Source organism: Pseudomonas sp. CGJS7, from assembly GCF_036961695.1.
Window position 1 is genome coordinate 1 of sequence record NZ_JBAMDI010000086.1, and the last position, 47640, is coordinate 47640.

At 63.2% G+C, this 47640-nt stretch carries 40 protein-coding genes and 1 pseudogene; 25 read left to right on the forward strand and 16 right to left on the reverse strand.

Going from position 1 to position 47640, the window contains the following annotated elements:
- From V7787_RS35750 to V7787_RS35760, 3 genes and pseudogenes are all read left to right on the forward strand, one after another.
- Positions 1-1375 (forward strand): annotated as a pseudogene (locus V7787_RS35750) (T6SS effector BTH_I2691 family protein); the annotation flags it as partial.
- Positions 1375-2268, forward strand: coding sequence for a DUF6708 domain-containing protein (locus V7787_RS35755; protein ID WP_064491506.1), 894 nt, complete (start codon positions 1375-1377; stop codon positions 2266-2268). The pseudogene V7787_RS35750 and the gene V7787_RS35755, both read left to right, overlap by 1 nt.
- Entirely contained in the window at positions 2265-2522 is a 258-nt protein-coding gene (locus V7787_RS35760) for a PAAR domain-containing protein (RefSeq protein WP_064491505.1), read from the forward strand. The genes V7787_RS35755 and V7787_RS35760 overlap by 4 nt, the downstream gene beginning before the upstream one ends.
- 150 nt (positions 2523-2672) lie before the next feature.
- Here the strand turns inward: V7787_RS35760 and V7787_RS35765 are convergent, their stop codons facing one another.
- Positions 2673-3443: an IclR family transcriptional regulator gene (locus V7787_RS35765; RefSeq protein WP_274139233.1), complete on the reverse strand. Its 771-nt coding sequence runs from the start codon at positions 3441-3443 to the stop codon at positions 2673-2675.
- A 156-nt stretch (positions 3444-3599) separates the two neighbouring features.
- Between V7787_RS35765 and V7787_RS35770 the strand changes: the two genes are divergently transcribed.
- From V7787_RS35770 to V7787_RS35790, 5 genes are all read left to right on the forward strand, one after another.
- Positions 3600-4409 carry a shikimate dehydrogenase family protein gene (locus V7787_RS35770; protein WP_104887428.1) on the forward strand — a complete coding sequence of 270 codons (810 nt, stop codon included), beginning with the start codon at positions 3600-3602 and terminating at the stop codon, positions 4407-4409.
- Positions 4410-4413: 4 nt separating this feature from the next.
- Positions 4414-6147, forward strand: coding sequence for an FAD-dependent oxidoreductase (locus V7787_RS35775; RefSeq protein ID WP_198748180.1), 1734 nt, complete (start codon positions 4414-4416; stop codon positions 6145-6147).
- Entirely contained in the window at positions 6132-6452 is a 321-nt protein-coding gene (locus tag V7787_RS35780; RefSeq protein WP_003250862.1) for an NIPSNAP family protein, read from the forward strand. Before V7787_RS35775 ends, V7787_RS35780 begins: the two co-directional genes overlap by 16 nt.
- A 41-nt stretch (positions 6453-6493) precedes the next feature.
- Entirely contained in the window at positions 6494-8182 is a 1689-nt protein-coding gene (locus V7787_RS35785) for an FAD-dependent oxidoreductase (RefSeq protein ID WP_336092123.1), read from the forward strand.
- A gap of 242 nt (positions 8183-8424) precedes the next feature.
- Positions 8425-9750, forward strand: a complete 1326-nt coding sequence (locus V7787_RS35790; protein ID WP_012052802.1) for an MFS transporter — start codon at positions 8425-8427, stop codon at positions 9748-9750.
- A 148-nt stretch (positions 9751-9898) separates the two neighbouring features.
- Here V7787_RS35790 and V7787_RS35795 read toward each other — a convergent pair whose 3' ends face one another.
- The 3 genes from V7787_RS35795 to V7787_RS35805 form a co-directional block, all read right to left on the reverse strand.
- The gene (locus V7787_RS35795) at positions 9899-10714 is read right to left on the reverse strand and encodes a sugar phosphate isomerase/epimerase family protein (RefSeq protein ID WP_020190771.1); all 816 of its coding nucleotides are present in this window, start codon (positions 10712-10714) and stop codon (positions 9899-9901) included.
- A 29-nt stretch (positions 10715-10743) separates the two neighbouring features.
- The gene (locus tag V7787_RS35800; protein WP_064491500.1) at positions 10744-11796 is read right to left on the reverse strand and encodes a Gfo/Idh/MocA family protein; all 1053 of its coding nucleotides are present in this window, start codon (positions 11794-11796) and stop codon (positions 10744-10746) included.
- A 138-nt stretch (positions 11797-11934) separates the two neighbouring features.
- The gene (locus tag V7787_RS35805; protein ID WP_020190769.1) at positions 11935-12711 is read right to left on the reverse strand and encodes an IclR family transcriptional regulator; all 777 of its coding nucleotides are present in this window, start codon (positions 12709-12711) and stop codon (positions 11935-11937) included.
- A 193-nt stretch (positions 12712-12904) separates the two neighbouring features.
- On the opposite strand from V7787_RS35805, the gene V7787_RS35810 reads away from it, so the two are divergent.
- Entirely contained in the window at positions 12905-14617 is a 1713-nt protein-coding gene (locus V7787_RS35810; RefSeq protein WP_064491499.1) for an FAD-dependent oxidoreductase, read from the forward strand.
- Positions 14618-14725: 108 nt separating this feature from the next.
- On the opposite strand, the gene V7787_RS35815 is transcribed toward V7787_RS35810, so the two are convergent.
- Positions 14726-17632 (reverse strand): HD domain-containing phosphohydrolase, encoded by a 2907-nt coding sequence (locus V7787_RS35815; protein WP_336092129.1) that lies wholly within the window; start codon positions 17630-17632, stop codon positions 14726-14728.
- Between the two features lie 205 nt (positions 17633-17837).
- Positions 17838-18449: a TetR/AcrR family transcriptional regulator gene (locus V7787_RS35820; RefSeq protein ID WP_064491497.1), complete on the reverse strand. Its 612-nt coding sequence runs from the start codon at positions 18447-18449 to the stop codon at positions 17838-17840.
- Between the two features lie 109 nt (positions 18450-18558).
- Here V7787_RS35820 and V7787_RS35825 point away from each other — a divergent pair, with 109 nt between their 5' ends.
- The 7 genes from V7787_RS35825 (at position 18559) to V7787_RS35855 (ending at position 28096) form a co-directional block, all read left to right on the forward strand.
- Positions 18559-20352, forward strand: coding sequence for an ABC transporter ATP-binding protein (locus tag V7787_RS35825; protein ID WP_104887424.1), 1794 nt, complete (start codon positions 18559-18561; stop codon positions 20350-20352).
- The gene (locus V7787_RS35830; RefSeq protein WP_336092132.1) at positions 20346-22103 is read left to right on the forward strand and encodes an ABC transporter ATP-binding protein; all 1758 of its coding nucleotides are present in this window, start codon (positions 20346-20348) and stop codon (positions 22101-22103) included. The genes V7787_RS35825 and V7787_RS35830 overlap by 7 nt, the downstream gene beginning before the upstream one ends.
- Entirely contained in the window at positions 22103-23044 is a 942-nt protein-coding gene (locus tag V7787_RS35835) for an ABC transporter permease (RefSeq protein ID WP_336092134.1), read from the forward strand. Before V7787_RS35830 ends, V7787_RS35835 begins: the two co-directional genes overlap by 1 nt.
- A complete protein-coding gene (locus V7787_RS35840) occupies positions 23041-23982 on the forward strand; it encodes an iron chelate uptake ABC transporter family permease subunit (protein WP_336092136.1) in 942 nt (313 codons plus the stop codon). The genes V7787_RS35835 and V7787_RS35840 overlap by 4 nt, the downstream gene beginning before the upstream one ends.
- The gene (locus tag V7787_RS35845; protein ID WP_064491494.1) at positions 23979-24755 is read left to right on the forward strand and encodes an iron ABC transporter ATP-binding protein; all 777 of its coding nucleotides are present in this window, start codon (positions 23979-23981) and stop codon (positions 24753-24755) included. The genes V7787_RS35840 and V7787_RS35845 overlap by 4 nt, the downstream gene beginning before the upstream one ends.
- On the forward strand, positions 24752-25741 hold the full coding sequence (locus tag V7787_RS35850) for a siderophore ABC transporter substrate-binding protein (protein ID WP_336092139.1): 990 nt from the start codon (positions 24752-24754) through the stop codon (positions 25739-25741). Before V7787_RS35845 ends, V7787_RS35850 begins: the two co-directional genes overlap by 4 nt.
- 117 nt (positions 25742-25858) lie before the next feature.
- Positions 25859-28096, forward strand: coding sequence for a TonB-dependent receptor (locus tag V7787_RS35855; RefSeq protein WP_336092141.1), 2238 nt, complete (start codon positions 25859-25861; stop codon positions 28094-28096).
- Between the two features lie 140 nt (positions 28097-28236).
- Here V7787_RS35855 and V7787_RS35860 read toward each other — a convergent pair whose 3' ends face one another.
- From V7787_RS35860 to V7787_RS35870, 3 genes are all read right to left on the reverse strand, one after another.
- Positions 28237-29730, reverse strand: a complete 1494-nt coding sequence (locus V7787_RS35860; protein ID WP_336092143.1) for an aldehyde dehydrogenase — start codon at positions 29728-29730, stop codon at positions 28237-28239.
- Between the two features lie 195 nt (positions 29731-29925).
- Positions 29926-31308, reverse strand: coding sequence for an aspartate aminotransferase family protein (locus V7787_RS35865; protein ID WP_003250846.1), 1383 nt, complete (start codon positions 31306-31308; stop codon positions 29926-29928).
- A 42-nt stretch (positions 31309-31350) separates the two neighbouring features.
- The gene (locus V7787_RS35870) at positions 31351-32193 is read right to left on the reverse strand and encodes a helix-turn-helix transcriptional regulator (RefSeq protein WP_010953510.1); all 843 of its coding nucleotides are present in this window, start codon (positions 32191-32193) and stop codon (positions 31351-31353) included.
- A gap of 282 nt (positions 32194-32475) precedes the next feature.
- Between V7787_RS35870 and V7787_RS35875 the strand changes: the two genes are divergently transcribed.
- From V7787_RS35875 to V7787_RS35885, 3 genes are all read left to right on the forward strand, one after another.
- The gene (locus V7787_RS35875; RefSeq protein WP_104887420.1) at positions 32476-33858 is read left to right on the forward strand and encodes an APC family permease; all 1383 of its coding nucleotides are present in this window, start codon (positions 32476-32478) and stop codon (positions 33856-33858) included.
- A 153-nt stretch (positions 33859-34011) separates the two neighbouring features.
- Complete coding sequence (locus tag V7787_RS35880) at positions 34012-35592, forward strand: aldehyde dehydrogenase (NADP(+)) (RefSeq protein ID WP_336092147.1); 1581 nt, start codon at positions 34012-34014, stop codon at positions 35590-35592.
- Between the two features lie 160 nt (positions 35593-35752).
- Positions 35753-37126 (forward strand): 8-oxoguanine deaminase, encoded by a 1374-nt coding sequence (locus V7787_RS35885; RefSeq protein ID WP_064493523.1) that lies wholly within the window; start codon positions 35753-35755, stop codon positions 37124-37126.
- Between the two features lie 113 nt (positions 37127-37239).
- Here V7787_RS35885 and V7787_RS35890 read toward each other — a convergent pair whose 3' ends face one another.
- Positions 37240-37731, reverse strand: coding sequence for a GNAT family N-acetyltransferase (locus V7787_RS35890; RefSeq protein ID WP_004575420.1), 492 nt, complete (start codon positions 37729-37731; stop codon positions 37240-37242).
- A gap of 162 nt (positions 37732-37893) precedes the next feature.
- Between V7787_RS35890 and V7787_RS35895 the strand changes: the two genes are divergently transcribed.
- Positions 37894-38484 carry a biliverdin-producing heme oxygenase gene (locus tag V7787_RS35895; RefSeq protein ID WP_336092150.1) on the forward strand — a complete coding sequence of 197 codons (591 nt, stop codon included), beginning with the start codon at positions 37894-37896 and terminating at the stop codon, positions 38482-38484.
- 201 nt (positions 38485-38685) lie between these two features.
- A complete protein-coding gene (locus tag V7787_RS35900; RefSeq protein WP_104887417.1) occupies positions 38686-39060 on the forward strand; it encodes a hypothetical protein in 375 nt (124 codons plus the stop codon).
- 28 nt (positions 39061-39088) lie between these two features.
- On the opposite strand, the gene V7787_RS35905 is transcribed toward V7787_RS35900, so the two are convergent.
- A complete protein-coding gene (locus V7787_RS35905; RefSeq protein WP_064493526.1) occupies positions 39089-39244 on the reverse strand; it encodes a DUF2986 domain-containing protein in 156 nt (51 codons plus the stop codon).
- Positions 39245-39455: 211 nt separating this feature from the next.
- On the opposite strand from V7787_RS35905, the gene V7787_RS35910 reads away from it, so the two are divergent.
- Positions 39456-41210, forward strand: coding sequence for a phosphoethanolamine transferase CptA (locus V7787_RS35910; RefSeq protein ID WP_081273314.1), 1755 nt, complete (start codon positions 39456-39458; stop codon positions 41208-41210).
- A 12-nt stretch (positions 41211-41222) separates the two neighbouring features.
- On the opposite strand, the gene V7787_RS35915 is transcribed toward V7787_RS35910, so the two are convergent.
- Genes V7787_RS35915 through V7787_RS35930 form a run of 4 tightly spaced genes read right to left on the reverse strand, consistent with a single transcriptional unit; the run spans position 41223 to position 44627 of the window.
- A complete protein-coding gene (locus V7787_RS35915) occupies positions 41223-41753 on the reverse strand; it encodes a PqiC family protein (protein ID WP_064493528.1) in 531 nt (176 codons plus the stop codon).
- Positions 41754-41764: 11 nt separating this feature from the next.
- A complete protein-coding gene (locus tag V7787_RS35920; RefSeq protein WP_336092152.1) occupies positions 41765-43405 on the reverse strand; it encodes a PqiB family protein in 1641 nt (546 codons plus the stop codon).
- Entirely contained in the window at positions 43405-44034 is a 630-nt protein-coding gene (locus V7787_RS35925; RefSeq protein ID WP_064493530.1) for a paraquat-inducible protein A, read from the reverse strand. Before V7787_RS35925 ends, V7787_RS35920 begins: the two co-directional genes overlap by 1 nt.
- On the reverse strand, positions 44031-44627 hold the full coding sequence (locus V7787_RS35930; protein ID WP_064493531.1) for a paraquat-inducible protein A: 597 nt from the start codon (positions 44625-44627) through the stop codon (positions 44031-44033). The genes V7787_RS35925 and V7787_RS35930 overlap by 4 nt, the downstream gene beginning before the upstream one ends.
- 150 nt (positions 44628-44777) lie before the next feature.
- Between V7787_RS35930 and V7787_RS35935 the strand changes: the two genes are divergently transcribed.
- Entirely contained in the window at positions 44778-45251 is a 474-nt protein-coding gene (locus V7787_RS35935; RefSeq protein ID WP_020190925.1) for a YMGG-like glycine zipper-containing protein, read from the forward strand.
- 45 nt (positions 45252-45296) lie between these two features.
- Here V7787_RS35935 and V7787_RS35940 read toward each other — a convergent pair whose 3' ends face one another.
- The gene (locus V7787_RS35940) at positions 45297-46208 is read right to left on the reverse strand and encodes a LysR family transcriptional regulator (RefSeq protein ID WP_104887413.1); all 912 of its coding nucleotides are present in this window, start codon (positions 46206-46208) and stop codon (positions 45297-45299) included.
- Positions 46209-46485: 277 nt separating this feature from the next.
- Here V7787_RS35940 and V7787_RS35945 point away from each other — a divergent pair, with 277 nt between their 5' ends.
- Together V7787_RS35945 and V7787_RS35950 are read left to right on the forward strand one after the other, a co-directional pair.
- Positions 46486-46872 (forward strand): VOC family protein, encoded by a 387-nt coding sequence (locus tag V7787_RS35945; protein ID WP_003250815.1) that lies wholly within the window; start codon positions 46486-46488, stop codon positions 46870-46872.
- Positions 46873-46913: 41 nt separating this feature from the next.
- Positions 46914-47483, forward strand: coding sequence for a hypothetical protein (locus V7787_RS35950; RefSeq protein WP_104887412.1), 570 nt, complete (start codon positions 46914-46916; stop codon positions 47481-47483).
- Positions 47484-47640: the final 157 nt, after the last annotated feature.

Below are 47640 nucleotides of genomic sequence, written 5' to 3' on the forward strand. Positions count from 1 at the left end.
TCATGGCCTGCGCCAGCAAGTGTTGCTGGCAGCGCGTGAGGCCAATGCCGAGAAAGCACTGGGGTTGTTGGCGGCGCGCTATCGAATCACCGAGCAGGCCATTACGGAAAATCTATTTAGCCAGGAGGTGCAGCGGTATTTGAAGAGCGGCATGGCGCAGGTTGAAGAGATGAAAGCGTTGCGCATCTCGGGTAGCCGCACGGTGTCCATCGAGCTGACCACCACTGCGCGGGTGAAACCCAACTTCCTTGGGTTGCTCACCTCCGGCGGTGGTGGTGGTTTAAACGCGGGGATGCTGTGGTTCAACATCTTATCGCTCAAGACGGCCTACAACAGCCTGCAGAAGAGCGATGCACCGGAATACACCCTAGGGTTCGCCTCATCTGTTTTCGGGGTGATTGGTGCAGCGGCGGCAACGTTGGTCAGCGTACGGGCAACGCAAAAGGCCGTCATGCTGAGATTAAGTGCCACAGCGCCGGGCATGGCCTTTGGTAACGGTCTAATCAAGCTCCTAGGAAGTAATTTGTTCGCAAGGTTGGCCGGCTACCCGGCTATTTTCCTAGGGTTCGCCTCTGACTATAAAAAATCCCAAAGGCAGAAGATGCACGGTAATACTGCCGCTTCTGATTTAACTTTCTATGGCGGGGGCGCGGTCGCAATAGGCTCCGTCTTGGTATTAGAAGGTGGATTAGCTATTGCAGGCGCCACAACACTTATCCCTTTTGCAGGATGGGCTGCAGCTGCAGTAGTCCTATTAGGTGCTGCGATCATAGCTGGAGGCATCTACCTCCATGCGAAAGCCACCGAACACCTTCACACCCCTATAGAGCTATGGGCCAGTCGAAGTATATTTGGGAACCGTCTCAATGATGGCGAAAGCCGACCAGACATAATTTTAGATACCGACAAGAAACTTCCAACTTTCGTCAACATTAAAGACGAAATCAACGCTTGGCACCAGGTATTTTACTCACCCTCGCTGCTTTCAAAAAACGAGACAAAACTATTTGACCTAGGGCATCTGGACAGCAAATGGACTGACTTAAACACATGGACTACTCCGAACTGGACTGCCATCACACACAATCAAGTTTCTAGCATCCCCCCCACTGCTGAGTTTACAGTCCTCCTACGGGGATTTCTATTGGGCCAGAGCGAATGGCAAGCCAGCCTTAGTAGCCAACTCGAGAACAGTGGCATATCTATATTACCAGCCACACCAGACTGCTATGAAATTAGGGGTGGTCTGATACTCCACTTCAAGAATCAAATTCGAAACCACCGCCACATTAAACTAAACATCAAATATCTGCCAAATCTAGGTTTAGATGAACAAGCAGGCTCCTCCCAGACATTCAAACTTGAGGGACGATAATGGCCATTTCATGGATTTTCACACCCTCCGCACGCTCTCAGTTCACTCCACACATCTCAAGCCAACTATCAACCATAAACAAACATCACTTATCCCTCGTAAACCCATGGGTATCCGACTCCGTATTCATGGGAAAATTATACACCGCCATGACATTAGGGTTAGCAGCTTATATCTACCCGGACATTATAGATGCGGATTTTAGAAAGTCCGCGCTAGCGGACCTTCACTCACTCGCACAATACGTTATTGCACCACTAATATTTACACCATTCATTGCCTACAGGATATTCTTCATAAAAAACCTATCAAACATCTACCTCAATCGCGCAACTGGAAAAATCCTATATCAACGCAACAAAAAACTTATCTCATTCGATTGGACCAATATCAAGGGAGGGGTATTTAAGCGCACAGAGTTCGGTGGTTCATCCTTCAGCACTAGCTATGCACTTGCCTTTGCCCCGCCTAGGAAGGATGGTAGCCTCCACAAAAAAGACTGCCTCTGGGTCGACAGCAACGAACCCACCGAACCCGGCGTCAAGCATGTGGCCGAGGTATGGGAATACCTCCGCCACTTCATGGACCACGGCCCGGACAAACTCCCCCCGCCCGGTGAGCCCAACTGGTGGCACAAGCCATTGCACGCCATCTGCCTGACCCCGGCAGAAGCCTGGCGCCACTATGCCCCCTGGCGAACCGGCGAGCCCGGTGAAATGCAGGGTAAAAAGAACTGGCAATTGCCGTTCTGGGCCGTGCTGTTTCCCTACAACCTCTCCGTCGCCCTCTGCTGGTATGGCATCTGCCGCCTGTTCAACGTCCGAGCAGCGCCACCGCCTCCCGAAGCATTTGAGGAAGCCCCCATTCAACCCGGCAAAAGGAAGCGCAAATGAAACCCATCGTACTGGTAGGCCATCGTCATAGCTGCCCGCTCCATGGCGAAGGCACTGTGGAATCCGGCGCAAGTGCAACATTCGTGGATGGCAAGGCCGTCGCTCGTATGGGCGATCGCATCAGTTGTGGCGCCGTTATCGAAACCGGCGCTGCCTGCACGATCATCGAGGGCCAGCCCGCAGCAAGGGAGGGTGACACTACCAGTCATGGAGGGACCTTGATCGAGGGGGACCAGGGTTGGCTCATTGATTGAAAGCCACTACCGGCCACCGAGCCGGATGCTGAAGCCTGACAGTCAACAGGTTTGGGCCGTCCAGCGGCCCAAAAGGCGAGCAAAGCCACCTTTCCAGGTGACCCGTTCTCACATTCATGGCGCCAGCCCGCAAACTGCGCCATGTCTGCGTCAATCCAGCACTGGCCGAAGCAACGCCTGCGCCTCATACAGGGTCGGTAAATACCGCAACCGTATCTCATCAATACTCAACCGCGATGCATGAGTAGTTATGGTCAGCGTGGCTTTCAACTGGCCGGCCCGCCCCAGCAATGGCACCCCCAGCACCCGCATACCGATTTCATATTCCTGATCAACGATACAGAACCCCTGCCCCTTCACGCGCTGTAGCTCAGCGTCCAGCTGCGCCCGGTCTGTCAGTGTGTAGGGCGTCAACGCCCGCAGCGGGTGACGGGCAAAGTATTCGTCCCGCTCCCCCTCATCCAGCCAGGCCAGCCAGATTCGCCCGCTGGCCGTGCAATACATGGGTACCCGCGAGCCCGGCCTGATCGACAAAGACGCCACATGGCTATACCGGCTACGCACCAGATGGATGATCTCATCGCCATCGCGGGTACCCACCGATACGTGCTCCTGGGTCTGCCGCGCCACCTGTTCAACAATCGGCCGCAGCATGCGCGGCAATTGCGCCGAGTCCACATAAGCCTGGCCGATACGCAAGGCCTTGGGGGTCAGCCAGTACTCACGACTGTCTGTTTCGGCAAAGCCCTCATGCACCAAGGTCAGCAGAAACCGCCGCACCGCACTGGGCGTAAGGCCAGATAACCTGGCCGCCTGCGGCACACTCAGACGCGGCTGCTCGGCGCTGAACAGTTGCATCAGCGCCAGGCCTTTCTGCAAGCCTGCGATCAGGTCACGGGGATGGATGACGGGTGTGTTCATGCATTCGACTCGCTACCAGAGGCATAAAAACAGCCGATTACTGTGATAACCGGATCATGACTGCGATTATCGCATTAAGTGGCCGCTTGGCGCATTGTTGCTCACGCCCCTCTGCCTCACCCTTGGCGCCATAACAACGCCAATAAGGAGGTAAGCATGATTCGAGGTTCCACTGAACTGGTCGCCATCGTCGGTTCGCCCATCGCCCAGGTGAAGTCCCCGCAAAACTTCAACACCTGGTTCAACCACAACAACTGCAACCTCGCCATGCTGCCCATCGACCTGCACGAGGCGGCGCTGGACAGCTTTGCGGGAACCCTGCGTGGCTGGCAAAACCTGCGCGGTTGCGTGGTCACCGTGCCTTACAAGCAGGCGCTGGCCAACCGCGTGGACGGCCTGAGCGTGCGCGCAGCTGCCCTGGGTTCGGTCAATGTGATACGCCGCGAGCGCGACGGACGCCTGCTGGGCGACAACGTGGACGGCGCCGGCTTCCTCGGCGCTGCGCACAAGCATGGCTTCAAGCCGGCGGGCAAACGGGCACTGGTGATCGGTTGCGGCGGTGTTGGCAGTGCCATTGCCTATGCACTGGCTGAGGCAGGGACCGCCAGTATTACCCTCAGCGACCCCAGCACAGCACGCATGGGTGCTGTATGCGAACTGCTCGGCAACGGCTTCCCCGGGCTTACGGTCAGCACACAGTTCAGTGGGCTGGAAGACTTCGACCTGGTGGCCAACGCGTCCCCAGTCGGCATGGGCACCCGCGCAGAGCTGCCGTTGTCCGCCGCCCTGCTGGCTACCCTGCTGCCAGACACTCTGGTTGCCGACGTGGTCACCTCACCCGAGATCACCCCGCTGCTGAACCGCGCGCGGCAAGTAGGTTGCAGGATCCAGACTGGCCCGGAAATGGCCTTCGCCCAACTGGGCCACCTTGGCGCCTTCATGGGCGTCACGCCGTTGGAGATCTGAGGCCATGACGACTCTGGAGCACACACACAACAGCTTCGACCTGGTTGTGCTGGGCAGCGGTGCCGGTGGTTTTGCCGCTGCCGCCACCGCGGCCCGCCGTGGGCTGAAGGTGCTGATGGTGGAAAAGGCCGAACGCTTTGGCGGCACCTCGGCGATTTCTGGCGGCGCGGTGTGGCTGTACGGCACCGACCAAGCCCGTGACGCCGGCGCCAAGGATTCCCCCGAGGCAATGCGCACCTACCTCAAGCAGGTCATCGGCGACGGCTACGACCCCGCCTTGGGCGACGCCTTCATCGAGCATGGCCACCAGGCGCTGCGCTGGCTGGAGCAGAACACCGAACTGCGTTATGCCCTGCGCCCACTCTCGCCCGACTATTACCCGGATGCACCCGGCGCCACTCAGTTCGGCCGGGCGCTGGAAATGGTCGAGTACGACGGCAAGCGCCTGGGCACACGCTTCAAGGACCTGCAGATGCCACCACCCGGCATGCTGCTGTTCGGCGGCATGATGGTCAACCGGGTGGATATCCAGCATTTCCTCAGCATTCGTCGCTCACCCAGGTCGCTGTGGCATTGCCTGAAGTTGATGGCGCGTTACGCGCGCGACCGCCTGCAGCACCCACGCGGCACCCGGCTTACCACCGGCAACGCATTGATCGCCCGCCTGGCCACCAGCGCCTTCGCCCACGGCACGCAGTTGTGGTTGCGCAGCGAAGCCGTGGAGCTGATCGCCGAGCACGGCGTGATCACGGGCGTGGTCGTACAGCGCGAAGGCCGACGTGAGCGGGTAATGGCCCGTGGTGGCGTGGTGTGCGCCATGGGCGGATTCGCAGCAGGCGCAATGGCCGCCGACTACCGCCCGGCTCAAAAGGCGCCGCACCTGACCCTGTCACCACCGGCCAACGACGGAGCCGCCCTGCGCCTTGCCCAGGCCGTGGCAGCAGCCGAGGGCGAGGGCCTGGCGGCCAACTTCTTCTGGGCACCGGTTTCCGAACTGCGTCATGCCGATGGTGAACGTGAGCGCTTCCCGCACCTGGTCACCGACCGCGCCAAGCCGGGCGTGATTGCGGTAGACCAAACCGGGCGGCGCTTCGTCAACGAGTCCGACTCCTACCACCACTTCGTGCACACCATGTTCGCCAAAGGCATTGCCAGCTGCTGGCTGGTCTGCGATGCCGAGGCAATGAACCGCTACGGGCTTGGCCTGGCGCGGCCCAAGCCCGTCAACAACCAGGCGTTGATCGACGCAGGCTACCTGTATCGCGCCACCACATCGCAGGCACTGGCCCTGGCCATCGGTGTCGATCCACAGGTGTTTGCGCAAACACTTGCACAGTTCAACAGCGATGCCGGCAATGGCATCGACCGCGCCTTTGGCAAAGGCGGCAACAGTTACAACCGCTACATGGGCGACCCACAACATACGCCCAACCCATGCTTGGCACCCCTTACCAAGGGGCCGTTCTACGCCATCCGCATTCACACCGGCGACCTCGGTTCAGCCCGTGGCCTGGTGACCAACGCCGATGCCAACGTGCTGAACCGCAGCGGCTTGCCGATTCCCGGGCTGTATGCGGTGGGCAACGACATGAACTCACTGATGAAGGGCACCTACCCCGGCCCCGGCATCACCCTGGGCCCTGCCCTCACCTTCGGCTGGCTTGCTGCCAACCACGTCACCGCGCGCCTGCAGGCGCCGGCTACCCCTACGGAGAACCCGGCATGTACTACGAACTGAGAACCTACACCCTCGACCCATTGAAAATGGCCGACTGGCTGGCCCTGTACCAAAGCCACGCACTCGAGGTGCAGAGCGAACATCTGGGCAACCTGGTGGGCTTTTTCACCAGCGAGTTCGGCGACGTCAACCAAGTGGTGCACATCTGGGGCTATGCCAGCCTCGACGACCGCATGGCACGCCGCGCAGCCATGGCGGCAGACTCGCGCTGGGCGGAATTCTCGCGACGCAACCGCGAGCTGGGCGCGGTACTGCGCCTGCAATCGCGGCTGCTGCGCCCGACCGGTTTCTCGCCGCTGCAGTAAGCCACACGCCACTTCTTCCAACATCCGAGCGGACCCCTTCCATGCCCCCCCTTGAATGTGACGTACTCGTCATCGGCTCCGGCGCCTCTGGCCTGGCTGCCGCCGTAACCGCCGCGCATCATGGCCTGACAGTGGTCGTCGCGGAAAAAGCCAGCCAGCTGGGCGGCACCAGCGCCTGGTCGGGGGGCTGGTTGTGGATACCGCGCAACCCGCTGGCCATCGCCGAAGGCATCATCGAAGCCGACGATGCCCCGGAGCGCTATCTGCGTGCGCAAACCCACACCCGCGAGCTGGACCCGCGTCAACGCGCCTTCCTGCGCCATGGTCCGGAAATGGTGGCGTTCTTCGAGCAACACACAGCCGTGCAGTTCCAGTGCGGTAGCCGTATGCCCGACATGCGTGAAGGCGATGGCAGTGCACGCGGCGGTCGCTCGCTGTGTGCATTACCTTACGACGGGCGACGGCTAGGGCCTTGGCTGCACAAGTTACGCCCACCGCTGGACATCGTCAGCCTGGCCGGCATGGGCATTGCCGGGGGCGCCGACATGGCTGCCTTCTTCAACGCCACACGCTCGCCCAAGGCAGCGCTGCATGTTGGCAAGCGCCTGTTGCGCCATGGCCGAGACTTGCTGCTGCACCGTCGCGGCTTGCATCTGGTCAATGGCAACGCGCTGGTGGCGCGCCTGCTGCGCAGCGCCCTTGATCGTGGCGTGACATTGCTGACCGAGAAAGCAGCCAGCCGTCTGTTGTTGTGCGAAGAACGGGTCAACGGCGCGCTGTTTGCCGATGGCCAAGCGATCTACGCACGGCGTGGTGTGGTGCTGGCCTGCGGTGGCTTCCCACATGATCGCCAGCGTATCTCGCAACTGATGCCGCACGCGCCGGACGGTGACCAGCATTACTCCGCTGCGCCCAGGGAGAATAGCGGTGATGGTTTGCGCCTGGGCGAACAGGCGGGTGGGCGGGTGTCTGCGGCAGGCGCCCACGGGGGCGCCTGGGCGCCGGTATCGCAGGTACCGCGCCGCAATGGCCATTTCGGCCATTTCCCACACCTGATCGACCGTGCCAAGCCCGGTTTCATCGCCGTGCGCCGCGATGGTCGGCGCTTCGTCAACGAAGCCGATTGCTACCACGACTTCATGAACGCGCTGTTCGCCGCCACGCCGCAGGCTGAGCAGCCGGAGGCCTGGCTGATCTGCGACCATGCTGCGCAACGGCGCTATGGCATCGGTTGGGCCAAGCCCTTTCCCTTCCCTACCCGCTTCTATCAGCGCAGTGGCTATTTGCACAGCGGCGCTACCCTGGCGCAACTGGCGCAGCGCTGCGGGATCGACGCCGAGCAGTTGCAGCGCACGGTGGAGGGCTTCAACCATCATGCGGCACAAGGTGAAGACCCTACCTTTCTACGTGGCGCGTCGGCCTACAACCGGGCCCAAGGCGACCCGCAGCAGGCACCTAACCCGTCGCTTCGGCCGTTGCTGAAGGGGCCGTTCCATGCGGTGAAACTGCTGCCAGGCAGCCTTGGCACCTTCGCCGGCCTGGATACAGACGCCTCAGCCCGCGTACTGGACCACGCAGGGCAGCCGATACCCGGGTTGTTTGCAGTGGGTAACGACATGCACAGCGTGATGGGTGGGTACTACCCGAGCGGCGGCATTACCCTTGGCCCTGGGATGACCTTCGGGTATCTGGCCGGTAGAGCGTTGAGCGGGGGCTGTGCACATCATTGATGTCGGTGTTGCGCCCATCAGGCAACCAGGGCCAAAGCCTTCTACCCTTCAGTGAGGTGAATACCTGCCGCGCCCGCAGGCCAACGCAACCGTTCGATAACCGAACAGTAGCCCGTCTCTTGAATTGACGCTGCCGTCTTCACTGCTCACCATGCACCGGCCTTGCGTGCCCCCCCTGCCTGGGAAACGGTCACGTACCCGTAGCACCGCAGCTGAATACAATTTCAAGAAACGAGCAGTCTATGAACCACTCCAAGATCCCCCCCGCCGCGCCCCGGATGTCCCAGGGCTCGATCGGCGACAAGCTCCGCGGCGCCTTCGGCGTCGGCAAGACCCGTTGGGGCATGCTCGCCCTGGTGTTCTTCGCCACCACCCTGAACTACATCGACCGCGCCGCCCTCGGCATCATGCAGCCCGTGCTGGCCAAGGAAATGAGCTGGACGGCGATGGACTACGCCAACATCAATTTCTGGTTCCAGGTCGGCTATGCCATCGGCTTTCTGCTGCAAGGCCGGCTGATCGACAAGGTCGGGGTCAAACGGGCCTTCTTCTTCGCTGTACTGCTGTGGAGCCTGGCCACGGGTGCCCACGGCCTGGCCACCTCGGCGGCAGGTTTTATGGTCTGCCGCTTCATCCTCGGCCTGACCGAGGCCGCCAACTACCCGGCCTGCGTCAAGACCGTGCGCCTGTGGTTCCCGGCGGGTGAGCGGGCCATTGCAACGGGGCTGTTCAACGCCGGTACCAATGTTGGCGCCATGGTCACCCCCGCGCTGTTGCCGCTGATCCTGGCTGTGTGGGGCTGGCAGGCTGCGTTCATCGCCATGGGCAGCCTGGGCCTGGTGTGGGTCGTGTTTTGGGTGCTGAAGTACTACAACCCTGAAGACCACCCCCGCGTACGCCAGAGCGAGGTGCAGTACATCCAGCAGGATGACGAGCCCGAGCCAACCCGCGTGCCATTCAGCCGGATCCTGCGCCTGCGTGGCACCTGGGCTTTTGCAGTGGCCTATGCGATTACCGCACCGGTGTTCTGGTTCTACCTGTACTGGCTGCCGCCGTTCCTGAACCAGCAATACAGCCTGGGCATCAACGTGACCCAGATGGGGATCCCGTTGATCATCATCTGGCTGACGGCAGACTTCGGCAGCATCGGGGGTGGCATTCTGTCGTCGTGGCTGATCGGCCGTGGCGTGCGTGCCACGACAGCGCGGCTGGTGTCCATGCTGATCTTTGCCTGCACCATGCTCAGCGTCATCTTTGCCGCCAACGCCAGTGGACTGTGGGTCGCGGTGGCGGCCATCTCGATCGCGGTAGGCGCGCACCAGGCGTGGACGGCGAATATCTGGAGCCTGGTGATGGACTACACACCCAAGCATCTGGTGAGCACCGTATTCGGCTTCGGCAGCATGTGTGCGGCAATTGGCGGAATGTTCATGACGCAGATTGTCGGCAGCGTGCTGACCGCTACCAACAACAACTATGCCGTGCTGTTTACCATGATCCCCGCCATGTACTTCCTGGCGCTGGTGTGGATGTATTTCATGGCACCGCGCAAGGTCGAGAGCGCCTGAGAGCGCTAGCCACTTACCTCTACGGGGCCCTTGCGGGCCCTTTTTTTGGCTTGGCGTTTCTTGAGAAGCGGACAACGACAATGCAGCGTTCGGTGTGGGTTCACTCACGAACGTGACGCAGTCGGTGACAGGCGCCACGTTCGCTCGATCAGACGGTGGCCAACACCGCCTTGGCTTTCTCCAGCGCCATGCGCGCGCGCTGTTCGCCGCTGATGCCCTGCTCCAGCAATTGCCGCGTGGGGATTTCCAGGCTCAGCGGCACGCTCGGCGGCAAGGCGCGCAACAGGCCAACCAGGTCGGCATCTCCATCACCCGGGAAGCGACGCTCGTTACGCGCCTGGCGCAGGATCTCGTCCATGTCGGCCGGTACCGGGCCAGCAACGTCACACAGTTGGGCATAGCGCATGCGCTGCGGCTTCAGCTGCGCCAGGTCGTCCAACGAAGAGCCAGAGCGGTTGAAGTGGAAGGCATCCACCAGCACGCAGCCATTGGCGCGGTCGGCGTTGGCCACCACCCGCATGGCCTGGCGCAGATCACGTACGTCGGTCCAGGGCATGAACTCCAGGTGAGGGTGAATGCCGTAGCGCGACGCCAGCTCGCACAATGCGGCAAAGCGTTCGGTCAGGCGCGCTTCGTCGGGGTCGTTGCCCGCTACCAGCAATTCAGTGCCACCCAGCTCGGCGCCCACCGCCAGGATCGCTTCGAAATCGGCCACACAGGTTGCCGGCTCAAGACGCAGGATCTCCAGGTCGAGCACCTTGATGCCCGTGTCGCGCAGGCGCGCCTGGGTTTGCCGACGCAGTTCGGCATCGGCGATCAACGGGAAATGCCGCTCCTGTTCGGTGGCTGGCACCAGCCGTAGGCCGACATGGCTGTAACCCGCTCGGGCGGCGGCCTCGACCATGTCCGGTGGAGACAGCTCGAGCACCGTCAGGGCCGCGAGGGAAAAAATTCGATCAGTCATTAATCATCACCAGCAATAGTAAGGTTGCATCAGCCAATGTGCGCGGGCGCGCAAGCCCGACCGCTCTGGGCTGCCTGCCTTATCGCTTCGATCAGCGCCAGTGTGCGCCCTCCGTCGGCAGCGTCGATCAGCGGCGCCTGTTCACCCCGGGCAACCCGCACAAAATGCTGCAGTTGCAGGGTCAATGCCTCGCCGGCAGGGATGCTTTCCGAACTTTGCAACAGGGGCGTATGCCAGCCCGAGCCTGCCTCGGCGTAATGCCAGCGCTTGAGCTGGGGAATGCTCAGTGCACCTTGGGTACCGGCCAGCAGATAGCACGGCTGGCCATCCTGGCGCGGGTACACGGGGCTTTCGCCAGCGTCCAGCTCCCAGCTCCACGGTGCAGCCACCGCGTCGGACCCGGTCAGGCTGCCCAGGGCACCGTTGGCAAACTGCAGCAGCACCGCGGCGCTGTCTTCGTTGGCAAAACCGCGTACATCGTTGCGGGTGAAGGCCTGCACCTGCACCACTTCGCCGCACAGGTAACGCAACAGGTCAAGGTCGTGGATCAGGTTGGTCAGCAAGAAACCGGCCCCTGGCTCGCGGCGCCAGGGCGTTTCGAAATAGCTGTCGGGCTTTTGCAGCTGCCACAGCGCGGTGACATTGATCAGACGGCCAAGCTTGCCTTCGTTGATCACCTGGTGCGCCTTGGCGATCAGCGGATTGTGTCGGCGATGGTGCCCTACAAGCACCGGTACACCTCGGCGGCGTGAGGCTTCCACCAGTGCACGCACTTCATCCAGGTTCACGCCCACCGGTTTTTCCACCAGCACCGGCACCCCGGCCTCGACACAATCCAGGGCGGTGGCGACATGCAGGTTGTTGGGGTTGGCGACGATCACTGCCTCAGGGCGCACCTGCTCCAGCATTTGCCGGTGGTCGGCAAAGCAGGGCACGCCGCACTCGGCAGCGAAGGCCTCGGCCTGCTGGCCGGGGTCGGCCACGGCACACAGTTGGGCTTGCGGCACATTGCGCAAATGCTGGTAATGCTGCCGGCCCATGATGCCGGCGCCAATCAAGGCAATACGAAGGGGTGCGTTCAACAGCCTGTCCTCTTGTCATTGTTGTCATGAAATTCTGAAACCTGGTTCCACAATTCACACTCGACAATTTAGAACCAAGTTCAGCTTTTCAGAAGAACAGGCGGAACAGACTGTGCGGTAATCGACCGGAATATCCCCTCAGGCAAAAAGCTCGCTGGCGGGACTGGCCGCCGACAGCTCTTCTGCCGCCGCCAGCAATAGCGGTGCCAGCGCTGTAAGGCGGCTCTGTGCCAGCCGCGCGCTGGGCCCGGCGATGCTCAGCACGCCGATCACCTCGTCACTTTGCGGGCGGCGCACCACTGCGGCCAGGGCTGATGTGCCGATGGCGGACGTTTCCTCGACCCAGGCATAACCGCGCTCGCGCGCGCGGTGCAGGTAGGCGAGCAGCTCGTCGGTGGAGCGTGGCGCGTTCGGGCCGAACTGGTCGGGGTCGGCAATACCTTGGCGCAACACCATCTGCAGCGCCTGCTCATCGTCCAGGCTGGCCAGCCAGGCATGCCCGGAGGCGGTATAGAACAGCGGCGCGTCGCGCCCCATATCCGGGTCATAGCGCAGCCCGGAGCGGGCCCCTTGGGACTTGGCGATCCAGGTTTGCCGGGCACCGTCGATCACCCCAAGGCGCACCAGTTCGCCGCTGTCCTGGGCCAGGCGGTCCAGAATCGGCTGGATGATGTCGGCACCGCTGCTGGCGAGATAACGAAAGCCCAGCGCTACCAGCTTGGCCGACAGCTGATAGCGGCTGCTTTCCCGGTTCTGGCGCACGTAGCCCAGCCGCACCAGCTCAGTGAGCATGCGGTGGGCAGCGCTTTTGGGAATGTCCAGGCGCTCGGCCAGGGTTTGTAACGGCAGCCCTTGGGGTTCACCGGTAAGGCTTTCTACAAGACTGAAGGCGCGTTCGATCTGACTACCAGCCATGTCACAGGTCCCTGATTTTTTTGCGGATTCTAGAAGATGATTCCACATCGTCGCTACCCAGCGCAGCTCGGGCCAACTCGAATGTCCGATGATCGCCCAGTTCTTGCCGGACTTGGCCATTCCGCCCTTGCAGCCCCCTACCTGCTGATAAGAATATGGAACTTAGTTCCAATAAAAACACAGGAAACCCGCAATGCCTTCCGCTCCTCTCGAAACCGAATGCGATGTACTGGTCATAGGTTCTGGCGCCGCCGGGCTGGCGGCGGCCGTCACGGCTGCCTGGCATGGGCAGAAGGTGATCGTGGCGGAGAAAGAACCGGTGTTTGGTGGTGCCACCGCCTGGTCCGGCGGCTGGGCCTGGGTGCCACGCAACCCGCTGGCGCGCAGGGCCGGCATCGAGGAAGACATCGAACAGCCGCGGACTTATCTGCGCCATGAGCTGGGGGCAAACTACAATGCCGAGCGCGTCGATGCCTTCCTTGAGGCGTGCCCGCACATGGTGGCGTTTTTCGAGAAGTACACGGCGTTGCAGTTTGCCGACGGCAACGGCATCCCGGACATGCATGGCGATACGCCAGGGGCAGCCCTTGGCGGCCACCAGGTGATCGCCGCGCCCTACGATGCCCGCGAGGTTGGCGCCCTGCTGCCACGCTTGCGCAAGACCATGCGCGAAACCTCGTTCATGGGCATGCCGATCATGGCCGGTGCCGACCTTGCCGCCTTCCTCAACATGACCCGCTCGCCCAAAGCCCTGCTGCACGTGTGCAAGCGCTTTGGCCGCCACCTGTACCACCTGGCCCGCCATGGTCGGGCCATGCACCTGGTCAACGGTGTGGCGCTGGTGGCGCGCCTGGCTAAATCGGCACAGGACCTGGGTGTACACCTGCAAGCGTCGGCGCCGGCCAAACGCCTGCTGATCGAGGATGGCCAGGTGCGCGGGGCGTGGGTCGCGACGCCACAGGGCGAGCAGCTGATACGCGCCAAGGCCGTGGTGCTGGCGGCAGGTGGTTTCCCCAATGACAACGCCCGGCGCCAGCAACTGTTCCCGCGCGATGCCAGCGGCCACGACAATCTGGCGCTGCCACCCAAGGGGTGTTCTGGCGATGGCCTGCGGCTGGGCGAGTCCGCCGGCGGTGTGGTTGATACCGACCTGAGGTCGCCAGTGGCTTGGGCACCGGTTTCACAGGTGCCGCATCGCGACGGCAGCATCGGCCACTTCCCGCACATTATCGAGCGCGGCAAACCGGGCGTTATCGGCGTGCTGGCCAACGGCAAGCGTTTCGTCAACGAAGCGCATGGCTATTACGACTATGTGTCGGCCATGGTCGCTGCAGTGCCGCAGGGTCAGGAGGTGTGCTCGTGGCTGGTTTGCGATCATCGCTTCTTGCGCCGCTATGGCCTGGGGCATGCCCGCCCGGCACCGCTGCCGGTAGGGCCGCATGTGCGCAACGGCTACCTGAAACGCGGCGCCACGCTCGAGCAGCTCGCCCAGGCCTGCGGCATTGACCCGTCCGGGCTGCGCGCCACGGTCACTGACTTCAATAGCCATGCCCGTAACGGCCAGGACCCGGCGTTTGGCCGTGGTTCCACGCCGTTCAACCGCAAGCAGGGTGACCCACAGCACAAGGGCCCTAACCCTTGCGTGGCGCCCATCGAGCACGGGCCGTTCTATGCGGTGAAAGTAAAGCCCGGCTGTTTTGGCACCTTTGCCGGATTGCGCACCGACGGCAATGCCCGTGTACTGGATGAGGCCGGGCAACCGATTGCAGGCCTGTACGCAGCAGGTACCGACATGGCCAGCGTGTTTGGTGGCTGGTACCCGTCGGGCGGTATCAACCTGGGGCCGGCGCTGACCTTTGGCTATGTCGCCGGACGGCACATTGCCGGGGTGCAGGGGTATGAGTGAGCTGACCCACAATACCCGGGTGGTCGGCGCTCTGCTGGAGGACGCAGGGAAAGGCCGTGACGCTTGAATCGAGCGCCACGCGGTCTGATTGTTCAGTGCTGTCGCCCCTCAGCTCACAGGTCTCGCCGCGCTGCGCTCCTGAATTTGCGCCAGCCAGTAGGCCACATCCACCTCGTCGATCTGCTCGGTGCGCAGGAAGCGCTCGGCATATTGGCGGTATACCCCGCTGCTGAGGAACAGCTGTAGCAGTTGCCCGTCTACGTGCCCCTCGCGGGCCATGGACACCAGGATCTTCACCGATTCGGACAGCGTTTTCGGGGGTTTGTATGGCCGGTCTGCTGCCGTCAGTGCTTCGAAGATGTCGGCAATCGCCATCACTCGCTCGGCGATGCCCAGGTCCTGCCCGTCCAACCGGCGCGGATAGCCGCTGCCGTTCATCTTTTCGTGGTGGTTGCCGGCGATGTCGGGCACCCGCTTGAGGTGGCGCGGGAGCGGCAGTGAACTGAGCATGATGATGGTCTGCACGATGTGTTCGTTGATCTTGAAGCGTTCTTCGTCAGTCAGCGTGCCACGGCGGATCGACAGGTTGTACAGCTCGCCGTAGTTGCTGGCGTGGCCTGGCAGGTGCATGTCGAACCCCCAGATATTACGCGGGTCGCCCTTCACCACCGGCGGCGTGCGGGTACCCCAGGGCACGCAGTGCTCGGGGCGGTCGGCCAGCAATGGCTCCTCTGTCGGTAGTTCAGGCTGCGGCACGCCAACAAGGCGTTCCGCCTCGTCACGGGAGATGCCCAGGCGGTTATCGAAATGGCGCAGCCAGCGGCGCTTGCCGATCACCTGCAAGCGCTGGATATCGGTGTCCTGCATGAACTCGCCGCCGATGTTGGCCTGGGCGACGAAAGCGAAGTCGTCCTGCAGCTCGGCCTGGCTTCGCTGCAGTGCGGCTTTCAGCACCTGCTGGTCGGCGCCACTGGCCAGGCCTTGCCAGTAGGCCAGCTCCGCATCGCGCCACAGCACTTCGAAACGCATGCGTACTTCGTGGATGCGGTTGTAAAGGGTCTCCAGCTTGGTCGCCTTGTCCACCACGTACTCGGGACTGGTGACCTTGCCACAATCGTGCAGCCACGCTGCCACACGGAACTCGTACCGCTCTGCCTCGGTCATGCTGAAGCTGGCGAACGGACCGCTGTCGGCTGCTACTGCCTGATCCAGCAGCATCTGCGCCAGCTGAGGCACTCGCTCGCAGTGGCCACCGGTATAGGGGCTCTTGGCATCGATGGCGTCTGCCAGCAGCTTGATCATGGCGTCCAGCAGGCGTTGCTGGGCTTCGACCAACTGGCGGGTTTCGATAGCCACCGCAGCCACTCCGGACAATTCCTCGACAAAGCGCCGAAATGCCTCGCCCACCCGCTCCTGCGCCTGCTCTTCGTCCATTTGCAGGACCAGGATGCCCAACAGTGCCCGGCTACGGTCATTAAGCACCACGGCCAGGCTGCGCTCGTGCAGGCCGAGGGCCTGGGTCACTGTTGCAGCCAAGTGCTGCCGGGCGCCTTCATCCACTGCCAGCTCGCTTGGGTAGTGTTCACCGCGGCACGAGGCGGCCAGGCGCAGCAAAGTCTGTTCAGCGTCGTACAGGTAAACCCCGCCGGCGTCGCCCCCGGCAGCTTCTACCAGATGGCTCAGCACGCCATCGAGCATGCGCTCGAGGTCTCGCTCGCGGCTGAGCGCAAGGGTAATCGCCTGAAAGTGGCGAATAGTACCGGACATGCGGCTCAGCACACGGCTCAGCTCACGCACCTCGGAAACCCGCGAGTGCACGCCCACTTCACGGCTGAAATCAAAACTGGCCAAACCTTGAACCTGCTCGCGCAACAGCCGCAGCGGGCGGCCAATGCGCCGGCCAAGCACACCGCCGAGCACCAGCAACACGGCCATCAGCGCCACGGTCCAGAGCAACTGCTCGAACAAGACTTTGCGTGCCCCCACCAGCAGCTCCTGGCCTGGTACGGCAATCAGCACGTGCAAGTCGTGCCCGGCCAGGGTGGTCAGCTGCACACGAATGCCATACCAGGTCTGGCCGTCCACCTGATAAGGCTGAGGCTGGTTGCCCTTCGGCAGGTCAGCGTATAGCTGCGCCAGGCTGGGAGCGCCCAGCTCGGCGACCCGCGACAGGCGCACGCCTTGCCCTTCGTGCACGATTGCCCGCTGCGGGTCCGGATAGGCCACAACGTTGCCCTGGTCATCGACCACCACGATCTCGGTACCCGGGGTCATGCGCAGGTCCTGAGTCTCGCTGGCCAGGTCGTTGACCGAAACGTCCAGGCCGATCACGGCCCCACCGTCGACGCTACGTTGGGCCATGGTCAAGCCGACCCCGCGGGTGGTGAAGAACACATAGGGGCGCGTCAGCACAGTAGAGGGTTGTACCGTGGCTTCAGCGAACCAGGGGCGCAGGCGTGGATCGTAGCGATAGTCAGGTTTGGCCTGGGCCTGCAACAAGTTCAGCGCCCGATCATAAAAGCGCCACTCGCCCTGCACCTTGGCGCCGTCGCCATGGCTGACGCTCTGCACCAGAAAAGCCGTGCCCGGTGGAGCGGCGAAACGCTGCATCAGCTGTGGGTCACGCAGGCGACGCACCAACAGGAACTCGCCGCTGGGGTAACCCAGATAGGCGGCGCTGAGCATGCGGTTGGCGTCCAGCATTTCCACCAGCTGTGGCAGCCGATCCAGGCGCTGTGCCTGGGTGTGCACCGTCGTGTTGTGGGCCAGCAGGCGAATGCTGCTTTGCGCCGGCTCGATCAGGCGCCTGGCGCGCTCGTCGATCGTCTTGGCAACCTGCTGGGCGGCATCACCAGCGGCGGCCACGAGGGTTTGGCGAATTCCGCGGTAACCCTGCCAGGCCAGGGCGGCGCCGAGCAGCAGCATGCCCAGCACGATGGCCAGCGCCACCAGCCATTGCAGCGAGATGCCACGCCCGGCTTTACCGGCAACACGGCCATTCGACACGCAGCCCATTCCAGGTACTCCATGTGTGGCAGTTTGAAGGAGCAGCCAGAACGATCATGCAGGCCAGGGCCATTCGCAGGCAGCGTGACGGGCCAAATGTTGGCAAGCTGCCCTGGTCCATCTTGGCAGCAGTGTAGAGCGTACGTGGGCTTTCTGCCGGGATGGCAAAAAAGTTAACCTGGGCAGTAAAAGGCGCACAGCCGTTACATGAGGCTCAACCCCGCTGCTCCAGCATGACCAACGCCCCGACAATCAGCGCCTGCATGCCCTCAAGCAACTCCACTTCCATCTCCGATTCTTCGCCAGCCCGGTCGGCCTCCAGCAGCGGCTCGCGCCCCGACACCGTGTACACCGTATCGGCCACGGCAAAGCCATGGAACGCCACCGTCGACAACAACCAGCGCGCCTGTTCCAGGCTCAGGCCGTAGGCCTGGGCGATGTGCGCCTGGTGGTCATTGATCTTGTCGATCATCGCTTCTGTCGCTGCCAGCCTGCGGATCACATAGGGCGTCAGACCCGGGTGGGCCTTGACGAATGCCTGTACCGACGTGGCAAAGCGCGTCAGGTAGGACTGCAACCCTTCTACACAATTCCCGTCTGCCCTAGGGATCTGCCAGCGCTGAAAGATCTCCTCGGCCACCAGGCACTTGAGTGCTTCGATGTTCGGCACATGCTTGTACAGCGCCATGTGGCTTACGCCCAACGCAGCGGCCACGCCAACGAACGTGAGGTTGGGCAAGCCGATGGCGATGCTCACGTCGGCAATCCGTTCACGGGTGATGGTGCGAGGGCGACCGCGTCCGGGGGTGCGTTGTGGTGGTTGCATCGGTTCCTCCAGGCTTTGTGAAGACAGTCTTGTAGCTGCCTTGTCGGGTTTTCGCAAATTAGTTTATAGTCATGCAACTAATTAATTTGCAGCTTTCCAGGCCCGCTTCATGTCCGATTCATCAACGCCCCTTGACGATGCCGCCCCTTCAACAAACAAAGCCCGCAGCCCGCTCAGCCGTGTGCTTTCCCCCATTCGCGGGCGGCTGGCGCTGTCGGCGGTGCTGGCTGCGGCGGGTTCGATGCTGGCTTTGGTACCGCTGGCAGGCATTGCGCACATCGCACACCTGGCGTTGAGCGAAACCGCCACATCGGGCGCCATTGGCCGGGCCATCGCAGCCAGCATCGCCAGCCTGTTCACTGGCATGACCCTGATCACCGCAGCCGAAATGCTGGCGCACCAGGCCGACAACCACATCACCCATCACCTGCGCGTGGCGATCGGCCAGCGCCTGATGCAAGTGCCGCTCGGCTGGTTCAGCGAGCGGGCATCAAGCGAAGTGAAACGGGCCATGCAGGACGACATCGGCACACTGCACAGCCTGACCGCGCACTTTTTCACCACACTGGGCCGCACCGTGGGCGCCGTGCTGATTTCCGTGGCCTACCTGTTCGCCATGGACTGGCGCCTTGCCGTGGTCGTGCTGCTGCCCTTCCCGGCGTTCTTCCTGTTTCTGCACCGTGCCATCAAGGCCAGCGCAGCGCATATGGGTGATGTGGTTGCGGGCATGGCGCGCATCGACAACGCGGTGGTCGAGTTCGTCAATGGCATGCCGCTGGTCAAAGCATTCGGCGGGCGCGGCAACGCGCAGGACCGCTACCGTGCCGCGGTCGATGCCTTTGCCAACACCTTCACCGGTTTCACCCGCCCACTGGTTGCGGCGATGGCACGGGCCAATGCCTTGATCGCGCCGGTGACGGTAGTGGGTGTGGTGCTGCTGGCAGGCATGGCGTTCGTGGCCCTGGGCTGGATAGAGCCGCTACAGATACTGCCCTTTGCCTTGGTCGCACCTGGGTTGTGCGCGCCGCTACAGTTGTTGCACTACATCACCCACGACCTCAACAACGCGGTAGGGGCGGCCCAGCGGGTGCAGGCCCTGCTGGACACCCCGGTGCTGCCGGCCCCTGCGGTTGGCAGCCTGCCCAACGGCAGCGAACTGCGCGTGGAGCAACTGAGCCATGCCTACGCCCCCGGCAACAACGTGCTCGATGACGTCAGCTTCACCTTGGCCCCCGGCACCACGACCGCCATCGTCGGCCCCTCTGGCGCCGGCAAGTCGACCCTGGCGCGCCTGCTGCTACGGTTTTTCGACCCAGACGCCGGGCGCATCACCCTGGGTGGCGTCGACCTGCGGCAGATCGAGAGCCGCGAACTGTACCGACGCATAGGTTTCGTGCTGCAGGAGGTGCGGCTGATCCATGCAAGCGTGGCCGACAACATCGCCCTGGGCAAACCGGCTGCAACCCGCGAACAAGTCGAAGCGGCTGCGCGCCTGGCCAACATTCACACACGCATCCTGCAACTGCCGCGTGGCTATGACTCAGTGGTGGGCGAAGACGCGCAATTGTCCGGGGGCGAACAGCAGCGCCTGAGCATTGCTCGCGCCGTGCTGCTCGACCCGCCCGTGCTGGTACTGGACGAGGCCACCGCAGCCGCCGACGCCGAGAGCGAGGCGGCGATCCAGGATGCCTTGTCGCGTTTCGCCCGGGGTCGCACCCTACTGGTCATCGCCCACCGGCTGGACACGGTGATGCATGCCGACCAGATCCTGGTGCTGGACCAAGGCGCCCTGTGTGAACAAGGGCGCCACAGCGAATTGCTCACCCGCCAAGGCCTTTATGCACGGCTGTGGGCGCAGGGTGGTTATCAGGACACCGTGAAAAAGGCGCTGCCAGCATGCTGAAAACCTTCGTTCGACTGCTGGGCGAATGCGCCCCGGCCTGGCGCCGTTACCTGCTGATGACCGTGCTGTACGGGGTATTCAGTGGCCTGACCATCAGTACCCTGGCGCCGCTCATGCTGCATCTGCTGAACAGCGAAATACACGCTGCCAGTGCCTGGTTGGTCGTGCTGGCCGCCGGCATGACGCTGTGCTGGGCCTGGCGACGCCAGGTGGAAAAGGCCGGCATAAGCTTGGCGGTAGCGGTGCTGCAAGGCGGCCGCCAGCACATTGGCGCCCAAGTAGCACAGCTGCCACTGGGTTGGTTCACCCCTGACAACACCGCGCGGCTCGGGCATGTGATCACCCAGGGCACGATGGCTGTGGCTCAACTGCCGGCCCATGTGCTCACGCCCTTGATCAGTGGCAGCGTCACGCCGCTGGTGCTGTTGGTAGCACTGTTCATCCTGCAACCGCCGCTGGGGCTTGTCGCCCTGCTAGCGCTGCCGGCGCTGGCTGCAGTGCTGCTGTTCAGCGCACGCCTGGGGCGCAGGGCCGATCACGCCTTTCACCAGCACTTCGCCGCCGCCAGCCAGCGTATGGTGGAGTTCGCCCAGGCACAGTCGGTGCTGCGGGCCTTCAATGGGGAGGGTGGGGGCACACGGTTGCTGGCGCAAAGCCTGGAGCGCCAGCGCAGCAGCGGCATGGGCCTGATCATTCGTGCTTCGCTGTCAGCACTGCTCAACAGTTGGGCCGTGCAGGCAACATTTGCCGCGCTGTTGGTGGCCGCCGGCCTGTGGTTCGGCGATCAGGCGGGTGGCCAAGCGCAGGACGCAGTTGCGGTGATCGTGGCACTGGTGCTGGTGTGCCGCTTCATCGACCCGCTGCAGGACGTGGCCAGCCATGTCGAGATCCTGCGCGGGGCCCATGGCCAGCTGCAGGAAATCGAACGGATCCTGGCAGCCAAGCCGTTGCCAGAACCCGCCTCGCCCCACCGGCCGGCGGGCGGCGCAATCAACCTGCAAGGGGTGAGCTTGCGCTACAACCCCACCGGGCCCGACGTGCTGCAAAACGTGAACCTGCACATCCCGGCAGGCAGCATGACCGCCGTCATCGGCGCCTCGGGCTCAGGCAAGACATCACTGATGCGCCTGATTGCACGGTTCTTCGATACCACCGAAGGCAGTGTGCGCATTGGCGGCGTCGACGTGCGGCAAATGGCCCGCGCCAGCCTGACCGACACAGTCAGCCAAGTACTGCAGGACACCTGGCTGTTCCAGGGCAGCATCGCCGACAACATCCGTATCGGCAAACCCGATGCCAGCGACGCCGAGGTACTGCAAGCGGCACACATGGCCGGCTTGGGACACACCCTCGAACGGCTGCGCGGGGGCCTCGATACGTCCGTGGGCGAAGGTGGTGCGCAGCTTTCCGGTGGCGAACGCCAGCGTGTGACCATTGCCCGTGCGCTGATCAGGCAAGCACCAGTACTGCTGGTGGACGAAGCCACCGCCGCCCTTGATGCCGAGAACCAGGCCGTGATTGCCCAGACGCTGCACAGCCTGCATGGGCGTTGCACCTTGGTGGTCATCGCACACCAGCTCAGCACCGTGGCCATGGCCGACCATATCGTGGTGCTGGACGCCGGGCAGGTTGTCGAGCAAGGCACACCGGCCACACTGCGCGCCAATGGCGGGCACTATGCACGCATGCTCGAACAGCGCCACGCCGCCAACGGCTGGCGCATCGGGGCACCGAGGGTGGAACACGACTGATGCGTGTTGCATGCCTCATCCTGTTCCTGATGTTGTGCGCGGCCTCATTGGCTGTCGGCGTTCGTGAGCTGGCCTGGTCTCAGCTGCTTACCCTGCAAGGCGACGCCTGGCTGACCCTGACCGCAAGCCGCCTGCCACGGCTGGCCGCATTGATACTGGTGGGTGTCGGGCTGGCGGTATGCGGTGTGATCCTGCAGCAGATCGTGCGCAACCGTTTCGTTGAACCCGGCACCACCGGCGGGCTCGATGCCGCGCGCCTGGGCATCCTGCTGTCGCTGGGCCTGGCGCCCGCGGCCGGGGCACTGCTGCGCATGCTGTTGGCACTGGCCGTGTGCTTTGCCGCCAGCCTGCTGTTTGTCGCCCTCATCCGCCGCATACGCGCCCGCAACGCGGTGCTGGTGCCGGTCATCGGCCTGATGTACGGCGGCGTGCTGAGTGCGCTGGCCGAGTTCTACGCCTACCGCTTCAACCTGCTGCAAAGCATGCAGGGCTGGTTACTGGGTGATTTTTCCAAGGTGGTGCAGGGCCGCTACGAAATTCTCTACCTGATTGTACCGATCGTGTTGCTCACCTACCTGTACGCACAGCGCTTCACCGTGCTGGGCATGGGCGAAGGCATGGCCACCAGCCTGGGCCTGAACTACACCACCAACGTGACGGTGGGCCTGCTGCTGGTAGCAGTGACGGTGTCGGCCAGCGTGATCATCGTCGGCGCCATCCCCTTCGTCGGCCTGGTGGTGCCCAACCTGGTCGCCCTGCGCCATGGCGACAACCTGCGCCGCACCCTGCCACTGGTGGCGCTGGGCGGTGCGGCCTTGCTGCTGGTCTGCGACCTGCTCGGGCGGTTGCTGATCTACCCGTTCGAAGTGCCCATCGGCCTGACTGCAGGCGGCCTGGGCGGGCTGATCTTCCTCGGGCTGATCATCTGGAGGCAGCGATGAAAGGCCGACACTGCTTGTGGCTGGCCGTGGTCGCTCTGGCCACGCTGTTCGTGTTCGTCAACGCCGGGGCGGATTTCGCATACCTCATCCCCAAGCGCCTTGTGCGCCTGGCGGCCATGGTGATCGGTGGCGTGTGCGTGGCCTGCTCCGCCATCGCCTTCCAGACCCTTTCCGGCAATCGCATCCTCACCCCGGCGATCATGGGCTACGAAGCCGTTTACCTGCTGCTGCAGGCGCTGCTGGTGCTGGGCATCGGCGTGCAGGGGCTGATCGTGCTCGGCAGTGACGGCAATTTCCTGCTCTCGATGCTACTGATGCTCGGCTACTCCTGGGCCCTGCACCGCTGGCTGTTTCGTGACGGCAAAAACAACGTGTACTTCCTGCTGCTGGTCGGCCTGGTGCTGACCATGGTCATGGCCACGTTCACCCAGTTCGTCCAGCTGAAAGTCAGCCCCGGCGAGTTCTCGATGCTGCTGGGCTACACCCAGGCTTCGTTCAACCGGGCATCGCCGCAGTTGCTGCTGTATTCGGCCGTGCTGGTGGCGGGCGTGTGTGTGCTGCTGGCCCGGGCCGTACCGGTGCTGGACGTGCTGGCACTCGGGCGCGACCAGGCCATTTCACTGGGCGTGGACTACCGGCGCAACGTGCGCCTGCTGCTGGCGCTGATCGCAGCGTTGGTCGCGGTGTCGACCAGCCTGTTGGGGCCCACGGCATTCATGGGCGTGTTCGTCGCCAACATCACCTATGCGATGGCCGGTACCTTCCGCCACCGGGTCACCCTGGCCCTCGGCAGCGCCGTGGCCATTGCCGTGTTCATTGCCGCCCAGTTGCTGGTCGAGCATGTCTTCAACTACAGGACCACCGTCGGCATCCTCGTGAACCTGGTGTGTGGCACCTACTTCCTCGCCCTGATGGTGCGCAACCGGGGAGCCGCATGATTACTGTCCACGACCTGCACAAAACCTATGGCAGCAAAGAGGTGTTGAGCGGGGTAAGCGCCAGCTTCCCGCGCGGGCAGCTGACCTCGCTGATCGGCCCCAATGGCGCCGGCAAGTCCACCTTGCTGATGATGCTGGCCCGGCTGCTGGCGCCTGCCAGCGGTGACATACGCCTGGACGGGCAAAGCATCGACAGCATCGCCATCGGCGACTATGCCCGGCGCGTGGCCACCCTGCGCCAGTCGGTCGACTTCAACCTGCGCCTGACCGTCGACGAACTGGTCGCGTTCGGCCGCTTCCCCTACAGCCGTGGTGCGCTCACCGCTGCAGACCGTCGGGCCATCGACCAGGCCATTGCCTTTCTGTCCCTGGAGCCGCTGCGCCAGGCCTACCTCGATGAACTCAGCGGCGGCCAGCGGCAAATGGCCTTTCTGGCCATGACCATCGCCCAACAGACCGACTATCTGCTGCTGGACGAGCCGTTGAACAACCTCGACATGCGCCACGCCGTGCAGATCATGCGCGCCCTGCGTCGGCTGTGCGACGAGTTCGGCCGCACGGTGATTTTGGTGGTGCACGACATCAACTTTGCCGCCGCCTACTCCGACTGCATCGTCGCCATGCAGGGTGGCCGTGTGCATTGCAGCGGCAGCGTCGAGCAGGTTGTGACCGAGCGACAGCTGCACGCGCTGTACGGGCTGGATTTCGACATCACCCACAGCGCGCGCGGCCGCCTGTGCAACTACTTCAACCCACCCGGAGAACAGCAATGAACCGCAACCACCCCGCCAACGGCTGGCCATTGGCGCTACTGCTAGCCGCCACCCTCGCCCTGCACGGCTGCAACGAGCCCACGGCAGCCACAGCGGCACCGGCGAACACCACGCACCATGGCGACTACACGCCGTTAACCGTACAGCACAAACTGGGCACCACAGTGATCAGTCAACTGCCACAGCGCACGGTGGCTCTGGACATGAACGAAGTGGACTTCCTCGACCAGTTGGGCGTACCCGTGGCGGGCATGCCCAAGGACTTCGTGCCGAACTTTCTTGCACGCTATAAGGATGCCGGGCAAACGGCAGATGTCGGCTCGATCGTGCAGCCCAACCTGGAGCGGGTGCATGCGGCGCGGCCTGACCTGATCCTGATCACCTCGCTGCAGGCCAACCACTATCACGAACTGAGCGAAATGGCGCCGACCCTGCACTTCGATGTGGACTATCGCGACAGCGAAACCGGGCATGTCGCCATGGTCAGGCAGCACCTGCTCAGCCTTGGGCAGGTGTTCGGCAAGCAAGGCTTGGCCCAGCGCAAGGCTGACGCACTGGAGGCCAAGCTGGCCCAGGTGCGCAGCGTCACCCGCGACCGCCCGGAGCGGGCCCTGGTGGTGCTGCACAACAACGGCGCCTTCAGCGCCTTCGGCGTGCAGTCGCGCTACGGCTTCATCTTCAATGACCTGGGCGTCAAGCCGGCCACCACTACCCTGGATACCGGCCTGCATGGCCAGCCGATTTCCAGTGAGTTCATCCAGCAGGCCAACCCCGACATCCTCTATGTGGTGGATCGCACCGCCGTCATGGAGCACCGCCCAATGATGACGGCAGACACCTTGGACAACCCCCTGCTGCGCCAGACCAACGCCTGGAAGCACGGCCGCGTGGTGTTCGTCGACCCGCAGGCCTGGTACGTCACGGCCGCCAGCCCGACCTCACTGGCTTTGATCGCGGATGACGTGATCAGGGGCTATCAGGACTAGGCACTGCCTTTTTGCAAATGCCTGCTACTGCGTTAGCACGTGATTCTCATTTGCCTTACGTCTTCGCTTTTTAAATGCAAAAACACAACCCGCCATCTGTCCCTCTGGAGCCATCGCGTGTCCATCCGTACCTTGCACACACTCTCGTCCCCTGCCCTGGCATTGCCTGCGCTGCCGCGCACCCCGCTGGCACATGCCGTATTCATTGGCCTGGCCCTTGGTAGCTGCACACTGGCGCCAATCGCCGCACACGCCGACGCAGCCAACCCCCACGAGGCCGCTGAAGAAAAAACCGCCGCCCCGGAATTGCCCGCCACCCTGATCGACGCCCAAGCCAGCGCTGCCGATCCACTGCCACCGGTGTATGCCGGCGGCCAGGTGGCCACCGGCGGGCGGGTGGGCCTGCTGGGCAACAAAGACTTCATGGAAACGCCGTTCAGCACCGTCAGCTACACCGACACCTACATTCAGGATCTGCAGGCCCGGGACATCACCGACGTTATCGCCGCCACCGACCCGTCAGTGTTCAGCAACGGCCTGACCGGCACCTACAGCGAGAACTACTCGATCCGCGGCTTCCAGACCAGCGTCAGTGACATGACTATCGATGGCCTGTTCGGCATGGCCCCCTACTACCGCGCCTCACCCGAAATGTACGAACGCATCGAAGTACTCAAAGGCCCGTCGGCGCTGCTTAACGGCATGCCGCCCGGCGGTTCGGTGGGCGGTATTGTCAACCTGATTCCCAAGCGCGCTGGCGACACGCCGCTGACCCGGCTGACCGCCACCTACGCTTCCGATGCCCAGCTTGGCGGCCATGTCGACGTTGGCCGGCGCTTCGGTGAGGGCAACCAGTTTGGCGTGCGCTTCAACGGCATGTACCGCGACGGCGACACTGCCATCGACGATCAACGCCAGCGCAATGTGCTGTCTTCTCTGGCCCTGGACTGGCGTGGCGAACGTGGCAAGCTGTCGCTCGACCTGTTCGATACCGACGACCACATCAGCGGCCAGAACCGCGGCATGGGCCTGGCCGCTGGGGTACCAGTCCCCAAACCGCCAAAAAACGACACACTGCTCAACCCCGACTGGGCTTATGTGGAAACCAAGGACAAGGGCGTCATCCTGCGTGGTGAGTACGAGCTGAACGACCAGTTGCTGGCCTATGGCGCGGTCGGCACCAGCAAGACGGACTATCGCTACAGCGGCGCACTCACAGCAACGGTGAACAACAGCGCCGGTGATTTCACCACCGCGATGGGCCAGTTGCAGATGGAGATCCACAAGACTTCTGCCGAGGTGGGGCTGCGTGGCCATTTCGACACCTTCGGCATCAACCACCAATGGTCGGTCAACGCCACCCAGTACAGCGACACGCAAAAGGACTTCGGCCGCCGCGCCGCCGGCTCGAACTGGACGACCAATATCTACAACCCTGTCTGGGGCCCGAAGGTATCGGAGGCCTGGCCACTGATTGCCCACACGGAAAACGACCTGAAAAGTTATGGCATCGCCGACACCCTGTCGGTGCTGGATGACCGGGTGCAACTAACCCTCGGCGTACGTCGCCAGGAAGTGGTCACCGACACTTACAACACCAATACCGGTGCCCGCAACAAACCAGGCTATGACACCCACGCCACCACCCCTGCCGGGGCCATCCTGTTCAAGCTGACCGATGAGCTGTCGCTGTACGCCAACTACATCGAAGGCCTGAGCAAAGGCGCGGCCGCACCGATCACCGCTGCCAACTATGGCGACGTGTTCGCGCCGTACAAATCAAAACAGAAGGAAATCGGCCTCAAGCTCGACCTGGGCACCTTCAGCCACACCTTGGCGCTGTATGAAATCAAGCGCCCGGGCAGCTATACCGACCCGGTCACCAACATCTTTTCGTTCAGTGGCGAGCAGCGTAATCGGGGCGTGGAATGGAGCTTCTTCGGTGCCCCTCTGCCCGACGTGCGCCTGATGGGGGGCGTGGCTTATGTCGACCCCAAGCTGACCAAGACCGCAGGCGGTGCCAACGATGGCAAGACCGCCACGGCCTACCCCAAGGTGCAGGGCAAGCTGGGCATGGAGTGGGACATCCCCGGCCTGGATGGGCTGACCCTGACCGGCAACGTGACCTCACAGTCCAAGCAATACATCAATGCCGAGAACAGCCTGTCGATTCCGGGTTACACGATCTTCGACGTTGGCGCCCGCTTTGTGACCCAGGTCGCCAACAAGCCGGTCACCTTGCGAGCGAACATCGCCAACCTGGGGGACAAGGACTACTGGGGTGTGCCACTGACCCAGACCCTGGGGTTGGGGGCGCCGCGGACCTATCAGCTTTCGGCTAGCGTGGACTTCTAACCGGGTCCCGCTGCGGCGCCAGATACGGCCTCTTCGCGGGCGCGCCCGCTCCCACAGGTCCAGCACAACCCTCAGACTTGTGCTGAAACCTGGGAGCGGGCATGCCCGCGAAGCAGACGACGCGGTCAATGATCAATACATCAGCCGCGCAACTGGTACCAGGTGGTCTTGAGCTGCGAATACTTGTCGAACGAATGCAGTGACAGATCGCGGCCAAACCCCGACTGCTTGCCCCCACCGAACGGCACCGTCACATCCAGCGCATCGACTGTGTTCACCGATACGGTACCGGCTTTCAACGCCCGGGCTACCCGGTGCACCTGGTTGAAGTCGTCGCTCCACACCGAGGCTGCCAGGCCATAGATGCTGTCGTTGGCCAGGCGCACGGCTTCTTCTTCCGTGTCGAAAGCGCTGACCGCCAGTACCGGGCCGAACACCTCCTCGCGCGCCAGGCTCATGCGGCCCTCGACACCGGCAAAAATGGTCGGCTCGATGTAGTTGTCCGAACCTTCGATGGTCAGGCGTCGGCCGCCACACACCAATCGCGCGCCCTCTTGCCCGGCACGCACGATGGCGGCCTCGATGCGGCCGGTCTGCCCGGCATCGACAATGGCCCCGGCGCGGCTCGCCGGATCCAGCGGGTTACCGGGCAGCCACTGGCGAGCCTTGGCCTGCAGGCGCTCGATGAACTCATCGTGGATGGCACGCTGCACGTACAGCCGCGAGTTGGCCGAACACACCTCGCCCTGGTTGAAGAAAATGCCGAAGGCGGCCTTTTCCGCAGCCAGGTCCAGGTCCTGGCAGTTGTCGAACACCAGGTTTGGGCTCTTGCCGCCGCACTCCAGCCACACTTGCTTGAGGTTGGACTGCGCCGAGTACTGCATGAAGTACTTGCCCACCTGGGTGGAGCCGGTGAATACCAGGCAGTCCACATCCGGGTGCAGGCCCAGCGCCTGCCCGGCCTGCTCGCCCAGGCCCGGCACCACGTTCAGTACGCCTTCCGGCACACCGGCTTCCAGCGCCAGTTGGGCCAGGCGCAGGGCCGAGAACGGTGATTGTTCGGCGGGCTTGAGTACCACGCTGTTACCGGCAGCCAGCGCCGGGGCCAGCTTCCAGGCGGCCATGTCGAGCGGGAAGTTCCATGGCACCACGGCAGCGACCACGCCGAGGGCTTCGCGGGTGATGGTGGCCAGCGCATTGGCAGCAGTGGGCGCCACCTGGTCATACAGCTTGTCCAGCGCTTCGCCGTACCAGCCGAACACATGTGCCGAGCCCGGCACGTCGATGTTGTAGGCATCCATCACCGGCTTGCCCATGTTCAGCGAGTCCAGCAATGCCAGTTCTTCACGATGGGCCATGATCAGCTCGGCCAGGCGCAGCAGCACTTTCTTGCGCTCGCCCGGCGCCATGCGCGGCCAGGGGCCTTGCTCGAAGGCTCGACGGGCGCTGGCGACAGCCAGGTCGACCTCGGCATGGCCGCAGGCGGCAACCTGTGCCATTACGTTGTTGGTGGCGGGGTTGATGGCTGCGAACGTGGCGCCATCCTGTGCGTTGACGGGTTTGCCGTCGATCAGTGCATGGGCCGGAAGGTAGAGGTCCGAGGCGCGTTGTTGCCAGAATTCGAGAGTGTACATTTGTACTCCAGACGACCGTCGTGGCGGTCCTTCTTGCGCAAGTAACAGGTACCACACAGTCCGCAAGCACGCCGCACTCCCTCTGTGGGAGCGGGCATGCCCGCGAATCAGGCGACACGGTGGATGGCACCGGCTTCGCCGGTGTTCGCGGGCGTGCCCGCTCCCACAGGGAAGCGCGTTGCCCTTGTCAGCGGCTTAGAGCTTGCCGACCAGCCGCGCCGTGCGGTCTACGGCTATCCGGGTCTTCTCCACCAGCTCATCCAACTCGCTGTGGTTGGCGATCAAGGCCGGCGCCATGATCATCCGGCCCAGGGTCGAGCGAATGATCACCCCTTCCTCGAAACCAAAGGTGCGGCACTGCCAGGCCAGGTCGTTCTCGTTGGCAAAGCGCTTGCGCGTCGGCTTGTGCTCGGCGAACTGCAGCGCCGCCACCAGCCCGGCCCCTTGCACCTGGCCGATCAATGGGTGGTCGGCAAACACTTCCCGCAGGATGCGCTGCAGGTACGGCCCCGTGTCGTCCTTCACCTGGCGCACGATGCCTTCGTCACGCAGCGCCTTCAGGTTGGCGATGGCCACTGCCGCCGCCACCGGGTGGCCGGAATAGGTCAGGCCGTGGGCAAACACCCCGCCGCGTTCCACCAACGCCTCGGCAATGCGCTTGCTCAGCACCAGGCCGCCCATGGGCACATAGCCGCTGGTCAGGCCCTTGGCGATCGACAGGGTGTCGGGCTCGAAGCCGAAGTATTCATGGGCGAACCATTCGCCGGTGCGGCCAAAGCCACCGATCACCTCATCGGCGCACAGCAGTACGTCGTACTGGCGGCAGATACGCTGGATTTCCGGCCAGTAGCTTTCCGGCGGGAAGATCATGCCGCCTGCCCCCTGGAAGGGTTCGGCAATGAAGCCGGCAACGTTCTCGGCGCCCAGTTCGAGGATCTTTTCCTCCAGCTGCAAGGCGCAGCGGCGGCCGAACTCTGCCGGGGTCAGTTCACCGCCCTCGGCGTACCAGTAGGGTTCGTCGATGTGTGCCACATCCGGAATCAACCCACCCATGTCGTGCATGAACTTCATCCCGCCCAGCGCCGTGGCCGCCAGGGTCGAGCCGTGGTAGCCGTTCCAGCGGCCGATCATGATTTTCTTGCCTGGCTGGCCAACCACCTGCCAGTAGCGGCGCACGGTGCGGATCAGTACCTCGTTGGCCTCGGAGCCGGAGTTGGTATAGATCGCGTGGCTGTAGTGCCCCGGCAGCAGGCTGAACAGCAGTTCGGACAGTTCGATCACCGCCGGGTGGGTGGTGTGGAAGAACATGTTGTAGTAGGCCAGCTGATCCATCTGCGTGGCTGCGGCGGCCGTCAGGTCACGACGGCCATAACCGAGCTGGGTGCACCACAGGCCGGACATGCCATCCAGGTAACGCTTGCCCTCGCTGTCCCACAGGTGCAGGCGTTCGCCACCGACGATCACCCGCGGCCCTTCGGCGTTCAGCGCCTTCTGGTCGAGGAAGGCATGAATGTGGTGGGCGGCATCGGCTGCCTGGTAGTCACGGGTCTGGCGTTGCGGGGCGAAAGGCGCGTTCATTGTTGGTTTTCCTTTGCGGTGGGGTTGCAGGGCAGCTGGCGTTCAGCGCAGCTTGCCCATGTAGCTTTCCAGCGGGTCCTTGCCCAGCACGCCCTGGGCATTGGCCAGTGCATCGATGAACAGGGAGAACAGTTCGGACTGGGTGCCGATGTCGAGCTTGGCGTAGACGTTCTTGCGGTGCGACTTGATGGTGTCCTCCGACACTCCCAGCCGCTCGGCCAGCGACTTGGTCGAGTGGCCACGCAGGATCAGCTGGGCGATACGGCATTCACGCTCGGTCAGCAGCGAGCTGCCGAAATTGTTCAGCGCGGCATGAATACGTTGCTCGAGGATGTTCTCGAAGCGCCCTGCGCGGCTGTCCAGCCCGGCAAAATGCTTGCCGAGTACCGCCAGCACCCAAGGCGTGATGAGCCCGAACCGGGTACGGCTTTGTCCATCCAGCTTGTCGGTGAAGGCCAGCGACACCGCCAGGCTTTGCCCGGGCGCCACCTGCAGGATGTAGTTGAGTTCATCCTCCAGGTGCGAGTGGCGGTAGAACGATTGGTAGTACTCGCTGACCTCGAAGTGGTCGGGTGCCACTTCGAACAGGCCGTAACAACCGGATTCGACCTGTTCCACACAAGCACCGTAGAACGGGTCGAGCAGGTAGAAGCCCGACAGGTAGCGGCTGACATTGCCCTCGGGCTGCCAGGGCGCCTTGTCATCCTGCTCGAACAGCGCACAGGGCATGCCATCGTGCGGGTACAGGTACACCGTGGTCGCCTGGATCGGCCGGATCACACCCAGTGCAGCAAACAGGCTGGCGGCAAAGCCCGGCCGGCCGATCGCCTCGGTGACCTTGGCCTGGTGCTCGAACCATTGTTCTGAAAGCAATTGATTGGTCACTGTAAGCCTGCCGTTTCTTTTCAGTGGCACCGCCGCCAGTGCGGTGCGTCGTTGAGCAGATACTCCCACGGCGCTGCAGGCACCGGAATCACCCTTTGGGGTGAGCCGGGCAAGGGCTGTGTCCGCTCACCCCAAAGGGTGATTCCGGGTGCCTGCAGGGTGTGGGAGCATCAACCCGCCCCAGCGCTGCGAGCTTTCCGCTCGACCTCCTTGCACAACACCTGACGGTCGCGAGCCTGCTCGCCTGCCGCGGTGTCCTGCATCCCTTTTCAGGAGTTAGCAATGCATACAACAACAAGTACAGCCCATAGCCCCGCCCCGCATGCACCCTCGCAACCCGGCACCAGCACCGGCCGCTTCCGCAAGTCCATGAGCATGACCGCCCTGGTGCTGTTTGGCCTGGCCTACATGGTGCCCCTGGCCGTATTCACCACCTACGGACTGGTCACCCAGATGACCAAAGGGCACCTGCCCACCGCATACCTGCTCACGCTCGCCGCCATGCTGCTGACCGCCTACAGTTACGGCCGCATGGTCCAGGCCCACCCCTACTCCGGCTCGGTCTACACCTACACGCGCAAGGCCTTCGGCAGCCATATCGGCTTCATCACCGGTTGGACACTGCTGCTCGACTACATCTTTCTGCCGCTGCTCAGCTACCTGCTGATCGGCATCTACATGTCGGAATACTTCCCGACCATCCATGCCTGGGTGTGGGTAGCGGGTTCCATTGCCCTGGTCACCTTCCTCAACCTGATTGGCATCGAGTCGATCACCCGGGTTAACTGGATCCTGGTGGTGGTGCAACTGGTGTTCATCATCGTCTTCGTCGCCCTGTCCATTCTCAAGCTCAGCGGACAGGCGGAGCCGGTGTCGCTGCTGGCCCCCTTGCACCACGATGGCTTCAGCGTGCCGTTGATCATGACCGGCGCCGCCGTGCTGTGCCTGTCGTTCCTCGGCTTCGATGCGGTGTCGACCATGGCTGAGGAAACCAGTAACCCGACCTACCGCATTCCCGTGGCGATTCTGGCGGTGTCGTTGATCGGCGGTCTGCTGTTTCTGGTGGTGTCTTATTGCGCGCAGATGGTGTTTCCCGACTGGGGCAGCTTCGCCGACCCGGATTCGGCGTCGGTGGACGTGATGCGCCGGGTGGGCGGCGAGCTGCTGGTAACCGCCTTCACCGCTACCTACGTGGCGGGCTGCTTCGCCTCGGCCATGGTGTCCCAGGCCAGTGTGTCGCGCGTACTGTTCGCCATGGGCCGCGACGGCGCATTGCCGCGGGCATTCGGCCAGCTGGTGACGAAAAAGCGCGTGCCGGCCACTGCCATCCTGGTGGTCAGCCTGCTGTCGCTGATCGCTCTGGTGATCACCCTGGATACCGTGGCGAACATGATCAGCTTTGGCGCACTGTTCGCCTTTTCGGCGGTGAACCTGGCGGTGGTCAAGCACTACCTGGTTGATCAGAAACTGCGCGGTTGCCGCAACTACCTGCTGTACGGCGCCATTCCCGGCCTGGGCTTTCTCAGCACGTTGTGGCTATGGAGCAGCCTGACCAGCCTGTCGTTCACCATCGGCCTGTGCTGGATGGGCCTGGGCCTGTTGGTGCTACTGGGGCTGACCCGGGCGTTGCGCGTGAAGCTGCCAGAGTTGCAGATGGCCGAGTGAGCCCTGACGCCTTGCATGACCGCTCCTGCAAGGCATCGCGAGAACCCGGGTGATAACTGCTCGTTATCACCCGATCCGTATTAATCATTATTCAGCCCGCCGTTCGCCCCCTACAGTCCTGACCAACGATTGTCATTGCCAACGGGAAACGAAATGTCCATCGAACACCGCCTGAACCACATCGCCGGCCAGCTCAGTGGCCAGGGTGACGTGCTGCTGCACAGCCTCGACGCCCACACCGGTGAAACACTGCCCTACGCCTTCCACCAGGCGACTGGCGATGAAGTCGAGGCCGCCGCCCAGGCCGCCGAGGTGGCCTACCCGAGCTACCGCAGCACCCGCCCGGACCAGCGCGCCGCTTTTCTCGACGCGATCGCCAGCGAACTGGACGCGTTGGGTGATGACTTCATCCAGGACGTGATGCGCGAAACCGCACTGCCTGAAGCACGCATCCGCGGCGAACGCAGCCGCACCAGCAACCAGCTGCGCCTGTTTGCCGAAGTGGTACGGCGTGGCGACTTCTACGCTGCACGCATCGACCGCGCCCTGCCCCAGCGCACCCCGCTGCCGCGCCCGGACCTGCGCCAGTACCGCATCGGCGTGGGCCCGGTGGCCGTGTTCGGCGCCAGCAACTTCCCACTGGCCTTCTCCACCGCTGGCGGTGACACCGCTTCGGCGCTGGCCGCCGGCTGTCCGGTGGTGTTCAAGGCACACAGCGGGCACATGCTCACTGCGGCCCATGTGGCCGCGGCCATCGACCGTGCAGTGACCAGCAGCGGTATGCCGGCAGGCGTTTTCAACATGATCTACGGTGCCGGTGTGGGCGAAGCACTGGTCAAGCACCCAGCCATTCAGGCAGTCGGCTTTACCGGCTCGCTGCGCGGTGGCCGCGCCCTGTGCGACATGGCCGCAGCGCGCCCGCAGCCGATCCCTGTGTTCGCCGAAATGAGCAGTATCAACCCGGTGATCGTGCTGCCGCAGGCTCTGCAGGCTCGCGGTGAACAGGTGGCGACCGAGCTGGCCGCCTCGGTGGTGCTGGGCTGCGGGCAGTTCTGCACCAACCCGGGCCTGGTGGTGGGTATCCGCTCGCCGCACTTCGAGCATTTCCTGCAAACGCTGGTGGCACGCATGGCCGACCAGAGCCCGCAGACCATGCTCAACGCTGGCACCCTGCGCAGCTACCAGAACGCTGTGCAGCACCTGCTGGCGCACCCGGGTATCCAGCATCTGGCCGGCCAACCGCAAACCGGTAAACAGGCTCAGCCGCAGTTGTTCAAGGCCGACGTGAGCCTGCTGCTCAATGGCGACCCGCTGTTGCAGGAAGAAGTGTTCGGCCCTAGCACCGTGGTGGTTGAAGTGGCCGATGCCCAGCAATTGGCCGAAGCATTGCGTCACCTGCAAGGTCAGCTGACTGCCACCCTGATTGCCGAACCTGACGACTTGCGCGCCTTTGCCTCACTGGTGCCGTTGCTCGAACGCAAGGCCGGGCGCTTGCTGCTCAATGGCTACCCGACCGGCGTGGAGGTTTCCGATGCCATGGTGCATGGCGGCCCCTACCCGGCCACCTCCGACGCCCGCGGCACTTCGGTCGGCACCTTGGCCATCGACCGCTTCCTGCGCCCGGTGTGCTTCCAGAACTACCCGGACGCACTGCTGCCGGATGCGTTGAAAAACGCTAACCCGCTGGGGATTGCCCGGTTGCTGGAGGGTGTGAGCAGCCGCGAGGCGGTGTGATCTTTCATGGCTGCAACCCGTGCCGGCCTCTTCGCGGCTCTAGCCGCCAAGAGGCCGGCACTGGCGCTTCGAGCTGTATACAATCAGTAAAAAGCTTGCTTACAATACCGAGCGCCTATGACATCGGTAATCGCCGATGCGTATTGCGCAGGCTTGCACCATGTCATCTACAAACCCTGCAAAAACACTCCTCGTCAAAAACGCCGCACTGCTGGTCACCATGGACGGCGAACGCCGCGAAATCAAGAACGGCGGCCTGTTCATCGAAGACAACCTGATCAAGCAAGTCGGCCCCAGCGATACCCTCCCGCAGCACGCCGACGTGATTCTGGACATGGCCGGCAAGGTGGTCATACCAGGCCTGGTCAACACCCACCATCACATGTACCAGAGCCTCACCCGCGTGGTACCGGCCGCTCAGGACGGCGAGCTGTTCAACTGGTTGACCAACCTGTACCCGATCTGGGCGCGCCTGACCCCCGAGATGATCGCGGTGTCGACCCAGACCGCCATGGCCGAGCTGATCCTGTCCGGCTGCACCACCTCCAGCGACCACCTGTATATCTACCCCAACGGCTGCAAGCTCGACGACAGCATCCACGCGGCGGCCGAGATCGGCATGCGCTTCCATGCCGCGCGCGGCAGCATGAGCGTGGGCCAGAGCCAAGGCGGCCTGCCACCTGACTCGGTGGTGGAAAAGGAAGCCGACATCCTCAAGGAATCGCAACGCCTGATCGAGGACTACCACGATGCCAGCCACGGGTCGATGCGCCGCATCGTGGTCGCGCCATGCTCGCCGTTCTCGGTCAGCCGCGACCTGATGCGCGAAGCTGCCGTGCTGGCGCGCCAGTATGGGGTGTCGCTGCACACCCACCTGGCCGAGAACGTCAACGACATCGCCTACAGCCGCGAGAAGTTCGGCATGACCCCTGCCGAGTACGCCGAAGACCTTGGCTGGGTCGGCCATGATGTATGGCATGCCCACTGCGTGCAGCTCGACCAGCACGGCATCGAGCTGTTCGCCCGCACCGGCACCGGCGTCGCCCACTGCCCATGCTCGAACATGCGGCTGGCCTCGGGCATCGCCCCGGTACGCAAGATGCGCGACCACGGCGTACCGGTGGGCCTGGGGGTCGATGGCTCTGCCTCCAACGACGGCGCCAGCATGATCGGTGAAGTGCGTCAGGCCCTGCTGCTGCAACGGGTGGGCTTTGGCCCTGACGCGATGACCGCACGCGAAGCACTGGAGATTGCCACCCTGGGTGGCGCGAAAGTGCTCAACCGCAATGATATTGGCGCCCTGGCCCCGGGCATGGTCGCCGATTTCGTCGCCTTCGACCTGGGCCATGTGGCGTATGCCGGCGGCCACCATGACCCATTGGCGGCACTGGTGTTCTGCACCCCGACCCAGGTGCATACCAGCGTGATCAACGGCCGCGTCGTAGTGAAAGACGGCCAGCTGGCCACCGTCGACCTGCCGCGCGTACTGGAACGCCACAACCAGCTGGCCCATCAGCTGGTCAGTGGCACTTGAGGCCTGGCATCAGCTCGGCATCGCCGGGTTGAATGAAGGGCATGCGCAGCCCTTTGGGCTGCGCTGTCACCTAGACAAGCTGCGGGTAGCGCACACTACGATGTCATGTGCACTCAAAGGTCCATGACCATCTCATGCCAGGCCATGCCGCCGTGGTCCGACGGCGACGGTTTCACGTATTGGTAGCCCAGCTTCTGGTACAGGGCCACATGCTGCTCCTTGCACATCAGGTGAATGGTCTGCTTGCCCGCCGCGTGCATGCGCCCGATGAATTCGTTCATCAACAGTTTGGCGTAGCCTTTGCCCTGGTGGGCCGGGTCTACAACCACCGACATGATCACCACGTTCGCGGCCGCCGGGTCATGGCCAACCAGCTCTTTGAAGGCCTCGTCGGACATCACGACCTCGTGGGCGCAGCCACTGTTGATGAAACCCACGATCTCGCCGTCACTTTCCAGCACCAGGAAGCCTTGGGGGTACTGCGTGATACGCGTGCGGATTTTCTCCAGCGTGGCCGCCTCATCCCCTTCATAGGCGCCAATTTCGATGGCGTAGCAACGCTCGGCATCGGCGGGAACGGGGGTGCGGAACTGAAGGGCGCTCATGGCAGGTATCCTTGGCAATGGTAAAAGCAGCCGCCATGATAAATGAGCATCGACCTTGCACTCCATCATTGCGAACTCGGTCAGGTCGAGTGTGTGACGCTTGCTGCCTGCCAAGGAGGGCAAGCATCATGGGGACCTTGCTCTATTGCCACGGATACGCCGATGACCGCTGTAACTTTCCCCTTCACCGAACCCAGCCGCTGCAAACGCCTGAAAGCAGCCAGCAGCAGGGATCATGACAGCGTCGATCAACTGGTAATGGCAGCGCGGCCTTTCGAGAACCGCGAGCGTTATGGGCGCTTCCTGCAGGTGCAGCACCGCTTTCATGGCAGCCTGTTGGCGTTGTATCAGGATGAACAGCTCAACCAGCAACTGCCGGGGCTGGCGGCGCTGTCACGGTTCGCGGCAGTCGAGGCCGACCTGCGCGACCTCAGCCTGCCACTGCCAACACCCGCCCAACCGGTCCGTGTCAGCTCGGCCCAGGCCTTGGGATGGCTGTATTGCAGTGAAGGTTCGAACCTGGGGGCGGCGTTTCTCTACAAGCACACGCAACGTCTTGGGCTGGAGGGTGACAAAGGGGCCCGCCACCTGGCCCCTCACCCGGATGGCCGAGCGCTGCATTGGCGCGAATTTGTTGCCAGGCTGGACAGCCTGGTGCTGGGGGAGCAGGAGGAAGCAGAGGTGGTAGCGGGGGCGATTGCAGCGTTCGACAGTTATCGGCGGCATCTGCGTGAGGTATTTGCAGGCAGTTGACCGAGTGCAACGGCACCTTTAGCGGGCGCTGCACAGCACCAACCGCCACGGCGATTTTCTACAAGTTGTTGCTGTAGCGAACTTTTTCTTGATTCCCTGTCTATGTGTGAGGCACAGAAAGGTAGCGGAACGCGAGACAATGTTCGCCCCCCACACCTGCTGGCCAGATGGCTCATTCGTTATCAGAGGTTGGCTACGCTCATGAAAATACATGTCGCAAGGTTGGTGCTGCTCGGCCTGTTCTCGCTCGCGGCGATGGGCACGGCATCGGCAACGCAGATGAAAGCCGCCGAACCCGTTTTACCGGCCGTCCAGTCACCGTTGAAGCCAGCCGGCAACCCTTGGTCGAGCGTGGCCAGCGTGGCCGTTGAACAGCCGGCCACCCTCCTGGCGCATGATGACGATCGCTGGCACGACCACCGAAGCGACTGGCGCCGCGAACAGTGGCGGCGTGAACAAGCCCGCCGGGACTGGGAGCGGCGGCGCGACTGGGAACGGCGCCGTGATTGGGAGCGCCGCCATGAGCGCGCCATGCGCCAGCGTCATCATGACGCGCATTATTACTACCGCCGTTGAAGCCCATGCGATCGGTGCAGGGGCGGTGTCAGTCAGCCAGCTGGGAACTCTCGCTCACCGCCTCTGCCTCCATCTTCAAGCGGTCCGCCTTGCAAATGTACTTGGGCTTGCGTGGCGCCAGTTTGGCACTGGCCTTTTTGGCATGCGCCTGCAATAGCTGCTTGATCTTCTTACGACGGTTCATGGTCTAGGGGCCTGTCAGTACGTTTTCGCTGCCGCCATCATACCCCGGCGGCGCGGGGAAAACGCGGTGAACGGCCCAGCGAATGCCTGCTACGGCCATGCAGGTCGCAGGATTCAACGCGTTGACGTTATTTTCACAGTCCGCAGATTAGCGTCACGCCCTTTCCGGCCACGCGCACAACCGCTGGCCGCCAAGGTACAACGAGGCATACGTGTCACACACTACATCCCCCGCCGCGCACAAGCGCGTGGACTGGGCCGGCCTCGGCTGGCTCTTGCTGTTCTTCTGGTATTTCTCCGGTGTAACCCAGGCGCTGCTGCTGTTCAGCGGGACGACCGGCTTCGCCGGTTTTCGCGATGCGTTGTTCCTCAGCAGCCTGTGGCTGGCGCCCGTCCTGTTGCTGCCGCGTTTCACACGCGCCACCGCGGCAATCATCGGTCTGGTGCTGTGGGCGGCTTCGCTGGTGGGCCTGAGCTACTTCGGCATCTATCGCCAGGAGTTTTCACAAAGCGTCATCTTTGTGATGTTCGAGTCCAACACCGCCGAGGCTGGTGAGTACTTCAGCCAATACTTCAGCGTGGGGCTGGGCCTGGCACTGGTGCTGTACACGCTGGTTGCGGTAATGCTGTGGCGGCGCGTGCGCCCGGTCAGCCTGCCACTGCGCAGTCGCCTGCCGGTGGTCGTGCTATTGCTGGTGGCCAACCTGGTCGTGCCGTTCTACAAGCAGATGGTGACCCAGGAGCGCAACTTCGCCGATGCGCTCGAAAAAGTGCAGCAGCGAATGGAACCGGCCGTACCTTGGCAGTTGCTGGTCGGTTACCGACAGTACCGCCAGCAACTGGACAACATGCAGAAACTGCTGGCTCAGAATGCCGCACTGCCACCGCTGCAAAACCTGCGCGACAGCAGTGGCACTGCGCCACGCACCTTGGTATTGGTGCTCGGCGAGTCGACCACCCGCGAGCACATGCACCTGTATGGCTATGACCGCGACACCACGCCCAACCTCGACGCGCTGGCCGCCAGCGACTCGGGCCTGACCGTGTTCCGCGACGTGGTATCGCCGCGCCCGTACACCATCGAAGTGATGCAGCAGATCCTCACGTTCGGCGACGAACAGAACCCGGATCGCTTCCTCACCGACCCGTCGCTGATCAACCTGCTCAAACAGGCAGGCTACAAGACCTTCTGGATCACCAACCAGCAGACCTTGACCAAGCGCAACACCATGCTCACCACCTTCTCGCAGCAAACAGACGCGCCGGTGTACCTGAACAACCAGCGCAACCAGAATGCCCGCCAGTACGATGACGTGGTGCTGGCGCCGTTCGAGAAAGCCCTGCAAGACCCTGCGCCCAACAAGTTCATCATCGTGCACCTGCTGGGCACGCACATGGACTACCGCTACCGCTACCCGGACGACTATGCGCACTTCAACGACAGGCAGGGTGTGCCAGCCAAGCTGACAGCGGACCAGGCAAAAACCTACAACTTCTATGACAACGCGGTGCGCTACAACGACTATGTGGTATCGAGCCTGATCAAGCGTTATGCGGCAGGCAACCCCAATGGGTTCCTGATGTACCTGTCCGATCATGGTGAAGACGTGTACAGCTCCGGTGACCACGACCGCTTGGGGCGCAACGAAGGCGCACCGACCCGGCCGATGTACACCATCCCGTTCCTGCTGTGGACCTCACCAAGGTGGCAGGCCGAGCACCCGCGTGACTTGCAGGCAATGGCCGATCGCCCCTACAGCAGTTCGCACCTGATCCATACCCTGTCAGACCTGGCCGGGTTGAGCTATGACCGCTATGAACCGGCCAAGAGCCTGGTGAGCCCACAGTTCGTGGTAGCACCACGCTGGATCGGCGACCCATACCGCAAGAATGGCTTGCGCGAGTTCGACCACCTGCCGCTGGACAAGGCCGACGGGGTACAGGAAACAGCCAGCACCAGGCAGTAATGAGACCACGGTTCATGCAGGGCAACTACCCTGCCGGGCACTCCCCCGCACCGCCTCGGCCAACTTGCGCAGGTTGGCCTGATGCGCATTCACCAGGCTGGTGATGCTGTTGTCCGCAGCAGTCTGCACTGACGTACGGCAGGTCAGCTCGACCTGCCCTTGCTGCTTCAGGCGCCACACGGCCTCCAGCGAGGCGTAGCGCCCTGGTACCGTGTCGAAGCGTTGCACATCCACCCGCAGCGACGCCTTGCCGCCACCCGCCGGGCCGCCCAACTGGTCCTGCAGGGCGCTGCGGAATTCATCCACCAGGTTGGCGCCCCACCACTCCGTCTCCAGAATGGCCAGGCCACTCTGCCCTTGCCGCACCACCAACTGTGGGCGGTCGACCTGGGGCGGCACAGCCACCCTGACCACCTGGATGCGCTGGCCGCTGTCACGTACCGGGTCGCTCGGTACCAACGTGTGGTAGTTGTTCGGCGTACTGCTGCAGCCCCCGAGCCACACCAGCAGGCTGGCCACACATGCATTGCGCAGTCGTTGCATCGGCTGTCTCCTCAGGGTTCAAGGTCTGCGGACCCGGCCGCTTTCGGCCGGCCACGAATCAGCGACTCGGGGTGGCGGCCCAGGTAATCGGCAAGGTCACGTAGCGAACGCGACATGCGTTCCAGCTCGTCCAGTGTTTCGCCCATTCGCTCGCGCTGCGGCGAATCTTCGGAAATGGCCGAGTTGGCCGTGCGCAGGGTCTTGTGCACCTCGTCCAGCGCCACTTTCACCTCCGGCAACGTCTGGCCATTGAACTGCTTTAGGCTGGCGCGCAGTTCACGCAGGCTGCCGTCCAGGTTACCGGCGATGCTTTCCAGCGGCAGCTTGGCAATGCGCTCCATCACCCGCTGCAGCTGTTCCTGCAACTGCTCAAGGCTGCCGGGCAGCGTCGGGATCATGATGGGGTCGGCAGCCATGTCGAAGGCCACCTTGGGGGCATCGGGGTAAAAGTCCAGCGAAATGAACATCTGCCCGGTGATCAGGTTGCCGCTACGCGCCTGGGCCCGAAGCCCATGTTCGACAAAGGTGCCAATCAGTTTCCGCGCCCCTTGCATGTCGCCCTCGGTGTGCTTGAACACCGCCAGCATCTTGCGGTGCACCGGCCCTAGCCGCTGCGGGTAGATCACCGCATCGACCACTACCGGGAAGCTCTGCCGCGTAGCATCGTAATCGAGCTGGATCGAGGTGACCCGGCCAAACTCCACCCCCTTGAACTCCACTGGCGCGCCCACCGACAGGCCGCGCATGGCCTGGTCGAAGCGCAACTGCAGGTACTGCGCCTGGCCATGCGGAGGCGACAGCGCCATGTCGCGGTCGGCGAATAGCTGGAAGCGGGCCTGGTCGGCAGCAGGCTCGGCTTGCGCCGCGAAATCGGGCGAGCCGAAGGCCAGCCCGCCCACCAGAATCGACGAAAGCGATTCGGTATCGACCTTCAGACCATTGGCACCGATCTGCATGTCGATGCCACTGGCATTCCAGAAGCGCGTGTCAGCAGTGACGAACGTGTCGTAGGGCGCCTGCACGAACACGCCAATCTCTACCCCCTTGCCATCGCCCTGAAGGGCAAAGGACACCACTTCGCCCACCGGGATCTTGCGGTAGTAGATCGAAGAGCCGATATCCAGCGAGCCCAGGTCGCTGGCGACAAGAACAAAGCGCTTGCCCTTTTCGTCATAGGTGATCGGCGGCGGCAGCTCCAGGCCGACAAAGGACTTTTCCGGCACCTTCGACTCGCCGGAATCAGCCCCGATGAAACTGCCCGAAAGCAGCGTGTCCACCCCGGAAACCCCGCCCACGCTGATGCGCGGTCGCACCACCCAGAAGCGCGCTCCCCGGGTAGCGAATGAGCGGGCATCGTTGGAGAGCTGAACCTTGGCCACCACGCTCTTCTTGTCGTCGGCCAAGTCCACCGTGGTCACTTCGCCAATCACCACACTGCGGTACTTTACCTGGGTCTTGTGCGCCACCAATCCCTCCCCGCTGTGGAAAGAAATGGTAATCACCGGCCCTTGCTGCATCCAGTTGCGCACCACCAGCGAAGCGCCGATCAGGATCGCCAGGATCGGCACGATCCATACCAGCGACACACTCCAACGTCGGGTGCGCACTTCAACCTGCCCAGGGCCCTCGCGCTTGTCAGTCTGTTGCCCCATCAATGCGGCCTCCCCTCGTTGGCATGGCTATCCCAGATCAGGCGTGGATCAAAGCTCATCGCAGAGAACATGGTCAGCACTACCACCATGCCAAAGAACAGAATGCCCACACGCGGCTCGATGGTGCCCAGCCCGCGTAGTTGCACCAGCGCAGCCACCAGCGCCACTACCATCACATCGAGCATGGACCAATAGCCGATCAGCTCGACGAAGCGGTACAACTGCGAACGCTGCCGGCAGGCCCAGGAAGAACCACGCTGGGCAGTGAACAGCAGCAGGCCAAGGGAGAAGAACTTGATGGCGGGCACACCCACGCTGGCAATGAAGATGATCAGCGCGATGTCCCAGGCCCCGGCTTCCCAGAACTCCAGCACGCCACCGCCAATGGTGCTTTCTGTACCACTGCCGAGCATTTCGGTGTGCATCACCGGCAGCAGGTTGGCGGGGATGTAGAAAATCAGTGCGGCCAGCAGAAACGCCCAGCCACGGCTGATGGCATTGGCCTTGCGCCGGTGAATGACGGCGCCGCAACGGTTGCAGGTGTGCGCGCCACTGCGCGTGTCGCATGCCTGGCCACAGCCATGGCACAGACACAAGCCAAGGTCGTGCGCCTTGACCGGGGCAGTCATACCTGTTCCCACAAGTCGCGGATGTCCTTGCCGGCAATGTGGATGATCAACATGCTCAATGCGGCCAGGGCCAGCAGGCCGATACCGGGGATCACATCGAGCAGCCCCGCCAGTTTGATCACTGCCACCATTGCCCCCAGCAGACACACCTCCAGCATGCTCCAGGGCCGCAGGCTTTCCAGGCCACGCATGCACAGGGCAAAGCCGGGGGCACGCTGGCCGGCAAGGGCAAAACTCAACACCCAGCACAACAGGGCAATTTGCAGCAGCGGCGCAAAAATGATCGACAGCGCCATGACCAGGGCGATGAAGGTGATACTGCCGTGACTGAGAATCTGCACGGCGTCCCACAATGTGGCCGAGTGGGTCAGCCCCTGCATGCCGATGGTCATCACCGGGTAATAGTTGGCGAACACCAGCAGGACGCCGCCAGTCACACTCAGTGCCAGCCGCTGCTCGATGGTCAGTGACCTGTGCCGGTACAGCACGCCGCCACAGCACGGGCAAAGGGCACGTTGATGTTTGAGCAGCGGTGCACGGTGGTACACCGTGTCGCAATACTCGCAGATGATCAGATCTTGCGTCTGGCTCATGGTTTGCCCACGGGTAGCCTTGGATCAGGCCAAGAGGCTAATCGGAACGGCGTCTGATATCCGGTGTAGACCATCTGGGCAAAACTTCCATCACGACATCAGAGGCGAACTATTCTGTGAGACGGGCTTTCCGCCCGGTGGAGGTGTGCCATGCGTACGTTCACGTGGAGTTACCTGTTGATGCTGCTGTGCGCAGCATCGGCGGCCCAGGCGCAGTCGGTGGTGCCGCTCAAGGGCCAGAGCAGCCAGCAGATGCAACTGGATATCAACGATTGCAATACCGTCGCCACCAATGCCGCAAACGGCACAGCGACGTCCAGCGACCCACATGTCGGTGGCCGGGTTCGCGGTGCAGCTGCGGGTGCCGCCGCCGGTGCTGTAGGCGCGCAGGTGCGCGGCAACCAGCATGACGAGTTGTATGACCGGGCGGGTGACGATGCCAAGCAGCAATACCGGCAGAACCGTGCCGGCGAAGTGGCCGCCGCCGGGGCCGCGGTCGGTGGCATGCGCCAGCGTCAGGACCGGCGCCAGGACCGGCGCGGCCAGGACGAGGCCAAAACCCAGGCCCATGCCAGTGCCTACAGCGGTTGCCTGCAAGGGCGCGGCTACCAGGTCAACCCCTGAGCAATCGCCACGCCATGCTCCTCCTGCCGGGGTGGCATGGCGTGCTCAGTTCAGGAACTTCGCCAGCTCTTCCCGACAAAACTCCACGAACAACTGCGCCGGCTTGGTCAGCTGGACTCGCTTCAACCACGCCGCAGCCAGCCCCGACAGCGCCACCGGCTCGGCAATGTCGAGCATCACCAGGCGCTGGCCGTCATAGGTGTATTCCGAGTGCGGACGGGTTACCAGCAACGAAAAACCGAAACCCTGACCGACCATGCCGCGCACCATCTCTATCGACGGCGAACTGAAGACGATGTTCGGTGCCAGGCCCATCTCGTTGAACAAGCTGACGAAGTAGGTGCGGCTAGGGGCCACGTCCAGCAGGATCATCGGCTCGGGGCACAGGTCGCGCAGCGAGACCTGGGCCTGGCCGGCAAAGCGGTGGTTCTCGGCTAGCAGCACATAGGGCTTCTGCGGCGGCATCAGCGGCTCGGCCTCGATGGTGCCATCCAGGTCGTGGTCATAGAGAAATGCCAGGTCGAATGTTCCGGCGGTCAGGCCCTGGATCAGGTCCTGCTGCTCACCGTCGCGCAGGCGAATGTCCACACCCGGGTAGCGCTGGCGAAAGCCGGCGATCAGGCGCGGCAGGTACAGTGGCGCCACGGTTTCGAAACAGCCAATGTCGATTTGCCCGGCGACGGTATCGTTGTCGGCCAGGGCGTTCTGTTCGAACTCATGGGCCATCTGCAGCAGCGACTTGGTCTTGGCATAGAAGCGTTTGCCGCTGGGCGTCAATGACACACCCTGGGCGTGGTGGCGGATGAACAGCTGCACACCGAAACTTTCCTCCAGGCTCTTGATGGCCGTGGAGATGGACGGCTGGGCGATGTACAGCTGGCGTGACGCTTCGGCCACACTGCCCGCTTCCACGGTGGTGACGAAGTACTTCAGTTGTCGCAAGGTATAGGCAGCCACAGGGTACCTCTCTGACGCGAGTCTGGGCAGGCTGGGATCATGCCTCACACTTTACCCTTGGCTGCCGCTCTGCGGGCGCTGAGCGCTGAAGGATTTACCTATGCCTTGAGCAGGTTTTTTGTAGGGTCTGCCAGTACCTCGGCTCACAGGCCTGCGCAAACCGGCGCCGCACCACGCTTGCGCCTGGAACGGGGCCCCGTGGCACAGCAACCACTGGTCAAAAACGCCCGAACGTCTTTACTGATAGTCATCGGCCCCAGGTAAACGGTGTGCGCTTATGAAGATCGTGGTCACCAGCATCCTCGTCGACGACCAGGCCAAGGCCCTGGCTTTCTACCACTACGTACTCGGTTTCGAGCCCAGGCACGACATCCCCATGGGCAGGCACCGCTGGTTGACCCTGACTTCGCCCAACGACCCCAATGGCGTCGAACTGCTGCTGGAACCCGACGCGCACCCGGCGGCCAAGGTGTACAAGGCCGCGCTCAAGCAGGATGGCATCCCCGCCACCTCGTTCGGCGTGCGTGACATCCAGGCCGAATACACCCGGCTATGTGCGGCCGGTGTGCAGTTCATCCGGCCACCAACCCCAATGGGGCCGGTTACCGTGGCGGTATTCGATGACACATGCGGCAACCTGATCCAGATTGCCCAGAAGCACTAGCCGGTTGCCCTTAACCCAATGCGCACCCACAAGGAAAACAGATGCGCCACGAATTCAGCGAAGTGCTCAACGACCTGGTCGACTACTTTCTGCTTGGCGATATCCAGTTGCTCGAACGCTTCAAGCAAGACCAGCAACTGCCCGACGACCTGGCCCATGCGTTCACCCACGGTGACAGCGGCGACCAGGCTGTGCGCGAAGGCATCGTGCTGCCGCTGGCCGGTGTCGACAACCTGCCCTACCGCATCCTCTTCACCCTCGATAACCACACACCGGCCCTGCGCGAGGCCGGCAGCCGCCTGAAGCACCGGCGCAATGGCTATGTACTGCGGATCGAGCACGGTGCGCTGATGCTGTACACCTGGCGCATCCTGCAGCACTTCACGCCCAAGACCCTGGGTGACCTGATGGCGCGTTACCGGCTGCCTGGGCGGCCGATCATCGAGCTGGACAATGGCTGGTACGACGTGGAGGTGCTGGCGGGGGCACTGGTGCGCGACGGGTTGTACGAGCCAGCGTTCGAGTTCGTGCTGAAGAAGCGCTGGAGCCGGGGTGAGGCGACCGCTGTGGATACCGGGTATGCATTCGGGCTTCGTGGCTACTTCGACTGATTGATCGCCTGTGCCGGCCTCTTCGCGGGTGAACCCGCTCCTACGGGGGGGGGGCGCAGGGGGGCAGAGATTGTTGGGGCTGCTTTGCAGCCCTTCGCGGGTGAACCCGCTCCTACGGGGGCCGCAGGGGGGCAGAGATTGTTGGGGCTGCTTTGCA

Excerpts from the sequence above, each read along its gene's own strand:
- V7787_RS35815 (WP_336092129.1), bottom strand. The coding sequence starts at position 17,632 with ATGGGCTGCGTGTCGAATGGCCGTGTTGCCGGTAAAGCCGGGCGTGGC.
- V7787_RS35795 (WP_020190771.1), bottom strand. The coding sequence starts at position 10,714 with ATGACTGATCGAATTTTTTCCCTCGCGGCCCTGACGGTGCTCGAGCTG.
- V7787_RS35935 (WP_020190925.1), top strand. The coding sequence starts at position 44,778 with ATGCGTACGTTCACGTGGAGTTACCTGTTGATGCTGCTGTGCGCAGCA.
- V7787_RS35905 (WP_064493526.1), bottom strand. The coding sequence starts at position 39,244 with ATGAACCGTCGTAAGAAGATCAAGCAGCTATTGCAGGCGCATGCCAAA.
- V7787_RS35945 (WP_003250815.1), top strand. The coding sequence starts at position 46,486 with ATGAAGATCGTGGTCACCAGCATCCTCGTCGACGACCAGGCCAAGGCC.
- V7787_RS35805 (WP_020190769.1), bottom strand. The coding sequence starts at position 12,711 with ATGGCTGGTAGTCAGATCGAACGCGCCTTCAGTCTTGTAGAAAGCCTT.
- V7787_RS35865 (WP_003250846.1), bottom strand. The coding sequence starts at position 31,308 with ATGAACGCGCCTTTCGCCCCGCAACGCCAGACCCGTGACTACCAGGCA.
- V7787_RS35930 (WP_064493531.1), bottom strand. The coding sequence starts at position 44,627 with ATGAGCCAGACGCAAGATCTGATCATCTGCGAGTATTGCGACACGGTG.
- V7787_RS35915 (WP_064493528.1), bottom strand. The coding sequence starts at position 41,753 with ATGCAACGACTGCGCAATGCATGTGTGGCCAGCCTGCTGGTGTGGCTC.
- V7787_RS35790 (WP_012052802.1), top strand. The coding sequence starts at position 8,425 with ATGAACCACTCCAAGATCCCCCCCGCCGCGCCCCGGATGTCCCAGGGC.
- V7787_RS35770 (WP_104887428.1), top strand. The coding sequence starts at position 3,600 with ATGATTCGAGGTTCCACTGAACTGGTCGCCATCGTCGGTTCGCCCATC.
- V7787_RS35925 (WP_064493530.1), bottom strand. The coding sequence starts at position 44,034 with ATGACTGCCCCGGTCAAGGCGCACGACCTTGGCTTGTGTCTGTGCCAT.
- V7787_RS35810 (WP_064491499.1), top strand. The coding sequence starts at position 12,905 with ATGCCTTCCGCTCCTCTCGAAACCGAATGCGATGTACTGGTCATAGGT.
- V7787_RS35950 (WP_104887412.1), top strand. The coding sequence starts at position 46,914 with ATGCGCCACGAATTCAGCGAAGTGCTCAACGACCTGGTCGACTACTTT.
- V7787_RS35765 (WP_274139233.1), bottom strand. The coding sequence starts at position 3,443 with ATGAACACACCCGTCATCCATCCCCGTGACCTGATCGCAGGCTTGCAG.
- V7787_RS35880 (WP_336092147.1), top strand. The coding sequence starts at position 34,012 with ATGTCCATCGAACACCGCCTGAACCACATCGCCGGCCAGCTCAGTGGC.
- V7787_RS35900 (WP_104887417.1), top strand. The coding sequence starts at position 38,686 with ATGAAAATACATGTCGCAAGGTTGGTGCTGCTCGGCCTGTTCTCGCTC.
- V7787_RS35850 (WP_336092139.1), top strand. The coding sequence starts at position 24,752 with ATGAACCGCAACCACCCCGCCAACGGCTGGCCATTGGCGCTACTGCTA.
- V7787_RS35820 (WP_064491497.1), bottom strand. The coding sequence starts at position 18,449 with ATGCAACCACCACAACGCACCCCCGGACGCGGTCGCCCTCGCACCATC.
- V7787_RS35885 (WP_064493523.1), top strand. The coding sequence starts at position 35,753 with ATGTCATCTACAAACCCTGCAAAAACACTCCTCGTCAAAAACGCCGCA.
- V7787_RS35890 (WP_004575420.1), bottom strand. The coding sequence starts at position 37,731 with ATGAGCGCCCTTCAGTTCCGCACCCCCGTTCCCGCCGATGCCGAGCGT.
- V7787_RS35780 (WP_003250862.1), top strand. The coding sequence starts at position 6,132 with ATGTACTACGAACTGAGAACCTACACCCTCGACCCATTGAAAATGGCC.
- V7787_RS35830 (WP_336092132.1), top strand. The coding sequence starts at position 20,346 with ATGCTGAAAACCTTCGTTCGACTGCTGGGCGAATGCGCCCCGGCCTGG.
- V7787_RS35920 (WP_336092152.1), bottom strand. The coding sequence starts at position 43,405 with ATGGGGCAACAGACTGACAAGCGCGAGGGCCCTGGGCAGGTTGAAGTG.
- V7787_RS35760 (WP_064491505.1), top strand. The coding sequence starts at position 2,265 with ATGAAACCCATCGTACTGGTAGGCCATCGTCATAGCTGCCCGCTCCAT.
- V7787_RS35840 (WP_336092136.1), top strand. The coding sequence starts at position 23,041 with ATGAAAGGCCGACACTGCTTGTGGCTGGCCGTGGTCGCTCTGGCCACG.
- V7787_RS35785 (WP_336092123.1), top strand. The coding sequence starts at position 6,494 with ATGCCCCCCCTTGAATGTGACGTACTCGTCATCGGCTCCGGCGCCTCT.
- V7787_RS35845 (WP_064491494.1), top strand. The coding sequence starts at position 23,979 with ATGATTACTGTCCACGACCTGCACAAAACCTATGGCAGCAAAGAGGTG.
- V7787_RS35895 (WP_336092150.1), top strand. The coding sequence starts at position 37,894 with ATGACCGCTGTAACTTTCCCCTTCACCGAACCCAGCCGCTGCAAACGC.
- V7787_RS35835 (WP_336092134.1), top strand. The coding sequence starts at position 22,103 with ATGCGTGTTGCATGCCTCATCCTGTTCCTGATGTTGTGCGCGGCCTCA.
- V7787_RS35755 (WP_064491506.1), top strand. The coding sequence starts at position 1,375 with ATGGCCATTTCATGGATTTTCACACCCTCCGCACGCTCTCAGTTCACT.
- V7787_RS35860 (WP_336092143.1), bottom strand. The coding sequence starts at position 29,730 with ATGTACACTCTCGAATTCTGGCAACAACGCGCCTCGGACCTCTACCTT.
- V7787_RS35825 (WP_104887424.1), top strand. The coding sequence starts at position 18,559 with ATGTCCGATTCATCAACGCCCCTTGACGATGCCGCCCCTTCAACAAAC.
- V7787_RS35875 (WP_104887420.1), top strand. The coding sequence starts at position 32,476 with ATGCATACAACAACAAGTACAGCCCATAGCCCCGCCCCGCATGCACCC.
- V7787_RS35775 (WP_198748180.1), top strand. The coding sequence starts at position 4,414 with ATGACGACTCTGGAGCACACACACAACAGCTTCGACCTGGTTGTGCTG.